Origin of the sequence: Roseovarius sp. D22-M7 (assembly GCF_037083785.1) — a bacterium.
In the GTDB taxonomy this organism is placed as follows: Bacteria; Pseudomonadota; Alphaproteobacteria; order Rhodobacterales; family Rhodobacteraceae; genus Roseovarius.
This window is the reverse complement of record NZ_JBAPKY010000007.1, coordinates 57,672-113,622: the sequence shown is the minus strand read 5'-3', so window position 1 is coordinate 113,622 and position 55,951 is coordinate 57,672. Positions and strand designations below refer to the sequence as shown.

The window sequence follows — 55,951 nt, the reverse complement described above, 5'->3', positions numbered from 1 at the left end:
TTTGGTGGCCGCTCGCCTGTGGGCTTTGCCACCTCCGGGGTGGGTCATTTTTGGATGATCACACCGGGTCAGTTTTGAATGCACATTGACAGGCATAGGCCTATCGTTCCTTCCGGACGTTCCGGCAGGCTTGATCACCCGCCACGATACGCCGGCCTCTCAAAAACCGTCACCCAGGTTCACGCATAGCTCTGGCGACGTCCATCATCTGCGCGGCCAGCATCTTCTTCAGCTTCGCGTTCTCGGCCTCGAGCCCCTTAACACGGTTGAACCCCGGCCTTGTTGACCAGTGCTTGGAGATCGATCATCCTGAAAAACTAAACCATACTTCCCTGACCATTTGACCGTCGAAATTCGCAAGACAAGCCGAAAGCAAGATCATTCGCATGTCGGACGCATCCAGCAAGGGATATCTGCTCGATACGCATCGTCTGTGCGATCCCGCACGGACGATGGAGCGTGTCAGCCCGTATCTTTCACGGATGGGGATCACCCGAATTGCCAATCTGACCGGGCTGGATCGTATCGGTCTGCCAACTGTCATGGTGACACGACCGAACGCGCGTTCCGTCGCCGTGGCCCTGGGCAAAGGCCTGTCTCTGGAGGCGGCACGGGTTTCGGGCGTCATGGAGGCAATCGAGACATGGCATGCCGAGCGAATTACATTGCCTGTACGGCGGGAATGCTACGCGGAATTTCACTCCGAAGCGGCCGTCGCGGATGTGTCGCGCCTGCCGGAGGTGTCGGGGTCCCGCTTCGACCCCTATCGCCGGATTCTCTGGGTCGAGGGCAAGGATCTCGTGTCGGGCGCAGCGTGCTGGGCCCCTCTCGAAATGGTTGATACCGACTATACCGAGCCACCCCATGGCGGGCATGGAGCGTTTCCGCGAACCACGAACGGGCTTGCCTCGGGCAACGACACGGCCGAAGCCACCTGTCACGCAATCTGTGAATTGATCGAACGGGACGCGACGACGCTCTGGCACCACGGCCGGATGAACGCACGGATCGACCCGGCAAGTATCGACGACCAAAGGTGCCGCGAGGTGCTTGATCGGATGGTCGGCGCGGGTATCGATGTCGGAATTTGGGAGACGACCACGGATGTCGGGGTCGCCTGTTTTCATTGCGTGATCTGCGAAGCGGGCGGGGCGCCCGGCCATATCGGAATCGGTGACGGATGCCATACGGACCGCGCGATCGCCCTGTTGCGTGCCCTGAGCGAAGCGGCGCAGACCCGGCTGACCTATATTTCCGGTGCGCGTGACGATCTCGATCCATCGGAATTCACGGCGGATGCGGTGGCCACCAAGGGGCGATATGTGCGCGACCTGATCCACGGCTCGGACGCTTCGGGGCAATTCCCGGCCTGCCCGACGCGATGGAACGCGACCTTCGAAGACGACCTGGCCTGGTTGCTCGACCGCCTCTCCTCCGCGGGGCTGACGCAGGTGCTGAGCGTCGATCTGTCGCGCGCCGAGTTCGGGATTCCGGTGATCCGGGCGATCATCCCGGGGCTGGAGGCGCCGCATGACGACCCGGATTTCGTGGCCGGCCCCCGGGCCCGCGGCATGGAGGCGAAGACCTGATGAAACCCGTGGTTTTCGCCGGTCCGACGATAGGTGCCGCGGATGTCCGACAGGCCCTCGATGCCGAGGTGCTGCCGCCTGTTGCGCAAGGGGATGTCTATCGCGTCGCACGGCAGGGCCCGCCCGCCATCGGCATCATCGACGGGTATTTCGACGGTGTCCCGTCGGTCTGGCACAAGGAGATCCTCTGGGCGATCGAACAGGGCATCCCGGTCTTCGGCAGTGCCAGCATGGGCGCCTTGCGGGCTGCGGAACTTGGTGCCTTCGGCATGATCGGGTGCGGCAGGATCTTCGAGGCCTATCGCGACGGTGCGATTGCAGATGATGACGAGGTGGCGGTGCTTCACGGCCCTGCCGAGGTCGGCTTTGTCGCGTTGAGCGACCCGATGGTGTCCGTGCGCGCGACCGTCGAGCGCGCCAGGAAGGCAGGGATTCTGACGGATGACGCGGCCCGGCGCGTGAATTCGGTCGCAAAGTCCTTGCATTACCGCGACCGCACCTGGGACGAGATCATCGCCCGCATCCGGGACGAACCGGAGATGTCGGACTTTCTCGCGTGGCTTCCCGCCGGAAAGGTCGACGCCAAACGCGACGATGCCCGGACGATGCTGCTGCACATGGCGTCGTTCCTGAGCAGCGGCGCCGACAAGCCGCCAGGCCAAAGGGTCGAGCGCACGCTTGTCTGGCAAAGCCTGGTTCGGCGCATTGACGCGGAAAACGCTGTCGAGACATTCAGCCAAAACGGCGTGCTGGACGAGCTGCGTCTCGACCCGGACAGATATCAATCCGTGCGAGACCGGGCTGTGCTGCGCAGCCTTGCCCTCGAGGACGCGGAACGACGCGGCGTGCAGACGGGGCCCGACACGCTGCGCGCGATGATGGATCGCCACTGTCGCCGGCAGGGTTTGTCACGGCGCAAGGCCGTCCTGCGGTGGCTGGACGAAAATGATCTCGACACGCAAAGCTACGAGGCCTTTCTTCATGACGCGGCCCTTGTCGAGGAAACCGTCGCAACGCGGTCGGCGCGACTGGCGCCGCATTTTCTGGCGGAGTTGCGCTGGTCCGGGACGTATTCCGAACTGAAGGACCGCGCGAATGACAAGGCGCGGGTCATCGACGGGAAAGGCTGCGCGACCGCATCCCCGGAATCCCCGGACAGGCTGCGCATGCTGATCTGGTTCTTCGAAAGCCGCCTCGGTCTTCCGGTTCCGGATGATCTCGAGGCGTACGCGGTGCTGATCGGCCTCGCCACCCGGGACGAACTCTTCGACCTTGTCGCGCGCGAATTCATGTATGCTTCCGGGATTGATGAACCACTGGCAGCCCGAAACCCGGACTAGCGCATGGCGGTGGCAACCGCGCCGGCACCAATGGAGGGGCAGATGCATTATCCAGATTACGGGGCGGAAGACGAGGCGCCGGGCACGCGCTTCCTTCTGTTTCCGCAGTCCCCGTTCCTTGACGCGTCCGCGGAGCTGGAACTGGTGGAAATCTCGGCCCCGCCGGGCACGATCGGCCCGGGCCCGTCCGGGCCGCGCATGTACACCGTCGATCCGGTCGGCAAGACCACGCCTTACGGTGCCATCGTTCCGGGGCCGAACGGGCCGGGCATGTACCTGCCGCCATGGAACGGGTTCATCAACCCGCCGCCCGTTCCGGATGAACACGGCAATTTCATCCACATCGCGCCGTCCGACCCGGAATTCGAGGCCGCGCATCTTTTCGGCTCGGCGCATTTCACGATGGATGTCTGGGAAGGCTATTTCGGGCGGCCAATCCCCTGGCATTTCGACGCCACCTTCGACAGGTTGGAGCTGTCCCTGCTGCCAAGCCTCGACAACGCGCATATCGGCTGGGGGTTTCTCGAAACCGGCGGCACCCACGAGCATGGCGACGAATACCGCCCCTACAGCCTGAATTTCGATGTCGTAGCGCACGAGATCGGGCACGCCATCATCTACAGCATCATCGGCCTGCCGTCGGACGAAAACGCATCGGGCGAATATTACGGCTTTCACGAATCCGCCGCCGACATGGTGGCGCTTCTTGCATCGCTTCATTTCGGATCCGTGGTCGAGGCGTTGCTCGAAAACACAAGCGGGAACCTCTACACGTTCAACCGGCTGAACCGGTTTGCCGAACTGGCGGGCAACGCGCAGATCCGGATGGCGGCCAATGACAAACTGCTTTCCCAATTCGCGCGCGGCTGGACCAGCGAACACGATCTATCCGAGCCGCTGACCGGCGCGATGTTCGACATCCTGATCGACGTCTTTCACGAGCGCCTTCTGGCGCGCGGATTGATCACGCCCGAGATCGAGGATCTCTCCGACCAACTCGAGGGCACGCCGGACTACAGCGACGTCATGCAAGCCCTTTTCGACGAACGCTATGCGCGCAACCCCGACGGGTTCCGGATCGCCCTGCTGGAGGCGCGCGATCTGATGGGCTCTTACCTCGCGGAGGCATGGGAGATGCTGGAACCGGATGACCTGAGTTATTCGCATGTCGAAGAGGCGCTGCTGGCGGTCGACCGCGAGATTTCCGGGGGCGCCTTCCAGCGGATCATCGCGGGGAATTTCCGCATGCGCGATATCGGGCTTGCCCAAGTGGGGCCGCGCCTTGCCGACCCCGACGGCGACAGCCATGCGGCGTCGGTGCGCACGCGGGCTCCAAACCTTTAGGGCTGCAAATATCTTTGTCGAAACGCGACGTTTGTGGCATCGTGACGAAAGTTAATTTCAAAGCGAGGTCATCATGACAGAGTCATTGCTGAGTTTTTCGGAAGTGTTGCTGTTTGGAAGGGTCCTCGACGATCTGACCTACGTGCCGAAGCAGAGATCGTCAAAAGGAAACAACAAGCTCTTGCAGGCACAGTTCGAGGAGGAGGACGAGAAGGCGCGTAGGGAAAAACCACAACTCGCCAAGATCTACGGCTTCGCCTATGAAGGCACCTATTACGACCTGCCCGGGCCGGTCATCTTTCTTGTCCACGGCGACGGGCAAAGCGCCACCGATGACAATCACCCGGGGAACCTGGCATCGCGGGCGCCGAACGATCCGGACAAGAGCGGGGTCGGTGCAGCAGATTTCCAGATCGCGAACGACATCAGGTTCTGGAACTACGATAAGGCCGACCAGACCATGCGCATGGACGTGATGACCGGCATGCTCGAGCAGGTTCTGCTCGATATCTATTTCGGCTTTGACAGCCCGGCCATCAGCGGCGCCAAGGTCAGCGGTGCGAAGGTAAGCGGCGCCAAGGTCAGCGGTGCGAAGGTAAGCGGCGCGAAGGTCAGCGGCGCCAAGGCGCGCGGCTCGGGTGACTGAACAGGCCCTGACATTCCGGGGGCGCGGGACTTCCCAAGCCCGCGCGTAACGTCCGCGCGAGATGCGCCGCTGCGATCAGAACCCGGCCTTTTTCAGCCCGTCGAGGAAATGGCGCGTATCCTCTTCAAGGCGGTCGGGGATAACCTTTTTCCACCGGTCGATCGAGAAGTCCGGATGCACTGCGCGATGCTTCTCGGCAATGCTGCGCGCCAGATCGATCTGACCGAGCTGCGCATAGCTTGCCGCCATCATCCGCTGCCCTTCGGTCGGGTTGTTCATCTGGCCCACCACGTCGATCACGGCGTCGTATTGCTTGAGGTTGTAGTAGGCACCGCCAAGATGCCACAGGTATTGATCCGGAAAGAACGGATTGAGCCGCATGGCGCGCTGGAGATGGCTGATCGCTTCTTCGTTATATCCTGAATGCGCCAAGGCATCCGCATAATCAGACAGCAGGTCGGCATCGTTCGGGTTGAGGGTCAGCGCGCGCTTGTACGATCCGATGGCCGCGTCATGCTCTTTCCGGTAAAGATGCACGAAACCCAGCTCGCCGAAAGCGCGCGCATCGGTCGGATCGAGGTCGGCGGCCCTTCGGGCGTAGGCCAGCGCCGTATCGAGCGCCGTGTCGCCGTCCTCGTTCCATGAATAGCGCCAGTCGATGTTGAGGGTTCGCGACAGTGCGGCAGAGGCGCGTGCATAGTTTCCGTCAAGCGAAAGCGCCTGCTCATAGAGCATGCGGGCGTATTGATTGTCCTGGCGCGTGTACTTGAAAATCAGCTGCTGTGCGCGCAGCACGAAGCCGTAGGCCGCAAGGTCCGACGGGATGGAGGCGCTGAACCGACGGCGTTCCTCGGCTTCGACCAGTACCGCGGAGGCCGCGACGATGGACTCGGTTATCTCGTCCTGGACGTCGAAGATGTCCTCGTGATCGCGATCAAAGGTCTCGCCCCAGATCGTTCGTGACGAATCCGTATCGATCAGTTCGACCTTGATCCGCAGCTTTGTCTTGGCGCGCTGAACGCTGCCGCGCACCACGTAGCGCACACCAAGTTTCGTCGCCGCTTCGGTCGGCGGAAGGTTCTGCGACTTGAAGACGAAGCTGGTATTGCGGGCGATGACGAAGAGGTTCTTGAATCGCGACAGCGCGAGGATGATGTCTTCCGTCAGCCCGTCCGCGAACCAGCTACCCGTCTCGTCGGTGTCCCGGGCGGCGAAGGGCAGAACCGCGATGGATGGCATGTCGGGCCGCCGGTATTCCATCGAGGGCGAGGTCGGGCGCATCGTGGCCGCCATCGTGGCACCCTCGACCTCGTTGCGGATGCAGAAGATCGGGATCGGATCCGCGATGTTTTTCAGCGTCTGCGGCCCCAGGAACTCGTAGCCGAGGCGCAGTTTGTTGCGAACCTGCTCGTAGACGCTGGAACTGACGAAAACCCGGCCCGGCTCGGCTATTTCCTGCAGGCGCGCGGCGATGTTGACGATGTCACCGTGGATGCCGCGGTCGTCCAGCAGGAATTCCCCGAGATGTATCCCGACGCGAAAACTGATCCGTTGATCCATGGGCAGTGACAGGTTTCTGCTGTCGGTGATGCGGTGCAATTCAACCCCGAATCGGACCGCATCGGTCGCCGTGTCGAATCGGGCGAGGATTCCGTCTCCCTTCACATCCACGAAATGGCCGTCATGGTCGATGCACGCCGCCTCGAGCTGTTCAAGCAACGAGCGCAGCGCCTTGTACGTGTCGATCTCGTTGCGGCCCATAAGCCGTGAGTATCCGACCACGTCGGCAAACAGGACGGCCCCTAGCCTTTGCTTGAAAGAGGGTTCATTCCCGTTCACGGTCTCGGCTTTCATTCAGCGAAGTCTGGTCTTTCTTGGCGGCCACGTCCAGCTTGACGTTGTCGCATCGCCAAAAGCAATCACTGTTTCGGAACCAAGCTCGTCTGCCAGGGCGTCCCGACGGGTCATCCATTCATCCGCAAGGATCCCGACGACGACCATGTCGTGATACGTGCCGTCAGCGAACCACGCCTGGCGCATCGTGCCCTCGATCACGAACCCGGCCTGCGCGGTCACATCCCGGCTGCCGGCATTGTCGGCGCGATAGTAGGACGTGACGCGATTCAGGCCAAGCTGACGGATTGCGAAATCCAGCATCAGCGTTGTCGCGCGGATGCCGATGCCTGTTCTGCGAACCGATTGATCCACGTAAAGCGCGACGACGGCATCGCGGTTGATGTAGGAAATGCGCTCGAGCCCGACGATGCCGATAACCTCCGAGGCCTCGGACGTGATGGAGAACCAGCACTTTTCGCCGGCATCAGCCGCATTTCCGGAGATGTTCCAGAGCCGCTCACACGTGGGAAGATCATACGGGACGCGCGCGCTTCTATCGAAGACCGCGAGATCCCCTGCGTCCTGAAACCATCGTGCAACGAAAACCAGATCGGCCTTTTCCAGCGGCCTGAGCGAATATGATTTGGCGGTATTGTCAGCCATGCGACCAAAACCTTTCCGTGAAAATCAGATGTGAAAACGTAGCACAAGACAGTATGCAACTTAAAAAGGGCATCGCCAACGGCTGAAATGATTATCAAGCAAGCGGAGAGGCCGGCATCTCCGGAAGTCGGTCGGCCGCCTTTGCGACGAGATCGACAAGCGTGTCCGGGCCGTCCTCACCCGCCCGAACGACGGCGACCACCACCAGATCAGCCACGGTCAAACCAATCGCCGGGACATGATCGATCACACGAAACACTCCGGCACGAATTCACGGTCTCGCAGCGCCTTGCGCAACCTTTCCAGCCCGCGTTCGCGCAACTGGCGCACACGTTCTCTTGAAATGCCGTACCGTTCGCCCAACTCCGCCAATGTCGCGGGCGGATCATGGAGTTGCGTCGCAAGGACGATCTCGCGTTCGCGGTCCGGCAGATCGGCCAGCGTTTCTACCAGAACACCGCGCAGCACATCCACATCGATGGGACTGACGCGGTCGGGCGCATCGCTGCTCGCAGGGTCGGGTAGCAGCGACACGCTTTCATCGCCATCCGGCCCGGACGGGCGGATGTTCAGGGAATAATCACTGACCGCAAGCTGCGCGCGCAGGTCCAGAAGCCGCGCGGCGCTGACATCGAGCTCCTCGGCGATGCGCCGCTCGGCCTCGACGGCATCGATCCCGGGGTCGCCCGACATTTCGGCATCCAGACGCGACAGGTGCGCGGCTGCCTTGCGGATCTGCGGCGAGTTGGGGCGGCGCACGATGGACATGTTGGCGCGCCTGTAGGCCTGGATCTCGGCGCGGATCCACCACACGGCATAGGTCGCGAAGCGGTTGCCGAGCGCCGGATCGAACCGGTTCGCCGCTTTCATCAGCCCGATATTGGCCTGCTGCACGAGATCGGGATCGGCCTCGCCCGATCCACCGGAGAAGCGCGCGGCACTTGCCACGGCCAGGGGCGCGAAGGCGCGGATGATCTGATCGAGCGCGCCTTGATCGCCCCGATCCTGCCATGCCCGCAAGAGATCGCATTCGGCCTGCGCGGACAGCAGTCCCGCCCTGCCCCTGCGCTGCGCCCCGGTCGTCCAGTTCATCACGGGTTTGTTCATGGCATCGCCCCATCTAATTTCGTTTCGAAACTAAATCGAATGTCGGCCGCTTGTCAAAGTGATTTCGATTCCATATCTCTCGCCCATGATTGATGGATTGGGACCAGCTCGCCGGATCGCCGAATTGCTGGTGCATCTCGGACGGGCCGCACGCAACGAAGACACCCGGTCTCGGCTGACCGCGGCGCAATGGACCTGCCTGCGCTTCTTCGCCAGCGCCAATGGCAGCACGCGCACGCCCTCGGGGTTTGCGCAGTTCCAGGCGACGACGCGGGGCACCGCCTCGCAGACCATCAAGACGCTGGAACGCCGCGGCTTGATCGCACGGCACAAGTCGGCGACCGACGGGCGCAGCGTGCGTTTCGATCTGACGCCGGATGGTCAGGCCATGCTGGCCGAGGACCCGCTGCGCGACCTTGTCGCCAGTATCGGTGACCTGGCACCCGATCAGCGCGCCAATCTGCTCGAGGCCCTGTCGCACCTGACCGTTTCGCTGGCGGGCGCCCGGCAGACACGGGCCTTCGGGACCTGCAGCGACTGCACGCATTTCACACCGACGAACGGCAGCGGCTATTGCGCCTGCATGGCCGTCGCCCTTGCCGCGGACGAGATAGACAGGCTTTGCGCAAGCTATGACGGCCCCGTGCGCGAACCCCACATGAAAGAAGGACACACCGAATGACAGAACGTGATCCGGGCGGCAGCCAAGGCACGCCCCGCATGATCGCAATCAGCAGCGGCAAGGGCGGGGTGGGCAAATCCACCGTCACCGCCAATATCGCCGTCGCCATGGCCGAGGCCGGGTTGGCGGTCGGCGTCGTCGATGCCGATGTCTACGGCCCCTCGATCCCCGGCATGCTGGGGATCGGGACCGGCGAAAAACCCGGCATGTCCCCCGACGGCAAGGTCATTCCCGCGCAGGCGCATGGCGTCAGGGTGATCTCGATGGCGATGCTCAGCGCGGATGATGCGCCGGCGATCCTGCGCGGGCCGATGGTCACGAAATACCTTCAGATGTTCGTCAGCCAAGTGGATTGGGGCGGGCTCGACGTCCTGTTGCTCGATCTGCCGCCCGGCACCGGCGACATCCAGCTGACGCTTGCCCAAAGCTTTCCGTTGTCGGGCGCGGTGATCGTCAGCACCCCGCAGGATGTCAGCCTGAAGATAGCGCGGCGCGGCCTGCGCATGATGGAGCAGGTCAACGTCCCCGTGCTTGGTGTCATCGAGAACATGAGCGGGTTCACCTGCCCTTCCTGCGGGACGGTGACGGATATCTTCCATCAGGGCGGGGGCGAGGCGATCGCCCGCGATCTCGGCGTGGCCTTCCTGGGCCGCGTGCCGCTCGATCCCGCGGTCGTCGATAGTGGCGATGACGGGACACCGCTGGTCAAGGTCGCGCCCGACAGCCCGGCCGCCACCGCCTATCGCCGGATCGCCACGGCCCTGTCGAGTGGGGCAGAGGCCGCAGTCGGAATCGCCACGCCGTTCGCCTGGACCGTCGACACCGGCGAGGGCAAACCCGCAGGCGCGCCGGCGGCCGGGGATGGCCCGCCCGAACGCCTCGTATCGATCGACCACGATGGCACGGCGTTGATCCTCGGCTGGGCGGACGGCCTGGTCAGCCGCCTTGCGCCCCGCGACCTGCGGCTCGACTGCCGCTGCGCGAAGTGTCGCGACGAGGTCAGCGGAAAACCCCTTCTTGACCCCGAAAGCGTGCCTCTCGACATACGCCCGACACGGATCTGGAGCGTGGGGAACTACGCGCTCGGCATCGCGTTCAGCGACGGCCACGACACCGGGATCTACACCTTCAAGGCCTTGCGCGGCATGCAGGACGTGGAGGTCGAGGATGTCTGAAGCATCCCCCAAACGCCGCATCCGCGCGCAGGCCTCGGCCCGTGACACCGCCGTGATGGGCTTCGTGCTCGACGACGCCCTCGTCCCCGGCCGGTCCGCGCGCTTTGATGCGCCCGGCGAGGCCGCGTTGCCGCGCGCGCTGTTCGATCTGACCGGTGTCACCCGGGTCGAGGTATCCGGCGCCACGATCTGGGTGCGGAAGGACGCCACCGCGGACTGGGCGGCGCTGAAGCCAGCGATCGCCGCGGCGATCCGGCAGGTGCTGGACACCACCGACGCCCCGCTCGGGCCCCAAGAGGCCGAGGACAATCCCGACACCGCGCTGCTGCAACAGGTCGAGGCGCTTCTGAACACGCAGGTCAACCCGGCGGTCGCCGCGCATGGCGGGCATATCGCGGTGGAAAAGGTCGAAGCTGGCACGGTGCATCTGCGCATGTCCGGCGGCTGTCAGGGCTGTGCAGCCTCTGCCGCCACGCTGCGCGACGGGGTGGAACGGATGCTGCGCGCCGCCCTGCCGCAGATCCGCGACATCGAGGACGTGACCGATCACGGCGCTGGCGACGCGCCCTATTACACCCGCGAGGACGGGCCGTCACCGATGCTCAACCGACCCGTGCCCCCCGGTGTCATAGATTGGCAGGATGGGCAGCTGATGGTCGATCCCGACTACCTGGCGCCGCGCCTTGGCCTGACACCCGAGACGCTGCACGAGGGGCTGCAAAGCGGTGATGTCGTCGGCGTCACCGAAACCGGCCAGGGCGAGGATGAAGGCAAGACCCGGATCGTGCTGCGCAGCGCGACCCGCGCCTGGGCGGCCGAAGTGCGGGCCGATGGCAGTGCGCGCGAGATCCCGCCGCCCCGGTCCAGCGAGGTCGCGGCAGACAAGGAACAGGACCTCGCCACACGCGTGCGCACCCATCTCGAGGCGCTCGACCCGGAGAAGACGCCGATCACCTACGGTGCGCTCGCGCGGGCGCTCGGGCTGTGGCTGCCCGGATCCGTGCGGCGCGTCACCCGCGCGCTGGAGATCACCATGCGCGAGGACGCCGCCGCCGATCGCCCGTTCATCGCGGCCCGCGCGGTCAGCCGCGGCGGCGACGGGCTGCCGGGCCCGGGCTTCTTCGATCTGGCACAGCACCTGTCGCGCGGGCCGGACCCGGACGAAAGCAAGCGTGATTTCCACGCGCGCGAGCTTTCGCGCCTGACCCGTATGCCCGCCTGACCCGCCGCCGGCCGATGTACCAACCCCCTTGAACTTGTCCCCGGAATTCCGCATCGTATTCACGAATGCGAATTTCAAGGGGAGGACGGGGACATGTCACTGAACAGACGCCACGTGATGGCGGCCATAGGGGCGGGTGCCGTGGTCGGCTGGGCCGGCACCGGGTGGAGTGCCACGGAAATGACGCTTGGCACGGCGCGGCTGACCACGCTCAGCGACGGGCACCTGACGCTGCCGCGCGATTTCCTGCTGGGCGATCTCGACCCCGAAAAGGCCGATCCGATCCTCGCCAAGCACGGCATCACCGGTGACATGATCCGGCCGCCCTGCAACCTGACGCTTTACCGCGACGGCACGCATACCGTGCTTTTCGACGCGGGCGCCGGATCCACCTTCATGCCGAGCGCCGGCGATCTTCGCGGCGCGCTCGACACGGCGGGCGTCGCGGCGGGCGACATCACCCACGTGCTGTTCACCCATGCGCATCCCGATCACCTGTGGGGGGTGCTCGACGATTTCGACGAGCTGCGCTTCGCGAACGCCACTCACATGATCGGACAGGCCGAGTGGGACTACTGGACCGACCCCGACACGGTGGACACGATCGGCGAAGAGCGCGCGAGCTTCGCCGTCGGCGCGGCGCGCCGGCTGGCCGCGATCGAGGATATCGTGGAACATATCGGCGACGGGCAAGAGGTGCTGCCCGGCATCATGGCGCATGCATCCTTCGGGCACACGCCCGGGCACATGAGCTTCGAGATCCGGCAAGGGTCGGAGGCGGTGATGGTAGTGGGCGACGCGATCGGCAATGGCCATCTTGCCCTGGTGCGTCCGGACTGGCCGAGCGGCGCGGATCAGGATCCCGAGACCGGGATCGCCACGCGGCTGCGACTGCTAGACCACCTCGCCACCGAGGGGATGCCGTTGGTGGGATTTCACCTGCCAGATGGCGGCCTCGGGCGCATCGAGCGCGCCGACGGCGCCTACCGCTTCGTGACGGAGGTCTGAGATCATGCGCGCTATTCTGACAGCGGCCACCATCCTTGCCGCCGGCACCGCCGCCGCGAACGAGGACATCGCCGACCAGTATCCCGAGTCGCTGCTCTACGCGCACCCGGTGGAGTTCATTCCCGGCGTCTGGTCCGCGATCGGCGCCACGGCCCCCCCGACCTATGAAAACGCCGGTCACAACAACAATCTCAGCTTCATCGTCACCGGTGAGGGCGTGGTCGTGATCAATGGCGGCGCGTCCTACGGGCTCGCCCGTGCCCTGCACGACGAGATCCGCACGATCACCGATCAGCCCGTGACCCATGTCTTCAACGAGAACGGCCAGGGCCACGCCATGCTCGGCAATTCCTACTGGGTCGAGCAAGACGTGCCGATCATCGCCCATGAAGACGTTCTGGCAGAGATCGAACACGATGGTGGCATGTCGCTCGAGGCCGCCCGGCGCGTCACCCGCGAGCGGGCCGATGGCACCGAGGTGGTTCCGCCGACCGAGACCTTCAGCGACGACTACGTGCTCGAGATGGGCAATTACCGGATCGAGGCCCGGTATCTCGGCCCGGCGCACAGCCCCGGCGACATCGTCATCTGGCTGCCAGAGCAAAGCCTCGTGGTCTCGGGCGACATGGCCTTCCACGAGCGGATGCTGCCGATCTTCCCCGAGACCATCACCCGCGACTGGCTCGAGACATGGGATACCGAGTTCGAGGCCCTCGGCGCGACCTACGTGATCCCCGGCCACGGCCACCCGACCAACATGGATCAGGTCCGGCGCTACACGAAGGGGTATCTGGAATACCTGCGGGGCAAGATCCGCACGCATATCGACGATGGCGGCGACCTGGCCGATGCCTATTACGTGGACCAGTCGCCCTACGCCCATCTCGATACGTTCGAGGAACTTGCGACGAAGAACGCCGGTCGGGTCTTCGAGCAGATGGAATGGGAGTGACACACACCACACAACCCGTGGGCCCGCCCCCGGATCCTGTCGGCTCAGCTCGTGGCCGGGCGCGACGCGACGCCCGATATCAAAAGATGCGTGGCCATCGCGCCCATCCACATCGCCCCCACCGCGACCCAGGCCGTCAGCGCAAGGATGGCGCCGCCCGACATGCCGGCGCCGACGGCGCAGCCGCCCGCCAGCATGCTGCCGAAGCCCATCAGCGCCGCCCCCAGCAGGTAGCTTTCCATCGGCGTGTCGGGGCCGAAGCGTTGAAGACGCCATTCCCGCGTCAGCAGCGCCATGATCCCCGCGCCCACGAACACCCCCGGGACAAGGCCCACGCCGAACCCCAGAGGCAAGCGCGTGGAATTCACCAGCCCCATGAGCGTATCGGTGGACGGGCCGGTAAAGGTCACCGAGGAAATCGGAATGATCTCGAACGAGGTCTGTGAAATCGAGTAGGTCGCCAGCCAGCCAAGCCCCACGGCCCCCCCGACGCCGGCCGCGGCGATGATGTGGCCGGGCCGCACTCGTCGCACGCGCGCCAGGGTGATGCCCGCGATCAGGACCAGCCCGGCGAGCGCCGCCGCCACTGCCGATGTCAGCCCCAGATGGGAAAGCAGATCGCGCGCCGCGCCGCCGGGCACGAGCCACAGCGCCGCCAGCCCCTCGCGCGCGGGGGCGAGGACGCCGCGCAGCGCAGATTGCGCCACGACCGTCAGCACCAGCCCGGTGACCAGCGCCCGCAGATTGCCGGTCGCCGACAGGACCAGAAGCCGGCTTGCACAGCCGCGCGCAAGGATCATGCCGGCCCCGAACATCAGCCCGCCGATGATGGCCCCGGACAGGCTGCCTGTGGCCGCCAGTTGTCGCGATTGCGAGACGTCCAGAACCCCGACCGTGATCGCGCCCTGCACCATCAGGACCGCGGCCGCGAACGCCACGATCCAGATCGACAACCGCGGCCCCAGTCCCCCTTCGGCGACCTCGACCGCCGCCGAACGCAGGCAAAAGCGGGAATGCTGCGCCGCAGCCCCGAACACCATCCCGACCAGCGCCCCGGCCATGGCCAGAACCGCCGCATCGCCATATGCATCGATCATCGAAGAGAGCATCGGGATGATTTCAGACCTGTCCTGAAAGAAGGGCGGCCGGGGGTGCCGCCCCGGCACCGCCTTGCCTCGGCCGGGCCGACATGGCGGCCCGGTCGGGCCGTGTCACTCGATCGCCTCCTGCGCGATCCCGTCGAGCAGGGCCTGCACTTTCTGCATCTCGCCTTCGGGGTAGGTGCGGTAGCCGACCATCACCTCGTCCTCGCGCTCGGCCACGAAGATGCCATAGGGACAATGCCCGATATTCATCGGGTTCTCTTCCATCACCTCGCGAGACACCGTCGCCGAACAGAAGACAAAGATGTCGGCCGCCTCGAACAGCTTGACGTCACTGCCCACATCCTCGCGCGTGCGGTTGAGCATGTCGCCGACATGGCTGGTGAAATCGATCACCAGCCCGCGATCGAGGATGGCGCTTTCGACGGCGAAGGCGGCGTCGCCGAACGTGCCCTCGAACGGGTAGGTCACCACCTGCTGCGCCGCCACGGGGGCTGCTGCAAGACCGAGTATTCCGGCCATTATCATTCTTTTCATCTGCTTTCCTCCTTTTCAAAGGCTGACGGTCATGCGCCGATCAGCTGAACATGTCCGTGGTGATGCCCGAATACCATCCGATCGATTCCTCGTAGGTCGCCTTGCGCGTCGCCGGATCCTCGCCGGTCTGCGAGATGAATCCGTCGACCTTGGCGATCTTCTCGTCGGTGGCCTCGTAGGTGGCGCCCACCTTGACGCCATCCTCCTCGGCGATGAGCGACCAGCAGGTATTGGTGAATTTCGCCGGGAACACCTTTGAATCCGTCAGCGCGCCGCGCACCGCCATGGCGCAGACCTTGGCCTGGCTGTTGGCGGCGAAACCGGATTTGGGCATGTCGCCCTGTGCCGCGGCATCGCCGAGGACATGGATATCCGGGTCGATCGTCGAGGACATGTCGCCGGCATTGACAGGGGCCCAGTTGCCATCGGTCACGCCTGCCATCTCGGCGATGCGGCCGGCCTTCTGGGCGGGGATCACGTTGCAGACATCGACGTTTTCCACCATCCCGTCGATATCGATCGTCATAGCCTCGGGGTCGACGCTGGTGTTTTCGCCGCCGAAATCCGGGCCGATCCGCTCTATCATCCCGGAATAGTGGCGCTGCCAGCCTTCCTCGAACAGAGCTTGCTTGGAGAATTTCGCCTTGGGATCGACGACCAGGATCTTGGCGGTCGGGTTCCTTTCCTTGAGGACATGCGCCACCATCGACACCCGCTCGTAGGGGCCCGGGGGACAACGATAGGGATTGGGTGGGGCGACCATCGCGAAGCGCCCGCCCTCGGGCATCGCCATGATCTGCGCCTTGAGAAGTTCGCTTTGCGATCCGGCCTTGTAGGCGTGCGGCATGCGGTTCTGCGCCGCCAGCGACCAGCCGGGCACCGCATCCTCGACGAAATCGATGCCGGGGCTGAGGATCAGCTTGTCATAGGGCATCACGTCACCGCCGGCGAGCCGGACGGTCCTGGCGTCGCGGTCCACATCGATGGCCCAGTCATGCACGACGTTGATCCCGTATTTCGCGGCCAGCGTGCCGTAGCTGTGGCTGATATCGTCGAGATCGGTGAACCCGCCGATATAGAGGTTGGAGAAATAGCAGGTGTAATAGCTGCGCGACGGCTCGACCAGCGTCACGTCGATGGCACCGTCGCTGTCCTTGGCGATGTAGCGCGCCGCGGTGGCTCCGCCCGAGCCGCCGCCGATCACCACCACGCGGGGCCGGCTTGCGCCTTGGGCCAGCACCGCGGGCGCCGAAAGCGATGCCGCCGCCACCGTTCCGGCGGCGATGAATTTGCGTCTGTTCAAGGTCATGGTCTCTCCTCCCGTTGAAAGGCCCCGGTTTCAGTCGGGGTCCCTGAAATAGGCCGCAAGCGCCGCGATCTCCTCGTTCGACAGGCGCCCAGCCATCATCTGCATCACCGGATGGGGACGCAGTTTCTCCTTGTAGGCATGCATTGCGACCACGAAATCGCGCTCTGGCCAACGGGTGATCGACGGGATGCCGTCGGCGGTGCCATCGGCCCTGTGGCAGCTGACGCATTCGCTACTCAGGTATTCACCATACTCCGGATCGCCCTGGATCGCGAGGATCTCGGGATCGACCGAATGATCGGTGCCGATCGCCGTCGGCGCGGCCTCGGGAATGTTCGCGGGGTTGGCGGAGAAGCGCCGCAGATACGCCAGAAGATCGGCGCGCGCGCCGGCGTCTTCCAGTCCGGGATAGCTCATCCGGGTCTTCGAGACGAGTGCGCGGGGATTCTCGATATAGGCGTCCAGCGTTTCCAGCGTCCAAGTCAGGCCATCGACGCCCGCCCGCTGCATCGAGTCCGAATAGGGATAATCCTCGTGCGCCGCGGCGCGCCGGCCGAAGATCCCGTTCAGGTGGGGGCCGATCGCGTCCTCGGCGCCCTTGCCGATCTGGTGACAGCCGACGCAGTCATTGAAATGCTGTTCGCCGGCATCGGCATCGCCGATCAGGTCCGCGCGGGCCGGTCCTGACGCCGCCGCCGCGGATGACAGGGCAAGAAGGATTGCCGCCCGCATCATGCCGACCCGTGTCGGTGAGATCCGGAAGGGCACGGGCACCCGTCTAGTCCGACCCCGAGTCCGCATCGCCCTCGTCCCCGGGGGTCACGTCCAGCACGGCGGCGCGCATGGTGATCTCGACCTCGTCCTTGCAATTCTCCATGCAGGGGTCTCGCCGCCAGTCCGGGTATTCCGTCTCGGCCCGGTCATCGACGATGAACCCGTCGGCATTGGGCATCTCGACCTCGGTGAAATTCTCGTGGCTCAGCGTGAAATCATCATCCACGATATTGTTCGAGTAGAGGATATAGGCGGTGATCGCATAGACCTCGTCGGCGCTCAGGCTCTGGGCATAGCCGTAGGGCATAGAACGGTTGACGTAATCCCACACGGTCGAGAGATACGGCCAATACGACCCGACCGTCTTGACCGGATCGGCGCGGTCCAGCGTGCCATGGCCGCCCGCGAGGCTCGGCCAGTTGCCGACCCCCTCGGCGAAATCACCGTGGCATGAGGCGCAGTATGTCCCGAACACCTCGTCACCGGTCCAGACATCGCCCGAGCCCTCGGGCAGACCGCGGCCATCGGGCATGATCTTGACGTCCCACGCGGCGATCTCCTCGGGCAAGGCGGGACGGCCGAGGCCGTACTCTTCCGCTGTGGCCGCGCCGGCCGTCACGCCTGCCGCCAACGCCGCGATCAGCGCGATCTCAGGATACTTCGACATTCTCTGCCTCCCCGCCCGGCTGTACCCACCATGTCTGAATACAGTTGTTGTGATAGATCGAATTCTCGCCGCGCACCTCGCGCAATTGCGCCTTGGTGGGCTGGACATAGCCCGTCTCGTCCACCGCGCGGGCCTGCAGAAGCATCTCTTCGCCGTCCCACGTGGTGTCGAGATAGAACCGGGTCAGCGCCTTCGCTTCGGGGTCACGGGCCAGACGCGCGGTCTGCCACGACTTGCCGCCATCCTTGGAGACATCGACGCGGGTGATCGCCCCATGCCCCGACCATGCAAGGCCAGAGATGACCAGCGGCCCCGGCCCGTGGGTGATCGGTGCCTGCGGGCTGGGCGAGGTGATGATCGATTTGGCGTCCATCACCCAGGTCCATTTGCGGCTCGTGCCATCGGCCAGCGTGTCGGTGTATTTCGAGGTTTCCTCGCGGCTTTCGACGGCGGCATCGGTCACCTCGATGCGGCGCAGCCACTTGACCCAGAGGTTGCCCTCCCAGCCCGGCACCACGAGACGCGCGGGATAGCCATGTTCCTTGCGCAGGGCCTCGCCATTGGCCTTGAACGCCACCAGAACATCATCCAGCGCCTTTTCCATCGGGATCGAGCGGCCGTTCGACGACGCATCCGCGCCCTCGACAAAGATCCACTTGTCGGACAGATCGCCCGCCGCGCCGAGACCGGCCTCTTCCAGCAGGGTGCGCAGGGTCACGCCGGTATATTCCATGTTGTGGATCATCCCATGCGTGAACTGCGCGCCGTTCAGTTGCGCACCCGCCCATTCCATGCCGGTATTGGCGGCGCATTCGCAGAAATACACGTGGTTCTCGCGCGGGAAGCGTTCGAGATCGGCATAGGTGAAGACCAGCGGCCGGTCCACCAGCCCGTTGATCATCAGCCGGTAATCCTCCTTGCGCAGTTCTATCGCGCCGGAATGGTGCCGCTCGAACGCGCAGCCCTGCGGGGTGATCGTGCCGTCAAGCGCGTGCACGGGGGTGAAGTTGATGGAACTGGTCAGATCGGCGGTCAACCACTCCACCGTGCGCCGCACGACGTCGGATTCGTACTTGATCGGCATGCCGTAGGGCGCCGCATCCACCGGGTCGCCCCAGCCCTGCGCCCATGGCTGCACCTCGGTGATCAGCGGGTCAGGCGCGCCGGCGCGCGCCGCCCCCGCCGTCACGGCCCCGGCCGCGGCAGCCACGCTACCGCGCAGAAACGCGCGGCGTGAGGCCGGTTTCCCCTTGAAAAGCTCGGACATCGGATATGTCTCCTTTCGACAATCTCTTACGCGCCGACAACATCGACGCTGTCATTCGGGCTGACACGAACGGTGCCCTGTTTGCGGATGTGATCCTCGACCACATCCCATATCTGCGGGCCTTCGGTGCCCTCGTTGACCGAGGCCCATCCGGCGACCACATAACTCTTCGATGGATCGATCGCCTCGCCGCTCTTCAGCAGGGTCAGGTCGCTGATCCGGCTGCCCTGAGGCTGGTTGATGTCGATCCGGTATGCCAGACCGCCGGTGCGCACCATGTCGCCGCCCTGCTGGTAGTAGGGATCGGGATTGAAGATGTTGTCGGCCACGTCTTCGAGGATGACCTTGATGAAATCGCCGGTCATCTCGGACCGGTACGCCTCGCCATAGGTCATCGAGGTGACGTTGAAGATATCCTCGCGGGTGATGTCCTGACCGGGGATCAGGCTGGGCCCCCACCGCACGCCGGGCGACATGGCGATATCGGCGTCGCGTTCCGAGATCAGCGCATCGCAGATGAGATCGTCCCATGTGCCGTTGAAATTGCCGCGCCGGTAAAGCAGGCTGTCGGTCTGGCCGATCACCTCTTCCAGATCCGCCTTGAACGGCGCGCGCTGCGCGTCGATCAGCGTCGTGATCTCGGGCTTGGGCGCGATCACGTCGGAAAAGATCGGGATCAGCTTGTGCCGGAACCCCATCATTCGCCCGTCGCGCACGTCGAGATCCACGCGGCTGACGAATTTGCCATTGCTGCCGCTGGCGATCAGGATCGTCTCGCCCACCAGCACCGGCTCCGGCAGCGCGTCATGGGTATGCCCGGTCAGGATCACGTCGATGCCGGTCACGGTGCCCGCCATCTTCTTGTCGACGTCAAAGCCGTTATGGCTGAGGCAGACAACCAGTTCGGCCCCCTGTCCGCGCACCTCGTCGACCATCGCCTGCATGTTCTGGTCGCGGATGCCGAAACTGTATTCGGGGAACATCCAGCCGGGATTGGCGATCGGCATGTAGGGGAAGGCTTGCCCGATCACCGCGATCTTGACGCCGCCGCGCTCGAAGAACTGGTAGGGCGGGAACATCTCGGCCGGCTCGTCCCATGTGGCATCGAAAATGTTCTGGCCGAGTGCTGCAAAGGGCAGACCCTCGACAATCTCGTGAACCCGGTCGGATCCGAGCGTGAACTCCCAATGAAAGGTCATCGCGTCGGGCTTGAGCGCGTTCATGACATTGACCATGTCCTGGCCTTGCGTCTGGTAGCAGGTGTAGGAGCCGTGCCACGTATCGCCGCCATCCAGCAGCAGCGCGTCGGGCCGGTCGGCGCGCATCGCGTCGATCAAGGTCGCCACGCGGTCCAGTCCGCCGACCTTGCCATAGGCTTGCGCGAGCGCGCTGAAATCGCCCGAACTCAGCGCATAATGCGACGGGCTGCCATCGTCGATCCCGTAGAGCTTGCGGAAATCGGCGCCGGTGACATGCGGCACCTCGCCCTTGTTGGGGCCCACGCCGATATTGACCGACGGCTCGCGGAAATAGATCGGCTTGAGCTGCGCGTGAATGTCGGTGATGTGAATGAGGCTGACATTGCCGAACGTGTCGAATTGCAGCAACTGATCCTGGCTGAGCGCCTGCTGCGCGGCAAGTTTCGACCAGTTGCCAAAGGACGACGCCCCCAGGATGGCCGACGCGGCCATGCTCGTTTGAAGAAAATCCCGACGCGAGATCATGTCTGACCTTTCCGGTTCCATCCGCATCACATGCGGCTTATTGAATGTTTTGACCGAGAAAAAACCCCGCCTGGCGGCGCGCCCGGCGGGGTCGGTCGTTCAGTTGCGGACGGACGGTCCCTCGACCGACAGACCGTTGCCGCGGCTCGCGACGTAAAGCTCGAGCGCCACGAATTCCGGGCTGCCGGGGGCGAAGGTCTCGGCCCGGGTGTCGCGCACGCACCCCTTGAACCGCGCATGTACCGCGTTCAGCTTGGTGTTCTTCAGCCGGTAGACGGGGAAACCGTTGATCTGACCCTGGCTGAGATGATCCGCGCGGATCATGCGGCCGTAATTGTCCTCGTGGCAATTGGCGCAGCTCAGCTCGAGCTGACCGGTGCGGGTGTAGTAAAGTTCCTTGCCCGCCTCCCACGTCTCGGACACCGGGCCGTCCGTGGCCACGTCGACCGGCATGCCGCGCGACACCGAAGAGATAAGCGCAATCATGCTCGTCATCTCTGTGCCGGTGTATTTCAGCGGCTCGGCCTCCATGTTCCCTGTGCGGCAGGCATTGACCTGCATCTCCAGCGTCCGGACCTCTTCGGCGTCCTCGTTCCACTTCGGATAGACCGCGCGCACGCCCTTCATGCTGTCGGCGACGTCCTCGTGGCAGCTTGCACAGGACTTGCCCGCATCCCCCTGGACGGTGGACCACGACTCCTGCGCGTCCTCGACGAAGATCATGCCGGGATTGTCGAAATCGTCGGCCTGCATCGCCCGCGTCTCGGTGCCGCGGAAATGCCAGCCGGAAATGACTTCCGGCAGCTTGCCTTCGACGGCGTCAGGCGCTTCGGTCCAGGTCGTCATCTCGATCTGCCCGTTCACGACGAGGTTGTCCTCGACAGGCTCGGCGAATACCGCCCCCGCCGTGATCGCGCCTGCGCCCAGAAGCACCGTAATGGCTGTTGCTTTTTTCATGTTCGCCCCTCCCTGAACGATTATGGCCTCAGGCCAGTGCGACCGAGCTGGTCTCTTCGTAGACAGAGCCGTCATCGTCGTACCAGGTGAACTTGAAATCGCCGGCCTCGGGCACCACCGCCTCGAACTCGAAATAGGGGTTGGTCGAGATCGCCGGCTCCATCGCCACATCGACCACCATCTCGCCGTTGAACTCGCATGTGAAGCGGTGGATGATCGAGCGCGGGATCGTGTTGCCGTCGGCATCCTTGCGCTGACCGGACTCCATCGGGTGGCTGATCAGCGTCTTGATCGTGACCTCTTCGCCTGCCGAGGCCTTGCGGGGCGCCTTCACGCGGGGTCTTACATTCTCTGCCATTGTCTTGATCTCCTTGAAATGGATCAGCCGCCGCAGCCGCCGATGGTCACCTTGACGTTGCTCGACGCCTTGGCGAAAGAGCCGTCCTTCATGCGGGCCACGGCCACCACGTCCTGCGTGCCGGCAAGCCGGATCCGGGTCGAGGCGCTTTGCGAGGCCGCGAGCGGGCCGAACTTGAATTCGGCGACACCCGGCGTCGGGTTGCCCATGGCGAGGATCATGACCGCTTCGGCACCCGGCGCGTCGATCTCGATCGGCACGGTATTGCCGTTCTCGGCGATTTCGGGGGCGGTCAGGGTGACCCCCTCGCTGCCCATGTCCGCGCCGCCGGTGAATTCGGCGATCGCGTCCTCGGCGGCCGCGCTGGCCGACATCGGCAGGCCGAAGGCCACGAAGGCACCGGCCCCCATGACCATCACGTTGCGTCGTGTCAGTGTCATCTTCTGCGTCTCCTCTTCGAAGCCGTCCCCGCTACGGGGTGGCGGCGGTCAGTATTCCAGGGTGGACAGGTAGGCCACCACATCCTCGATCTGCTGCGCGGTGAGGATCGGATCCAGATCCTCGGGGGCGGCTTCGCCGGTATAGGCGTCGCCGGGGCGGGTGAAGCCGTCCACCTTGTAGAAGGCAGGCATCATCGTGCCGGGAAACATCATCTTGGCGTTGACGACCATGCCGCGCAGTTCCGCCTCGCTCCAGCGCTCGCCGGCGCCGTCGAGCGGCGGACCGATCTCGCCGTGCCATGGCACGTCGCTGAGATCCGAGATGGCGTGACAGGCGACGCAATTGCCAAGCGACTTGTCCCCCACGACCTCGCGCCCGCGCGCCGGATCGCCGGGCTGTCCGGTAAGCGACTGCTCGACCGCGCCACCGTCGAAGGCCACCTTTTTCGGCGCGACTTCCGCCGCTGTGGCGCCCGTCGCGGCGCCGACCAGCGACAGCATCATGATTGTGCGTTTCATGCGTCCTCCCTAACACATTCACTATTTTATATATCGTAGAACACAATCACGTGTGCACACAACATCAAATTCCAATCCCTGAATTTTCCTCCTTGCGGAGACCGCGCTCACTCGGTGCTTTCTGAGGCGCGCTCCCGGATCCGCCGGGCATGATACCTCTGGAAATCCTCATCGGTATCAAGCGCGTAGCGCTTTTCGTTGACCCAGGTCAGCAGATCGAGCGTCGTCGCCGCCTCGAACGCGCCGGGCATCACCGCGACCGCGGCCTCCTCGGCGCTCTGGCCTTCGGGCACGTCCTCGGGCAGGAAAAGAATCGATGGCGTGAACAGCAGCCCCCATTTGCGCGCCGCCGCCTTCTCGCTCAGGACCTCGCCGTCGAGATCGGTGACCTCGGTATCGCCGTGCAGGTTGATCTGCACCACGAAGAAATTCTCGCGGATGTACGAACCGATCTCGGGGCGCGGAAAGACTTTCTCGTGCATCCGCGTGCAATAGATGCAGCCGCGCTGCTCGACCATCAGCATCAGGCGCTTGTCCTCGGCATTGGCCTCGGCAAGGTCCTCGCGCAGATCCTTGAACGTGTCGCGCATCCAGTCGGTCTTGTGCAGCCCGTCACCGCCGATCTCTGCGGCGAAGAGCGGCAGCGCCATCAGCATGGCGGCCAGAAGGGCAAGGGGTCGTATCATGATCTCCTCCTATGGGTCAGATGGTCTGGAAGACCGGGAACATCTCTAGCATCCATTCGGCGATATAGGTGATGCTGTCGGTGGCGATCAGCGCCGCGAAGACAAGCAGCAGCAGCCCCATGGCCTTTTCCACCTTCGGCAGATGCCGGCGGAACCGCGCGGCGAATCGCAGGAACGGCCCGATGAACAGCGCCGCCAGCATGAACGGCGTCGTCATCGCCAGCCCGAAGACCAGCAGCAGGCCCAAGCCTTCCATCGCGGTCGCTTCGGTGCTCGCGGTGAACACCACCGCCGTCAGCACGCCCCCCACGCAGGGCGTCCACCCGGCGGCGAAGGCAAAACCCACCACGTAGGCCCCCAACACGGACATGTTCTTCGTCTCGCCCGCCTCCATCTGGAAGACGCGGTTCAGGAACCCGATGCGCAACGCGCCGAGGAAATGTAGCCCGAGGATCAGCACGATGCTGGCCGCAACCAGCCGGAATTCGAACTGATAGCTGCGGAACGCCTGGCTCAGCCCAAACGCGGCGGCGCCCAGCAGGACGAAGACCGTGACAATCCCCGCCGAGAACATCACCGACGCCGCAAAGGCCCGGCCCCGCACCCCGGGCGCCAGGCGTCCCTCGACGCTGATTTCCGACATCGAGGCGCCGGCCATGTAGCTGAGGTAGAACGGCACGATCGGCAGGATGCAGGGCGAAAAGAACACGACCAGCCCTCCGATGAAGGCACTCAGAAGGGAGACGTCGAACATTTTCGGGCCTCAGACGGGTTGCTTGAAAAACATATTCAAACTGTCTAATATTTGATCTGCTTCGTCAATTGGAACCCGACATGCCCCGTCTCATAGCATTATCGCTCGCCATCCTGCTCGGCCTGGGTCTCGCCGGGCCCCTGCGCGCGGCCGAGCTTGTGATGGTCGAACAGCGGGGGTGTCACTGGTGCGCCCAGTGGAACGCCGAGATCGCGCCGATCTACCCCAAGACCGACGAGGGCGCGCGCGCCCCCCTGCGCCGCGTGATGATCGGCGACCTGCCCGACGATATCGACTTCGCCTCGCCGCCGATCTTCACGCCGACCTTCGTTCTGGTGAACGAGGGCCGCGAACTCGGCCGCCTGGAAGGCTATGCCGGCGACGAGTTCTTCTGGTTCGTCCTCGGTCAACTCCTCGACGCCCATCCCGAGGCGACCGCGCCGCCGGACGGCACGCCGGCAGAATAGCATTTGACAGCGCCCCTCTCGGCCCGGATGATATCCACCGTCGATGCGTTCCTTGCCAGCCGCCCCGATGGACCAAACGCGGGGCCGCGCCAGCATCGAGGGGGAGGAGACATGTTTGCCGGATTGTCAGAACCGCTGCTGATCGGCCTGATCGGCCTTGGCGGCGGTGTCGTTCTGGGCCTCGCGGCGCGGATGGGGCGATTCTGCACCCTCGGCGCGATCGAGGATTACCTCTACCAGAACAGCGACACCCGCTTGCGCATGTGGGGGCTGGCGATCGGGGTCGCGGGTCTGCTGGCCTTCGCCGCAGCGGCCTTCGGCGGTTTCGACATCGCCCGCAACGTCTACTGGATCACGCCGTGGTCGCCCTTCGCCTCGATCCTCGGCGGCCTGATATTCGGCTACGGCATGTCGCTTGCGGGCACCTGCGGCTTCGGCGCGCTCGCCCGGCTGGGCGGCGGCGACCTGCGGTCCTTCGTGATCGTGCTGGTGATGGGGATCGCGGCCTATGTGATGATGTCCGGCCCTCTGGCGCGGCTTCGACTGGCGGTGACCGAGGCGACGACACCGGCGCTCGACGCGCAAGGCTACGCGCAGGTGATCGAGCGCCTGACCGGCGTACCGACCATCGCGGCGGGGCTGATCCTGTCGTTCGGGCTGGCATGCCTGGCGCTTGGCGCACGCGGCTTCTTGGCCGACCGACGCGCGCTGATCTGGGGCACGCTCGTCGGGGTTGCGATCGCCTCGGGCTGGATCGGCACGTCCTGGGTGGCCACGCATGGCTTCATGGTACAACCGGTGCAAAGCCACACCTTCTCGGCGCCATTGGGCGAGACGATCCTCTTCCTGATGACCGCGAGCGGCGGCGGCTTCGGGTTCGGCGTGGCCTCGGTCTTCGGGGTGATCGTCGGCGCCTTCATCGGCAGCGTCCTCAAGGGGCACTTCCGCTGGGAGGCGTGCGAAGACCCGCGCGAACTCAAACGCCAGATCCTCGGGGCGGTCTGCATGGGGTTCGGCGCGGTGCTTGCCTTCGGCTGCACGGTGGGACAGGGCATCTCGGCGTTCTCGGTGCTGTCGCTCGGCGCGCCGGTGGTCTTCGCGGCGATCTTCGCGGGCGCCGCGCTCGGCCTGCGCCAGCTTATCACCGGGCTGGCCTGACGCCGACGCCCGGCGCGATCACATCCCGCCCGCGCCGGGACCGGTCTGCTTGAAGGTCACGGCAAAGCTGCCCTGCTCGTCGGCCTCGACATGAACCACCTGCCGCGGAAGCCGGATCTCGGGCGCGGCGCTCGCATCGCCGGGCTGCCACGGGCGGTCTGTCAGCGTGCAGCCCGCCTCCTGCCCGGCGTAATCGGCCATCGGCTGCACTTCGGGCATGAACCCCAGGCCCCGCACGAGCGTCTGCCCGCCAACCGCGATGGACCCCGTATCGACCACCCCGCGCGCCTTGCCCTTGGACAGGATGGATTGCTGTTCACTTTGCGCCCAGACCCCGCAGACCAGCGTGCGGCCCTGCCGCTCGCGCAGATCGGCGGCCACGGTCAGGCCGCCACCGCTGCTGTAGCTGCCCCCCGACAGCGCCGGATCGGCCCCCAGTCGCGCGACGATCTGCGGCCCGGGCGCGGCGACGCAGCCTGCGACCGTCATGCCAAGGGTGATGAGAACGGCGTGTCGGATCATCGGAACTCTCCCGTGTTGTGCACATCCCACGTAGGCAAGCCGCGCCCGAATGCCAACCGGGCGGCTCAGGCGGTGCCGGCGAATTCGGCGGTCTCGTCGAGCATTTCCGGGTACCATTTTTCCAGTACCGGCAGGAACCCCTCGCGCAGCCGGCCCACCTGCGCCGGCGTCAGATCCTCGCGCCAGACACCCGCCTGCCCCTTGGCGAAAAAGGCCTGCATGTGCGGCGGGCGCTCGGTAAAGCCCTTCTCGCTTTCCTGCCGTTTCAGCGCGTCGAAACTGGTCTCGCCGATGGCGTAGTCCAGCTTGGACTTGTCCACCTTCACGCGCAAAAACTTTTCCAGCAGCGCGGTCATCACGCCGGGCGCATCCGCCAGCAGATCCTCGTAGCGGACGGTGTGGCGCGGCAGGCCCGGCGCGGTGGTCCAGGTCTTCACGTGATCGTCCCACCGACCCAGCGTCTCGAAGATCCCCGTCGCAGAGCCGGTGCTCATGTCGGGAAACATCATCCGGGTGATCGCGGTGTCGAGATCACAATCCTGGTGACGGGAAAAAGAGGGCGCCAGGTCGAACGGGTTGCGCAGGATGTAGATCGCCGCGGCGGTCACCTCGGCGGGGATCACGTCCTTCCCGAACATGCGGATCGGCTGACAATGCGTCTTGACGAAATGATGGCTGGGCTTCGAGGCCGCGATCAGGCGCAGCGCGGTCGGGCGCACCGCCATCCATTCCTCGTAGGTCTCGGCCCGGAACGGACGCCCTGCCGCGCGGTCGAAGAAATCCTGCCGTATGTCGCCGGTGGTGAACTGGCGCAGGTTGTTGATGTCGGGCGCCTGCCCTTTGGGCATGAAGTAATGCGCCAGCAGCGTCCGCATCCACGTGTTGCCCGATTTCGGATACGAGGCCAGCCAGATGATGCGGCGCAGGTCGGTCATTCCAGGTACCCGTAGTGCTTCATGACCTTGCGGTGCGCGTGCTTCATCTTCTTGACCAGACGCGGCGGCAGGTCGGTTTTCCACTGGTCGCTTTCGCCTCGCGCGAAGAACCGCTCGCTTTCGGGCGATTTCTCGATGAAACCTTCGGCCTTTTCCTGCTGCGACAGCTCGTCGAAGCTGGAAAAGCGGATCGCGCGATCCAGCCGCGCAGGGTCCACCGGCATGCCCAGATGCGCCAGAAGTTGCGCGAAACTGCGGCGCGGATCGGACAGCATGTCCTCGTAGCGCAGCACGAGGATGGGATAGGGCGCCTTGGCGGTCCAGCTTCGTACATGCTCGGACCACGATCCCATGAACTGCGTCACGGTCTGGTCGTCTGGCGGGTTGGCATTGTCGGGGTGGCTGACGACATGCACGGCCTCGTCCGGCGTCATGCCGTAATGGCGCGCATACGAAAGCACCATGTCCAGCGGGTTGCGCAGCATGTACACGGCCGAGCGCGTGACCTGATCGGGGATCAGCGGCACGCCCCGCGCGGTGGTGCGCGCGTTATGCGTCTTGACGAGGTTGACGTCGGCATTGTTGGCGACGATGCCGCGCAGCACGCCGGGCCGCAGCCGCAGCACCGCGTCCACATCGGTGACGTCGATGGGATGGCCCGCGACGCGCTCGTACATCTTGGTGATCGAGTCGCCCATGGCGATGCGGTGCGCGTTGTTGATCGGCACCGGGCGGTCCATGTTGGCCATGTAGTTGGCCAGAAAGATCCGGGCCCATGTATTGCCCGACTTGGGGTAGGACGCCATCCAGACGATGCTTTTCTTCATGGGTGGCGCGTCCGTTTGCTGGGCTGCGAAAGATGCTTTAACAAATAAAAGCGGCGGAGGGTGATGTCACCCCCCGCCGCCTTTTTTCAACTGAACAGGATCAGAAGCTCAGGTTGATCGCGGTTGCGAGCACATTGCCTTCGACCTTCGGGTTGCCAGCTACGGCACCGTTATTGGTCTCGACATAGGCGTAGTAGACATCCCAGCTGACACCGGGGCCCAGATCGCGCGATGCGGCAAGCTTGTAAGTCTCGTAATCCGAGTTGTTCAAAGCGGTTTTGAGCTCACCCTGGTAGGTCTCCAACCCAACCGACCACGGACCGACGATGTCGTAGGCAACACCAAGGCTAAACCCTTCGTTGTCACCCACGCCGCCGGCACCACCGTTGTCGTTCTCGCCGTAGGAGCCGCCGAAGGTGAAGGCGTTCACGCCCAGGTTGGCGCCGATGGACCATGTGGTCGGATCGTCGACAGCGGAAAAGTTCGAGTTGCCGGTGCCCCAGCGTGCCGAAAGGCCAACATCCACGCCGCCGTAGGACTGGTCGTAGGCGACACCGATGTCGAAGATGTCGGTCACGTCGGACGTCGAGTTGAAATCGACCGGCGCGTTGTTCGAGGCATTGCCGGCGCTGCTGGGCGCGTAGGACACACCGACGGTCAGGCCGTTGAAGGACGGCGTGAAGTAGCTGATGCGCTGCACGTCATTGTTGCCCGCAACCTCGGTGTAGGACGAGATGCCAGCCTGACGGAAACCCTGACCGCTCACAAACGGCACGAAGGCCGAGATCGACGGGGAGTTGATCGCCATGGAGCCGACCGTCGGCGCGCCTTTCGACAGCAGGTAACCGGCCGAGTTGTGCGAACCGGCTTCGACCCGGCCGAGCGTGTCGCTTTCCATGTAGGCGTAGGATTCGTCGATCTCGTTATCGTCCGGCTCGCTGCCGGCGTTCAGGGCTTCCAACTGAACGTTCACACCGAAGGTCAGGCCATTGTCGAGCGTGACGGAGGGCTGAAAGATGATTTCCGAGTTGGTGAAGACGTTCACACCGTCGAGGTCCGCCGTGGAACCCGAGGGCAGGTCCACATCGGACGCGCCGACATGAGTGTTCACGAAACCGCCGAATGCCACGTCCCACTGTTGGGCCGATGCGGGTGCTGCCATTGCGACGCCGAGTGCGATCGCGCTGGTGCTGAGAAGTTGCTTTTTCAAGGGTGTCCCTCCTAGTAAGCGGGTTTATCTGATCCGCCGCACCAGTCGTCGACGCGGCTTGAGATCCAAATGCGCCAAACCGGCCTGAACTGTCAATTCAACCTCCCCGCCGCCTTTCCATCCCGAAAAAAATGTGGCGCGGAAAGCACACATGCATGGACCAGCCCCCGCGCGCACCCCCGAAGGCCACCGCCACGCAAGGTATCATCCTGTTAATATGAATGGATTATCCGGGTGGCTCCGCACCGCTACACGTGCTGGTTGCATCGCGTTTCGGCATGCGCCGCGATGCGGTCGATGGCGCGGTCGAACGCCGCATCCCCGACCGTCAGCGCGACTCGGACCATCGGCGTCAGCGTCGCCCCGAAGGACGCGCCGGGCATCACCGCGACGCCCGTGGCCTCCAGCAGGTCATGCGCATAGGCGTCGCCGTCCATGCCCGTCGCCGTGACGTCGATCAGCGCGAACATCCCCGCCTCTGGCCGGTGCACGCGCAGCGGCGTGCGCGCCCCGATGCGCGCCGCCAGCCGTTCTGCCCGCCCCGCGAACCGCGCCCGCATCCCCGCCGCAACCGGCGACCCGGCGCGGATCGCGGCCTCGGTCATGTCCGCAAGGAACGGCTGGTTGCCGAACAGCATCACCTCCGACAATGGCAGAAGCGCCTCGGTGAACGCCTCGGGCCCCACGCACCAGCCGCTGCGAAACCCCGGCGCTGCGTGACTTTTCGAGATCGACGACACCGCCACGACGCGCTCGGCGAGATCCGCATCGGCCAGTGGCGAGGAGAAGCGGACGCCGTCGAACACCATCTCCTCGTAGACCTCGTCGGCGATGATCCACAGGTCATGCGCCCGCGCCACCTCGCCGATGGCGGCGATATCGCCCGCGGTCAGGACCGCGCCGGTGGGGTTGTGCGGCGTGGTCAGCAGGATCGCCCGCGACCGCGGCGTGACGCGCGCGGCAACATCTTCGGCGGCCATGCGAAAGCCGCGCGCAGGGTCCAGCGGCACCGGTACCATGTCTGCCCCGGTGGCACGGACGACCCCCTCGTAGGTGGCGTACATCGGATCGCCGACCAGTACCTCGCAGCCCGCCTCGGCCACCGCCGCCATCACGGCGTAAAGCGCGGTCTGCGTGCCGGGAAAGCACATGATCTGGTCGGGCGTGAACGGCCGCCCGCGTGTGCTTCCATAGCGGTCGGCGAGCGCCCGGCGCAGCCCGATCTCGCCGCGCCCGTCGGAATATCCGGTGCGCCCGGCCCGCATCGCGGCGGTCGCGGCCTCCTGCAGCATGTCCGGCGCCGGCACGTCCGGCTCGCCGATGGTCAGACGGATGACGTCGCGCCCCGCCGCCGCCATCTGCGTGGCGCGGTAATGCACCCGCCATTTCGCCCCGCCCTGCCCGGCAAGCCGTTCCGTGACCGAAGAAAACCTCATCCCGCCGCCTTTCCGCCGCTGCCCGTGATGCGTGCGAGCATGGCGCGGGCCCGCGGGCACCACAACCCGAAACCGGGATACGCTGCCCGTGTCCGAATTGTGAACACGTCGCGGCCGGTTCCGTGTTACCTTATGGCTTTCGCAAGTCTGCGGTTGACCCGTCCGCGCCTTTCGGGAACGATAAAAGGCAACGTGACCCGAACCGCGAGAGAAGGAGATCACGATGACACAGACCATAGGCAACCCGCTCAGCTGGCTGGCCGATGCGACGCTCGGCGCAGGCCGCGGCGTGGGCGAGGCGACGGACGCGCTGCGCGGCAAGGCGACCACGCCGCCCCCGGTGCAAAGCCTGACGCGCGACGATATCGTCACCGCCCTGCGCAAGGGGCTCGACGATTTCACCTACCTGCGCAGCGACGTGATCTTCCTGATCGCGATCTACCCGATCATCGGCATCGCGCTGTCGCTGCTGGCCTTCGACATGGCCCGCTTGCCGATGCTGTTCCCGCTGGCGGCGGGCTTCACCCTGCTGGGGCCGGTGGTCGCGACCGGCCTCTACGAGATGAGCCGCACCCGCGAGGCGACCGGCCATGCCGGCTGGGGCGTCGCGTTCTCGGTGCTGCGCGCGCGGGTCATCGTGCCGGTCGTGGTCCTCGGGCTGGGGCTGCTGGCACTGTTCCTTGTCTGGATGTTCGCGGCGACGCTGATCTACAACCTGACGCTCGGGCCGCAGCCGCCCACCTCGATCGCCAGCTTCGCCAGCGACGTGTTCACGACCGGCGCGGGCTGGGCGATGATCGTGCTCGGCATGGGCGCGGGGCTCGCCTTCGCGGCGGCGGTGCTGGTGATCAGCTTCATCTCCTTCCCGATGCTGATCGACCGGCGCGCGGGCATCCCCGTGGCGGTGATGACCTCGATCAAGGTGGCGCGGGCCAATCCGCAAACGGTGGCGACGTGGGGCCTGATCGTGGCGGCAGCGATGCTGGTCGGCACGCTGCCCGCCTTCCTCGGCCTGATGATCGTGCTGCCGATCCTCGGCCATGCGACATGGCACCTCTACCGCATCGCCGTGCCGGCGACCCCCGAGGACACCTGACGCCTCAGAACACCGCATGATCGCCCCGCGGCGCGGCCACCTCGCCGCGCGTCAGCCGTTCGTAGAAATCTCCCAGCGTCTCGTGCCCGGTCTCGGGCGTCGCCTCTGCGTCGTAGCGTCCCGTCTCGGGGTCCAGGACCAGCATCGATTGCGTCGCGTAATAGCGCCCGATCCGCGCCAGTTCGGCCTTGGCGCGCAATCCCGGCGCCACGCGACCGCCAAGCGCCAGCCCCGAAACGATCCCGTCTATCAGCCGCAACGGCACATGCCGGAACTTCGGCGTCACCCCGAGCGCGCGAAACAGCAGCCCGCCCTGCTGAAGCGGGGTGATCTCGGGGCCGGGCCCGCCGATCGGCAGGATCCGGTTCCAGCGCGCCGGATCGTCCAGACAGCCCACCACGTAGCGCGCGAGGTCACCATCGCTGATTGGCTTGCACGCGGTCACCCGGCCATCGCCGAACACAAGGAACGGCTTGCCCGCGCGCAGCCGGTCCAGCTGACCGGACAGCGACTTGAAATAGGCGGTCGGGCGCACGATCGAATAGCGCAGGCCGGACCCCTGCAGCGCGGCCTCGGCGGCCAGCTTGGCGCGCTGAAAGGCCAGATGCGGGCGCTGCACGCAGATCGCCGACAACAGCACGAAATGCCCCACGCCCGCATCGCGCGCAGCAGAGATCGCGTCGACGGTCGCGGCGTGATCCACGGCCCGGGCATCGTCCGGATCCCCGGTGCGCGACGCCATGCAGCAGATCACCGCCTTGGCCGGACGCTCCGCAAGTGCGGCCGCGACCGACCCGAAACGCGCCCCCACGGCATCGGGCAACCCGTGCCCGCCTTCCGCATGATGCGGGCGCAGGACGCACTCGACCGGGTGCCCCGCTTCGAGCAGCGCCGCCACGACCGCGCGTCCGATCGTGCCGGTCGCCCCCAGCACAAGGACCGTCTCTATCCCGGCTTCCGCCATTGCCTGCCCTCCATGCGCCACCGGCCCCCGGATAGAGGCCAACATGCGGCTCGGAATCAACCCCGGCCTTGTCCTCGCCCGGAATATCCCGGGGGAGCAGATGATTGCCATTCCTGGCGCGCTTCTCTAGCACAGCATGACAAGTCCGACCGCAAGAGGCCCGCCCGATGTTCCAGAGCTTTTCGGAAACCGCCCGCCCCGAGCAGGGCCCGCCGCGCCTGGCAAAGTTGCGCGAGGCCATGGCAGAGGCCGGGCTGGCCGGGTTCCTGGTGCCGCGGGCCGATGCGCATCAGGGCGAATACGTCGCTGCATGCGACGCGCGGCTGGCCTGGCTCACCGGGTTCACCGGCTCTGCGGGGTTCTGCGCGGTGCTCGTTGAGGCGGCCGGGATCTTCGTCGACAGCCGGTACCGCGTGCAGGTCAAGGCGCAGGTCGATTGCGATCATTTCACGCCCGTCGACTGGCCGGAAACCCGGCTCGGCACGTGGCTCGCGGCGCATCTGCCGGCAGGCGGCACCGTGGGGTTCGACCCGTGGCTCTATACCCCAGAACAGATCGAGACCGTGCGCGCGGATCTGTACAAAAGTGCCATCCGCCTTGTACCGTCCTTAAACTTGGTCGACCGCGTCTGGACGGAGCGCCCAGCCCCGCCGCAAGGCGCGATCACCCCCTGGCCGGACCGCCTGGCGGGGATGACACATGGACAAAAACGCGCGCAACTGGCTGAAACCCTGCGCGCTGCGGAACAGCGCGCGGCGGTGATCACGCTGGCCGATTCGCTGGCCTGGCTGCTGAATGTCCGCGGCACGGACATCCCGCGCAACCCGGTGCCGCAGGGCTTTGCCATCCTGCACGATGACGGGCACGCCGCGCTCTTCACCGATCCCGCCAAGCTTCACGGCGAGACCCGCGCGCATCTGGGTGACGCGGTCACGGTGGCCCCATCCGACGCGTTCGGCCCGGCGCTCGACGGCCTTTCAGGGCCGGTGCGGCTCGACAAGGCAAGCGTGCCGCTCTGGGTCGTGCAGCGCGTCGAGGCGGCGGGCATATCGCATCACTGGGGCGAAGATCCCTGCATCCGCCCCAAGGCACGCAAGACCGAGGCCGAGATCGCCGCCACCCGCACAGCCCACCTGCGCGACGGCGCGGCGGTCTGCGAATTCCTGGCATGGTTCGCGGACCAGGCCCCCGGCACGATCACCGAGATCGACGTGGTCACACAGCTCGAGGCGTGCCGCGCCGCGACAGGCGAGTTGCGCGACATCAGCTTCGACACGATCGCCGGGTCCGGCCCGCACGGGGCCTTGCCGCATTACCGCGTCAGCGAGACCAGCAACCGCACGCTGACCGATGGCGATCTGCTGGTGCTCGACAGCGGCGGGCAGTATCTCGACGGCACGACGGATGTCACTCGCACCCTGCCGGTGGGCGATCCCGGCGCGGCGGAACGAGAGGCCTTTACCCGGGTTCTGCAGGGCATGATCGCGATCTCGCGGCTGCGCTTTCCGAAAGGGCTGGCGGGGCGCGATCTCGAAGCCATCGCGCGCTATCCGCTGTGGCTGGCCGATCTCGATTACGGGCACGGCACCGGGCACGGTGTGGGGGTCTATTCATGTGTGCATGAAGGGCCGCAGCGGCTGTCGCGCACCTCGACCGTGCCGTTGGATCCGGGGATGATTCTCTCGAACGAGCCGGGCTATTACCGCGAGGGCGCGTTCGGCATCCGTATCGAGAACCTCGTCGTGGTCGAAGCGGCCACGCCGCTGCCCGGCGGCGACAAGGGCGACCGACTGACCTTCGAGACGCTGACCTATGTGCCGATCGACCGGCGCCTGATCGACACCGACATGCTGAGCGCGCCAGAGCGCGACTGGCTCGACCGTTATCACGCCGCCTGCCGCGAGAGGCTGACCCCCCTGCTGTCGCCTCACGCCCGGGACTGGCTGGAGAGGGCGACGCAGACACGCTGACACGGGTCTGTTAAGGTTCTGCGTCAGATGAGTGACCACAAGCGATGAAAAGGGATGGATCATGCCGAGGATAAAGATACGCAAGGCGACGGGCACCTGGTCGGTACGCGCCGGCGGGGCGGTCATCGCCGAAAGCCGCGACGCACTGGAACTGATCGAGGGCGAGAACGCCGCAGTGATCTACTTCCCGCGCGCCGATATCGCCATGGCCTTTCTCGACGAGGGCGACCGCACCAGCCATTGCCCCTTCAAGGGCGACGCGCGCTATTACTCCATCGTCACCAAGAGCAAGACGCTGGAAAACGCGGCGTGGAGCTATGAGGACCCGCTACCCGACGTGGCCGACATCAAGGACCATATCGCCTTCTATACCGGCGAGCTGGTCGCGGTGGAACAGATCTGAGCCGGGCGCCGGGGGCGGTCTGTTCTGAACGGGTGAGCACGCGGGCACTGCCGTCGCATGTCCGCGTGCCGGTGATCCAACTTGGCCGGGACCGAACCCGCGCGGGCGCGGCACAGGCAAAGGACATCCCGTCGGCATCGACCCCGAACCGGTCTCGGCCGCCCGAAGGCCCGGACGTTGCGGCCTGCAGCCGGCGTGATCGACCGCCAAAGCAACAGATCGTTTGAAAACGGGTCACCCCGCAGCTTGCTGTAGGCAAGCGGATCAAGGGATCCAAGCGTCACATCAACGTGGTCACATGCCGCCCCCTGATCATGCGCCGGGCGCTGGACGCCACAGATCATCAGGCGACGCAAGACGGCCACCGGCCTTGAAGGGCCACCGTGGCGATGGGTCTTCAAACACATCTTCGCCCTGGCCAAGTCGCTGTCAACGTCTGGCAAGATATTGAAATCATCCATCCATGTCGAACAGGCCACTCAGAACAGGCTGCCCTGGTCCTCGGGCGGGTCTTTCGGCCGGGCGGCGGGCTTGACCGGTTTGCGCGGCATCTCCGCGTCAGCCCCGACCCCGAGGATACCGTCGGCGAACTCGATCTCGAGCATCGCGGCCATGGCGGCGGCGTCGCGCGTGGTCACGAGCGAACCGTCGCCGCGCACCACCGCGTAGCCGCGCCGCAGGGTCGCCTTGTAACCGAGCGTCTCGCGCAGCCGGTCGAGCGTTTCCATCCGCTCGCGCCAGCCCTGCACCTGCCGATTTGCGGCATCCGAGAACCTTATGGTCAGCCGGTCGAGATCGCGCTTCCTCTGATCGATCTCGCGCGTCAGGGCGCGGGTATTCAGCCGCGCAGCGGTATCGCGCAAGCGCCGCCTGTCGCCCTCGACCGCGCGGCGCAACAGTGACGGGCGCAGCGCGCCGGCGCGTTCGGACAGCGCCACGCGGCGCATCTGAACCGTGCGGATCAACGCCGCCGGCAGACGCTCGGCCCAAGTATCGAACCGCTGGCGCGGGGTGTCGAGCAGCGTCTCGACACGCGGCAACGCGCGCGCCAGATCACGCAGGCGTTGCCCGCGCAGCCCGATCGCGTTGCCTTGCGCCTGGCTGAGCCGCGCTGCCTGCTTGTCGAGCCAGGCCAGCAGATCCAACCGCACCGGCACAGCCAGCTCGGCCGCCGCCGTCGGCGTCGGCGCGCGCTTGTCCGAGGCGAAATCGATCAGCGTCGTGTCGGTCTCGTGCCCCACCGCCGAGATCAGCGGGATGTCGCTGTCGGCGGCGGCGCGCACCACCGCCTCGTCGTTGAAGCCCCACAGATCCTCGACCGAGCCGCCACCGCGCGCGACGATGATCAGGTCGGGCCGTGGCAGGGGGCCACCCGGGGTCATCGCGTTGAAACCGTGGATCGCGCGCACGACTTCGGGCGCGCAGCGTTCGCCCTGCACCGCGACCGGCCAGATCAGCACCTTGCGCGGAAAGCGCTCGCGCAGGCGGTGCAGGATGTCGCGGATCACCGCGCCAGAGGGCGAGGTGACGACGCCGATGATCTCGGGGAGGTAGGGCAATGGCCGCTTACGGTCGGCGGCGAACAGCCCTTCGGCCTCCAGCGCCTTCTTGCGCTTTTCCAGCATCGCCATCAGCGCGCCGACGCCCGCCGGCTTGATATCCTCGATCACGATCTGGTAGCGCGACTGGCCGCCGAAGGTCGTCAGCCGGCCGGTCGCGACAACCTCCATCCCCTCTTCGGGTTGCACCGACAGGCGCGAGGCCACGCCTTTCCAGATCACGCCCGACAGCACCGAGCGATCATCCTTGAGATCGAGGTAGATATGGCCCGAGCGCGGCCGCGCGATGCGCCCCAGCTCGCCGCGCACGCGGACATGGCCAAACTCGCCCTCGATCACCCGCTTGATCGCGCCCGACAACTCGGAGACCGAGAATTCGGGCGCGTTTTCACCGGGCTCGGGATCGTCGATTAGATCGGACATGGCTTTGCCTTGTGTCTGTTGTCCGGCCACCCTAGAACGCGTGGCAGCCAAGGCCAAGACGGAGATGCGCGGCATGAACATCCTGATCCTCGGCGGCGGCGGCCGCGAACATGCCCTGGCCTGGGCGGTGCTGCAGAACCCCAAATGCGACCGTCTGATCGTGGCGCCGGGCAATGCCGGGATCAACATGATCGCCGAATGCGCCACGCTCGACCTGTCGGATGGCGGCGCGATCGCGGGGTTCTGCGAGGCGGAGGCGGTGGATTTCGTGATCATCGGCCCCGAGGCGCCGCTGGTCGCCGGGGTGGCCGACCGGCTGCGCGAGGGGGGGCTTCTGGTCTTCGGCCCCGGTGCCGAGGCGGCCCGGCTGGAAGCGTCCAAGAGCTTTGCCAAGACGATCTGCGATGCGGCGGGGGCCCCGACGGCGGCCTATGCGCATTTCACCGATCACGAGAGTGCGCGCGCCCATGTCGCGGCACAAGGCGCCCCGATCGTGATCAAGGCTGACGGGCTGGCCGCCGGCAAGGGCGTGGTCGTGGCCGAAACCGTGGATCAGGCGCTCGCCGCGCTCGACGACATGTTCGGCGGCAGTTTCGGTACCGCCGGGGCCGAGGTGGTGATCGAGGAGAGGATGACCGGCGAAGAGGCTTCGTTCTTCGTGCTGTGCGATGGCGAGACGGCGCTGCCCATCGGCACCGCGCAGGACCACAAGCGCGCCGGCGAGGGCGACACCGGACCCAATACCGGCGGCATGGGGGCCTTTTCGCCCGCCCCGGTGATGACCGACCAGGTCACCGAGGCGGCGATGAACGAGATCGTGCACCCGGTTCTGGCGGAAATGACGCGCCGCGGCACGCCATATCAGGGCGTTCTGTTCGTCGGCCTGATGATCGAGAACGGCAAGCCCCGGCTGATCGAGTTCAACGTGCGCTTCGGCGACCCGGAATGCCAGGCGCTGATGATGCGGCTTGGCGGGCAGGTGCTGGACCTGATGCAGGCCGTGGCCGAGGGGCGGCTGGATCAGATGTCGGTGAACTGGGCCGAGGATCACGCCATGAGCGTGGTGATGGCCACGCGGGGATATCCGGGCGCCTACGAGAAGGGCAGCGTGATCGCGGGCCTCGAGACCTGCCCCGAAGACAGCTTCCACCAGGTCTTCCATGCAGGGACCGCGATGCGCGACGGGCGATACGTCGTCGATGGCGGGCGCGTTCTTGCGATCACCGCGCGCGGGGCGAGCCTGCGCGAGGCGGCCGACCGGGCCTATGCGATGGTCGACCGGATCGACTGGCCCGAAGGGTTTTGCCGCCGCGACATCGGGTGGCGGGCGCTCTGACGGCCCCGGATAGTTTCGCTGGAAATAAAGACGCCCGCGATCCAGAGGACGCGGGCGCGTTGTAAGGCTCAGATCTGTTTTTCGGGCATCTGCACGACCAGCCCGTCGAGCGCGTCGCTGACCTTGAGCTGGCAGGTCAGGCGCGACCGTTCGGGATCGGGCTGATAGGCGAAATCGAGCATGTCCTCTTCCATGTCCTCCCGCGCGGGCAGCTTCTCGACCCATTCGGGCGCAACATAGACATGGCAGGTCGAACAGGCACAGGCGCCGCCGCAATCGGCCTCGATCCCGGGGATGTTGTTGTCGCGCGCGCCTTCCATCACGGTCAGGCCGGTGGGGACCTCGACCTCGTGCCGCGTGCCGTTATGCTCGATATAGGTGATCCTGGCCATGGCTGGCATGCTCCCTTTGCTCGCGTGTCACCGGGCTACCTAGCCAAGCCCCCTGCCCGAGACCAGCCCCATTTGCGCCGTATCGGCAAAAGAGTTGCGACGCGTGGTATATGTTCTATTATTGTTCTCATGACCAATCCCCTGCCGCGACCGCCGTCCGCCCTTGTGGCCGACCAGCTTGACCGGGTGCCTGCAGGCGCGCGGATCACCGTGGCGGGACTGGTGCTTTTGCGGCAACGGCCCGGCACCGCGCAGGGCGTTGTCTTCGTGACGCTCGAGGACGAGACCGGCGTGGTGAACGTGGTGATCTGGCGCAATGTCTTCGAGAGATTTCGCCGCGCGGTGGTCTCGGGCCGGCTGTTGCGTGTGACCGGCCGGGTGGAGCGGCAGGCCGGCGTGGTGCACGTAGTTGCCGAGGTGATCGAGGACGTCTCGGGGCTGCTCGACCGTCTGAGCGATCCTGACAGCGGGCTATCGCAGCCCGCCACGGCGGGCTGAAACCGCGTTACAGCGACGCCTCGGGCCGGAAGCCGTCGGGGATCGCGTCGCGCCCGTCGAGCATCAGGTCGGCCATCACCTCGGCCACCTTCGGGGCCATGCCGAAGCCGATCTTGAACCCGCCATTGGCGATGAACTGGCCCGCATGCCGCGGATGCGCCCCGAGCATGGGTGCGCGGCTGCGGGCGCGGGGGCGTATCCCGGCCCAACGATCGATCACGCGCGCACTGGCAAGCGCGGGCACCGCCGCGACCGCGCGCGCGATCACCGCGTCGAGCTGGTCATCGGTGCTGGCGGGGTCGTCGTGATACCGCTCGGAGGTCGAACCGACGGCGGTGGTGCCATCCGCATGCGGCACGATATGCAGCCCGTCGGCGAAAAGCTGCGGCCGGTCGCGCGCGTCGAGATCCAGCAGCGCGGCCTGCCCCTTCATACCGCTGCCGACAAGCCTGGGATGCCCGGTGTTCAGCGCCTCGAGCCCGGCCACGCCCGTCGCCCAGAGCACGCGCCCCTCGTCCGGGCCGTCGCAAAGTACCTCTGCGCCCGTGGCCCGCAAGGCCGCGGCCAGTGCGTGGCAGGCGCGCCGGGGGTGCAGCCGCGCGCTGAGCGTGTCGTGAATGACATGCCCGGTCGGGCTGTGCGGGCACCAGTCGCCCCTCGCAGGTTCCACGCGCCAGGCGGCTTTGCCCTGCCACAGCCGACCCGCGCTGATCTCCCTGTCGCGCGCAAGCTTCAGCGCGGCCGCCTCGGTCACCGGCTGCACGCGGCCGGTTCGGGCATAGCCCGGCGACAGGCCCGACACCGACGCCACCTCGGCCCAGAAAGCCTCAGCCATGATCAGGCTGTCGAACTGGAACGCCTTCTTGTCGTTCCAGTTTTCCGGCACATGCGGGGCGAGGGCGCCGACGATACCGCCCGAGGCGCCCGCGCCGGGACCGTGCGGGTCGATCACCCGCACCTTCGCGCCACGCCGCGCACAGGCCCAGGCCACCGACAACCCGAAAATTCCCGCGCCGCGCACTGTCACATCAGCCGTTGTCATTCCGCTGCCTCCGCGCGATGCTCCACGTCGTTGCGCCTTCCCTAGAGGATCCCCGCATGCAGGACCATCCCGCCGATCTTGTCTGGCGTGACGGCGACGTGCCCGTCTCGACGCGGTTCGACGATCCGTATTTCAGCCTCGAGAACGGGCTGGCCGAGACGCGGCACGTCTTTCTGGCCGGCAACGACCTGCCGGCGCGGTTCCGCGACGGGTTTCACATCGCCGAGTTGGGCTTCGGCACCGGGCTGAACCTTCTGGCGGCACTCGCGGCCTGGCGCGCGGCGGGCGTTTCGGGGCGGCTGCACTACACCTCGTTCGAGGCCTGGCCGGTTGCGCCCGCAGACATGCGCCGGGCGCAAACCCGGTTTGCGGAACTGTCAGCAATCGCCGCCGAACTTGCGCCCTTCTGGCAGGCGCAGACGGGCCGGATCGAGCGGCCGGATCTCAGCTTCACGCTGGTCACCGGCGATGCACGCCGCACGCTAAGCCATTGGGATGGCATGGCGGATGCGTGGTTTCTCGACGGGTTCTCGCCGGCGAAGAACCCCGCGCTGTGGCAGCGAGAACTGATGGCGGAGGTCGCGCGCCACACGCCGATGGGCGGCACCGCAGCCACCTATACCGCCGCGGGCTTCGTGCGCCGCGGGCTTGCAGAGGCGGGTTTCCACGTGACACGGCAGACGGGATTTGGCCGCAAGCGGCACATGACCACGGCCGTGAAGGGCAGCGCATGACGGAACAGAACACCCGGCTCGGCATCTGGCTGATGGTGGCGACGACCTTCATCTTCGCGGTGCAGGACGGTATCTCGCGCCATCTGGCGGGGGAATACAACGTGCTGATGGTGGTGATGATCCGCTACTGGTTCTTCGCCGCTTTCGTGATCAGCCTGGCGGGCCGCAAGGCCGGCGGGTTGCGCGCCGCCGCGACCACCACGCAGCCGCTGATGCAGGGCTTTCGCGCGCTGCTGCTGATCACCGAGATCTGCGTGATGATCCTCGGCTTCACCCTGCTGGGGCTGGTCGAAAGCCACGCGGTCTTTGCCTGCTATCCGCTTCTGATCGCAGCACTTTCGGGGCCGGTTCTGGGCGAGCGTGTCGGCTGGCGCAGATGGGTCGCGATCGGGGTCGGCTTCATCGGGGTGATCATCATCCTGGAACCCGGCTTTGGCGTCTTTCAGCCGCAGGCAGTGGTGCCGTTCATCGCCGCGCTGATGTTCGCGCTTTACGGGCTGCTGACGCGCTACGTGGCCCGCGCCGACGATGCCGCGACCTCGTTCTTCTGGACCGGAACGGTCGGATCGGTGGGCATGACCGCCGTGGGCGTCTGGTTCTGGGAGCCGATGACCGCCCCCGACTGGGCGTGGATGGCGGCGCTTTGCGTCACCGGGGCGGCGGGGCATTTCACGCTGATCAAGTGCTACGAGGTCGCCGAGGCGAGCGCGGTACAGCCTTTCGCCTATCTGCAACTGCTGTTCGCCAGCACGCTGGGGATCCTGGTGTTTTCAGAGACCATCCGCCTGAACGTCGCACTTGGCGCGGCGCTGATCGTGGGCGCGGGGCTGTTCACGCTGTGGCGGCAGCGGCAGACCGTCGCGTGATCCCCGCGGCGGTCTAGCCGCGGCGAATATCCGCACCAAGCTGCGCCATCAGCGGCTCGAATATCGGAAATGAGGTGGCAATCGTGCCGGCGTCGTCGACACCGACCGGATCGGTGCTGGCCATGCCCATCACCAGGAACGACATCGCGATCCGGTGGTCGAGATGGCTGGCGCAGGTCTGACCGCCCGGGACATTGCCATGCCCGCGTCCCTCGACGATCCACCAGTCGGGACCGTCCTCGACGGTGACGCCCCCGGCGCGCAGACCGTCGGCCATCGCCGCGATGCGGTCGCTTTCCTTGACGCGCAACTCCTTGACCCCGCGCATCACCGTCTTATCGCGCGCAAAGGCGGCGACGACCGACAGCACGGGGTATTCGTCGATCATGCTCGCCGCGCGCTCGGGCGGCACGGTGATGCCGTTCATAGCGGGCGAGAAGCGCGCGCGCAGATCGGCCACCGGTTCGCCACCCTCCTCGCGCGGGTTCTCGTAGGTCAGGTCCGCGCCCATCTCGCGCAGCGTGGTGAACAGCCCCGCACGCGTGGGGTTGAGGCCGATATTGGGCACCAGCACATCCGATCCCGGCGTGATCAGCGCGGCACAGACCGGAAACGCCGCCGACGACGGATCGCGCGGCACATCGATTGCCTGCGGCGCAAGCTCGGGCTGGCCGGTCAGCGTGATGACGCACCCCTCCGGGGTCGTCTCGGTCACGATCCGGGCACCGAACCCGGCCAGCATGCGTTCGGTGTGATCGCGGGTCGCCTCGCGCTCGATCACCACGGTTTCGCCCGGCGCGTTCAGGCCGGCGAAGAGCACGGCGGATTTGACCTGCGCCGAGGGCACCGGCACGCTGTAGCGCACCGGCACCGGCTCGGCGGCCCCGAGGATCGTCATCGGCAGGCGCCCGCCCGCGCGCCCGAACGCCTGCGCTCCGAACAGCGCCAAAGGATCGGTCACGCGCGCCATGGGCCGCTTGTTGAGGCTGGCATCGCCGGTGAATGTGGCGGTGATGCCGGTGGTGGCCATCGCCCCCATGATCAGCCGCACGCCGGTGCCCGAATTGCCGCAATCGATCACCTGCGCGGGCTCGAAAAAGCCGCCCACGCCGACACCGTGCACCCGCCACGTGCCGTCCGCGTCGCGCACCACCTCGGCCCCGAAGGCCCGCATCGCCTTCGCGGTGTCGAGGACGTCCTCGCCTTCGAGCAGCCCGGTGATCACCGTCTCGCCCACCGACAGCGCTCCGAGGATCAGCGCGCGGTGCGAGATCGACTTGTCCCCCGGCACCTCGGCGCGCCCCCCCAGGGGCCCGCTTCGATGCGACGTCATGGGCGTCGGCATGGCGTGGCCGGACATGTGGCGGGGTCTCCTCATGATTGCGAAATCGCCTGCCTGATAGCGCAGGCAGGCGACCTCGTCCATCGCTCATCGGGGGTGACGGGGCTGTCAGCCCATGTCGAATACCAGTGGACGGATCTGCCGGAACTTGCCCGTCGCGTGCAATGCCTCGATGGCCGCCTTGGGCACCGGCGCATCGACATAGAGCAGTGCGATCGCCTCGCCGCCGGCATCGGAACGGCCGAGGGTGAAGTTGGCGATGTTGACGCCATGCTCGCCCATGGTGTTGCCGAGCGTGCCGATCATGCCGGGCTGGTCCTCGTTCGTGGTATAGACCATGTGGCGCCCGATCTCGGCATCGATGTTGATGCCCTTGATCTGGATGAAGCGCGGCTTGCCGTCCGAGAAGACCGTGCCGCCGATCGAACGCTCGCGCTTGGACGTGACCACGGTGATCTTGATATACCCCTCGAAGGCGCCGGACTTGTCCTGCCGTGTGGTGCTGATCCTGACGCCGCGTTCCTTGGCCACCACCGGGGCGGAAACCATGTTCACCTCGGGATTGACCGATTTCATGATACCCGCGACCGCGGCCGAAGTGAGCGCGCCGAGGTTCATCTCGCTGGCGACACCATCGTAAAGGATGTTGATCGCCTTGATCGGCTCGTCGGTCATCTGGCCGATGAAGTTGCCCAGGTGATCGGCCAGCTTGATCCACGGCCCCATGATCTTGGCCTCTTCGGCGGTGACCGAGGGCATGTTGATCGCGTTGGCGACGGCGCCGGTCAGCAGGTAATCCGACATCTGCTCGGCCACCTGCAGGGCGACATTTTCCTGCGCCTCGGTGGTGGCGGCACCCAGATGCGGGGTGCAGACGACGTTGGGCAGCCCGAAAAGCGGGTTCTCGGTCGCGGGTTCCTCGGCGAAGACATCGAGCGCAGCGCTGGCCACATGGCCCGACCTGATGAGATCGGCGAGGGCTTGTTCATCCACGAGGCCGCCGCGCGCGCAGTTGATGATCCGCACGCCTTTCTTGGTCTTCTCCAGCGCCTCGCGGCTGAGGATGTTGCGGGTCTGGTCCGTCATCGGCACGTGCAGGGTGATGAAATCGGCGCGCTTCAGCAGATCGTCAAGATGCTCGACCTTCTCCACGCCCATCTTGTCGGCCTTTTCCTGACCCAGAAACGGATCATAGGCGACCACCTTCATCTTGAGACCGCGTGCGCGGTCGCAGACGATGCCACCGATATTGCCGGCGCCGATCACGCCGAGGGTCTTGCCGGTCAGCTCCACCCCCATGAATTTCGACTTCTCCCACTTGCCGGCCTGTGTCGAGGCCGAGGCTTCGGGGATCTGCCGGGCGATCGAGAACATCATGGCGATCGCGTGCTCGGCAGTGGTGATCATGTTGCCGAAGGGCGTGTTCATCACGATCACGCCCCGTTGCGAGGCCGCGGCCTTGTCGATGTTGTCGGTGCCGATGCCGGCGCGTCCGATCACCTTGAGGTTCGTGGCGGCGTCGAGGATCTTTTCGGTGACCTTGGTCGCCGAGCGGATGGCGAGACCGTCGTAATCGCCGATCACCTCTGCCAGCCTGTCCTTGTCCTTGCCGAGGTCGGGCTGGAAATCCACCTCGATGCCGCGATCGCGGAAGATCTGCACGGCGGTTTCGGAAAGTTTGTCGGAGACGAGTACCTTGGGGGCCATTTCAGGGCTCCTTTGAGAAAAACCGTTGGGGGAGGGCCCGGATTCTCTGAAAGAATCCGGACAGATTTCTTTTCAAGAAATCGGGGTCACGCCGTCTCAGAGAGCGCCGCGATCTCGGTCTGATAGGCCCATTCGATCCACGGCATCAGCGCGGTGACATCGGCGGTCTCGACCGTGCCGCCGCACCAGATCCGCAAACCCGGCGGCGCGTCGCGATAAGAGCCGACGTCATAGGCCGCATCCTCGGCCTCCAGCCGCTTGACGACGGCCTTGGCGAAGGCGGCGCCATCGGTGATCCGGTCATCGGTGAATTTCAGGCACACCGACGTATTCGAGCGGATCGCGGGCTCATGCGCCAGGAAGGCCAGCCACGGGTGTTCCGCGACGAAGGCCTGCACCACCGCGAGATTGGCATAGGCCCGCTCGCGCAGGCCGTCCATGCCACCCACGCTGCGTGCCCAGTCGAGTGCCAGCAAGTAATCCTCGACCGCCATCATCGAGGGCGTGTTGATCGTCTCGCCCACGAAGATCCCCTCGTTCAGCTTGCCGCCCTTGGTCAGGCGGAAGACCTTGGGCAATGGCCAGGGCGGGGTGTAATTCTCGAGGCGTTCCACGGCGCGCGGGCTGAGGATGAGCATGCCATGCGCCGCCTCGCCGCCAAGCGCCTTCTGCCAGCTGAAGGTGGTCACATCCAGCTTGTCCCAGGGCAGGTTCTGCGCAAACGCGGCCGAGGTGGCGTCGCAGATCGTCAGGCCCTTGCGGTCGGACTTGATCCAGTCGCCATTGGGCACCCGCACGCCAGACGTGGTGCCATTCCACGTGAAGATCACGTCGTTGTCGGTATCGACGCTGTCAAGATCGACGATCTCGCCGTAGTCGGCGGTCTTCACCTCGGCATCGAGCTTCAGCTGCTTGACCGCGTCTGTGACCCAGCCCGCGCCGAAGCTTTCCCAGGCCAGCATCTCGACCCCGCGCGCACCAAGCATGGTCCACATCGCCATTTCCAGCGCCCCGGTATTCGAGGCCGGCACGATGCCGATCCGGTAGTCGTCGGGCACGCCGAGGATCTCGCGCGTGCCGTCGATCGCGGCCTTGAGCTTGGCCTTGCCCACGGCGGCGCGGTGCGAGCGACCAAGGGGCGCGTCCGAGAGCTTGTTCAATTCGAATGTGGGGGGTTTGGCGCAGGGGCCCGAGGAAAAACGCGGATTGGCCGGCCGCGTCGCCGGTTTCTGTATCGTCATCTCTGCTATCCTTCCAGATAAGCGCCCTTCGTTGGGGAAGGGTGTCCCGCAGATAGCAATACGTAGCTCCCCGCTCTTTCGCAAGTGCAGAAATGACGCTAAAGCGTCACCTGCGGGAAAAATGCGACATCTCGCCTCCACGATCGGAAACCTGCGCCATGCCTGCCTCATTGTTCATCACCACCCTGATCGCGCGCCCCGGCACGCTGGACCCCGCCCTTGTCACCTCCCTGCGCCATGCCTGGGGCGGCGGCGAGGCGGTGTGGCTCGCCCCCGGCACGGCGGCGGAATTCAGGATGCCCGAGGTCCCGGGCAATCGCGGCGAGGTCTGGCAGGATCTGCAGACCCAAGGCGTCGATCTGGTGGTCCAGCCCGGCGCGGGACGTCGCAAGCGGATGCTGCTCGCTGACATGGACAGCACCATGATCGAGCAGGAATGCATCGACGAACTGGCAGAGGTCGCCGGCGTCGGGCCCCATGTGCGCGACATCACCGCCCGCGCGATGAATGGCGAGCTGGATTTCGAGGGGGCGCTTCTGGAACGCGTGGCGCTGTTGAAGGGCCTGCCCGATCGCGTGATCCGCGAGGTTCTCGACACGCGCATCACCTATACGCCCGGCGGCGCGGAACTGGTGGCGACGATGCGCGCGCAGGGCGCCTACACGGCGCTGGTGTCGGGCGGGTTCACGGCGTTCACCGGGCCGGTGGCGGCGCATCTCGGCTTTGACGAGCATCGCGCCAACACGCTGCTGGCCGCGGATGGCAGCCTTTCGGGGGACGTGGCCCGGCCCGTTCTGGGGCGCGCGGCCAAGGTGCAGGCGCTGAAAGAGATCACCGCGCGGCTGGGGCTGTCCGAGGCCGAGGTGATCGCGGTCGGCGACGGGGCCAACGATCTCGGGATGCTGGGCCGCGCCGGCACCGGCGTCGCGCTGCACGCCAAGCCGTCGGTCGCGGCGCAATGCGATATCCGCATCCATCACGGCGACCTGACCGCACTGCTCTACGTGCAGGGCTACCGCCGGGAAGAGTTCGCGCCCCGCCCCTGAAGCCGCGCGCCTGCCGGACCGGGGCGCACGCCCGCACGCCCCGGTCCGCGAGCGACCTGGCGGCGATCACTCGTCGCCCGCGGGCAGGATCCCCTCCTCCTGTGCCGCGGCCAGTTCGTCCTGGCTCAGCGCGCCATCGGCGTTGGTGTCGGCCTCCATGAAGGCATCGACCGACACGTCGGGCATGGCCGCCTGGAACTCGGCCATGGTGACGAAGCCGTCGCCGTTGGCGTCCAGCGTGTCGAAATCCAGACCCTGCGCCAGGGCGGGCAGCGCGAGGGTCATGGCAAGGCCTGTCGCCAGCATTTTCTTGGTCATCTCGATCATCCTCCGATTTCGGGTTGCGAAGGCGCGATTGCATCCTCCGTTCCCGCAGGATGGGCGGACGGGCGGCACCTGTCAGCCGCGCCGCCGGGGACAGGCCGATCTCTGCGGAACCCGGCCGAAACCGGGGATGCGCTTGAGCGGGCGAACGCCGCCGCTGTACGGCCTGCGAAACCCCGCCCATGCGACGCGCGTGTTTGAGCGGACCCCCGCCGTTACGACCGCCGCGCCGCCATCGGCGGATGCGCGCCGGCCCGGGCGATACGCGCCCTCGGGCGAGGGCCGCGGCTGGCGCAATCATGCCGGTCTCGATCCCGCGCCAGCGGCGCGCGGGTGCTGAATTACCGCCTCGTGCCCCAGGTCATGCCGGCCTTCTGGGGGATTTCCGTGTTTCGCTGGGACATCGACATCCGCGAAAGCACGATCCTCGGGCTGGTGGGCGCGGGCGGCATCGGGCTGAAACTGCAAGCCTCGCTCAACACGCTGGCATGGAGCCAGGTGACCGTGATCCTGCTGCTGATCCTCGCCAACGTGGTGCTCAGCGAATGGGTCTCGGCCCGCATGCGCCACGCCATCATCTGACGAGCGCCCGACCGCTCAGGGCGTGGGCAGCGCATCGAGATGGCTCTGCACTGTGGCAATATGTGGATGATCCTCAGGCAACGTGGCGCGAAAGATCGCCAGCGCCTGCTCTAGCATCTCGCGCGCTTCGTCGACCCGACCGCCCTTACCCAGAAGGCTGCCGAGGTTGACGAGATGAACGCCATAGTCCGGATGCCCCTCGCCGATGGTCGCGCGGTCGATCTCCAGCGCCTCGCGGTAAAGCCCCTCGGCCTCCCCATACCGTCCCTGCGCTTGCACCACCCCCGCGAGGTTGTTGAGGTGGATGGCATAATTCGGATGCTTCTCGCCGATGGTCGCGCGGCCGATCTCCAGCGCCTCGCGGTAGAGCCCCTCGGCCTCATCATACCGCCCCTGTGCCTTCACCACGCCCGCGAGGTTGTTGAGGCGGGTGGCATAGGCTGGATGCCCCTCGCCGAGGGTCGCGCGCCCGATCTTCAGCGCCTCGCGGTAAAGCCCCTCGGCCTCGGCATACCGCCCCTGCGCCTGCGCCACGAGCGCGAGGTTGTTGAGGCGGATGGCATAGGCTGGATGCCCCTCGCCGAGGGTCGCGCGGGTAATGTCCAGCGCCTCGCGGTAAAGCCCCTCGGCCTCGGCATACCGCCCCTGCGCCTGCACCGCGCCCGCGAGGTTGTTTAGGTCAATGGCATAGCCCGGATGCCTCTCGCCGATGGTCGCGCGGCCGATCTCCAGCGCCTCGCGGTAGAGAGCCTCTGCTTCCTCGCTCCTGCCGAGCTTTCCATTGTTGATGGCGTGCTCGTTCAGGGCCGCTGACAATAACTGCTGATCGTCACTCGTCCGTGCTAGCGCAACAAACTCGCCGCTGAAGCGCGCCGCAATCTTATATAAGCCCGACCGCTCCGCATAATCACTCGCTTTGCGGAGGTGCTGCGTCGTTGGCGACAGTTCGGCGGCACGCTTGTAATGGGTATAGGCATCGTGCCAGCGCACCTCGGCCTCGGCCACTTCACCCCGGCCATATGCGGCACGGGCCGTTTCCTGGACGGCGAGTTCATTGCGCGCCTCGATCTCCGCGAAGATATCATCCGCGATAGAGTAATCGCCCTGCTCGAGCGCCGTCTTGGCCTCCCTGATGCGGTCACCGCCGATATGATTGCCCTCGCGGTCGAGCAGCGCTTCGAGGTCGGCGATGCGCTCGCGGGCCTCCGCGAGGGACTTTTCCGGATTTGCGATCTGGCTTTTTAACTCGGCGATTTGCGCGGTGAGCTGGGTCTTTTCCTCCTCATGGGCGGAAGCTAGTTTGGCTTCGAGTTGGTCCTCGCGTTTCTGAAGGATGGTCAGGTGTTGATCCATCGTCAGCAATTCGCCGGTTGGGATGGAAGGCGGGGCATTACCTTCAGGCCGCTTTGGGAAAAAGAACCGCAGCACGCCCCAAACCGCACCCAGAATAACTCCAGCGACGGCAAGTAGGGTTCCAACGACAGTCGCAATTGCAACCGCGCGGCTCTGGTTGTCCTCGTTGCCGAACCACGCCCAAATGGCGTTGCCGATTTCCACCAGTTGATCTATCAAGATCCTCCCCCCGGTCCCGCGCTGTGCCGACCCTATCCGACACCTGCGGAAATGGAAGGGGGCGTCATCCTCCGGCTCGACCGGAGGATCTGTTGGCGGGGAGATCCTCGGGTCGAGCCCGAGGATGACAGGGGCGGCGGCGTCAGCGCAGCTTCAGCGTCGCCAGCCCGATCATCGCCAGTATCAGCGCGATGATCCAGAAGCGGATGACGATCTGCGGCTCGGCCCAGCCCTTCTTCTCGTAGTGGTGGTGGATCGGCGCCATCAGGAACACCCGCTTGCCGGTGCGCTTGAAGTAGAGCACCTGCACGATCACCGACAGCGCCTCGGCCACGAACAGCCCGCCGACGATGCCCAGCACCAGCTCGTGCTTGGTGGCCACGGCGATGGCCCCCAAGGCCCCGCCAAGCGCCAGCGACCCGGTATCACCCATGAAGACCGCCGCGGGCGGCGCGTTGTACCACAGAAACCCAAGCCCGCCGCCCACGAGGCCCGCGACGAAGATCAGGATCTCGCCCGTGCCGGGCACGTAATGCAGCCCGAGGTAATCGGTGAAGTCGGTGCGCCCCACGGTATAGGCGATGATGCCAAGCGCGCCCGAGGCGATCATCACCGGCATGATCGCCAGCCCGTCGAGACCGTCGGTCAGGTTCACCGCGTTGGCAGCACCCACGATGACGATCATCGCGAAGGGGATGAAGACCACGCCCATGTTCACCAGCACATCCTTGAACACCGGCAGCGCCAGTTGAAGCTGCAATTCCGACGGGTGGTGCCAGCTGGCCCAGCCCGCCGCCAGCAGCGCGATCGCGAAGCCCACGCCCAGCCGTACCCGCCCCGGCACGCCCTTGACGTTGCCCTTCGACACCTTGGCGTAATCGTCGAGAAAGCCGATCAGGCCAAAGGACAGCGTCACGAACACCACCAGCCAGACATACGGGTTGTCGAGCCGCGCCCAAAGCAGCGTCGAGGTCAGCAGCGCGCCGACGATCAGCAGCCCGCCCATGGTCGGCGTGCCCGCCTTGGACAGATGCGAGGCCGGGCCGTCGCTGCGGATCGGCTGGCCCTTGCCCTGCCGGCGGCGCAGCGACAGGATCAGCGGCGGGCCGAACAGGAAGCCGAAGACCAGCGCGGTCATGAACGCGCCGCCCGCGCGGAAGGTGATGTAGCGGAAAAGGTTGAAGAAATCCCCGCCATCCGACAAAAGCGTCAGCCAATAGAGCATCTATGCGGTTCCTTCCCGGCCGGGGATTTCCTGATCGAGCTTGCGGATCGCCTGCACAACCGCCGCTAGCCCGGTGCTGAGCGAACCCTTGACCAGCACCACGTCGCCCGCATCCAGATCGTGGCGCACGCGCGCGGCCATCTCCTGCGCGGTGTCGCAATGGCGCCCGCGCTTGCGCGCCGGCAGCGACTGCGCCAGCCCCTGCATCAGCTGCCCGACGGTGTGGACCACGTCGATACCCGCCATCGCGGGATGATCCGCAAGCGCGCGGTGCATCTCGGGGGCCTCGGGGCCCAGTTCCTTCATGTCGCCCAGGTAGGCGATGCGCCGCCCGCGCGCGACACGGCCGATATCATGCGTGACCCGCGCGGCAGCCAGCACCTCGAGTGCTGCGGCGACCGAGGTCGGGTTGGCGTTGTAGCTGTCATCGTAAAGCAGCACGTTATGCGCCTCGTCCGCGCGGTCGAGCCGGATCACCTCGCGCGCGCCGCGGCCCTTGTAGGGCGTCCACTGCCCCAGCGACATCACCGCAAGTGCGAGGTCGAGATCCAGCGCGCGCGCCGCGGCCAGCACCGCGAGGCCATTCATCGCGAAATGCCGCCCCGGGCTCTTGATGCGAAAGAGGATGCGCTCGCCGCTCATCTCGGCCTCGGCGATGGTCCGGTCATCGACCAGCCGCACGGATTTCATGCGGCACTCAGCCCCCGTGGTGCCGAAGCCCACGACATGCGCGCCCGCAGCATCCGCGGCAGCGCGCAGGATCGGCGTGGTCTCCAGATCGGCGTTGAGGATCGCAGTGCCCCCAGACTCCAGCCCCTCGAACAGGCTGGCCTTTTCGCGGGCGATGCCGTCGAGATCCTCGAACGCCTCAAGATGGGCAGCAGCGACGGTGGTGACGATGCCGACATCGGGGCGCGCCAGCCGCGCCAGCGGCGCGATCTCGCCGGGATGGTTCATGCCGATCTCGATCACCGCGAACTCGGTGTCCTTGGGCATCCGCGCCAGCGTCAGCGGCACGCCCCAGTGGTTGTTGTAGCTGGCCTCGGCGGCATGCGTCCGGCCCTGCGCGCCGAGGACATCGCGCAGCATCTCCTTGGTCGAGGTCTTTCCGACCGATCCGGTGACGGCGACCACCCGCCCCTGCATGCGGGCGCGCCCCGCGGCGCCCAAGGCCTCGAGTGCCGCCTGCACGTCCTCGACGACCAGCAGCGGCGCGTCCGCCGGTACGCCGTCGGGGACATGGTCGACCAGCGCCGCCGCGGCCCCCTTGGCCAGCGCGTCGGCCACGAAACCGTGCCCGTCGCGCGCCGCGCGTAGCGCCACGAAAAGATCGCCGCGCGCCAGCGTGCGGCTGTCGATCGACAGACCGTGTGCGGTCCAGTCGGCCGTGGCGCGCCCGCCGGTGGCCGCGGCCGCATCGCGCGCGGTCCAGAGGGTCAAACCCGCCCCCGATCCAAGACCGACACCGCAAGGCTGGCCTGTTCGGCATCATCAAAGGGCAGCACGTCGTCGCCGACGATCTGGCCGGTCTCGTGGCCCTTGCCGCAGATCAGCAGCGCGTCGCCGGGGCCGAGCACGTCGACCGCGCGCAGGATCGCCTCGGCCCGGTCGCCCACTTCCAGCGCGCCGGGACAACCCTGCAGCACGGCGGCGCGGATGCGCGCGGCATCCTCGGTGCGGGGGTTGTCGTCGGTCACGATCACCCGGTCGGCGAACTCGGCTGCCGCCTGCCCCATCAGCGGGCGCTTGCCGCGGTCGCGGTCGCCGCCCGCGCCGACGATGGCGCAAAGCCGCCCCATCACGTGCGGGCGCATCGCCTTGAGCGCAGTGGCCACGGCATCGGGGGTGTGGGCGTAATCGACGAACACCGCGGCACCGTTCTCGCGCCGGGCGGCCAGTTGCATGCGCCCGCGCACGGTGCGCATTTCGGGCAGGGTCAGGAACACCCGCTCGGGATCGGCGCCGGCGCCGATCGCAAGCCCGACCGCCAGCAGGACGTTCTCGGCCTGGAATCCGCCGATCAGGTCGAGCCGCACCTGGTGCGTGCTGTCCTCCCAGTCAAAGCGCAGCACCTGGCCCGTCACGTCAAAGCGTTGCGCCACGAGATGCAGATCGGCGCCGGGCCGGCGACCGACGGTGATCAGGTCCTGGCCCCTTGCTGTCGCGATCTCGGCCATGCCGGTGCCGCGCGGGTCGTCGATATTGATGACCGCGACGCCGTCCTCGGGCAGAACGCGGCTGAACAGCCCGGCCTTGGCGTCGAAATACGCCTCGAAATCGGCGTGGTAATCGAGATGATCCTGCGTGATGTTGGTGAACCCCGCCGCGACCAGACGCACGCCGTCCAGCCGCTTCTGCGCCAGCCCGTGCGAGGAGGCCTCCATCGCGGCATGGGTGACGCCCGACGCGGCGCAGTCAGCCAGCAGGCGGTGCAGGGTGATCGGCTCTGGCGTGGTATGGGTCATCGGGGCGCGCACCGCCCCCTCGACCCCGGTTGTCCCGAGATTGACGGCATCATAGCCCAGACGCTCCCAGATCTGGCGGGTGAAGGTCGCCACGGACGTCTTGCCGTTGGTGCCGGTGACGGCGACGGCGACCTCGGGCTGCGCGCCGGACCAGAGCGCGGCGGCGAAGGCCAGCGTCTGGCGCGGATCCTCGGCCACCACGAGGGCCGCGTCGCTGGCCGCCAGTGCCTCATGGGCAAGGCGCGCGCCCTGCGGATCGGTCAGCACCGCCGCAGCCCCCTGGTCGAGCGCCGTGGCGATGAACGACGCGCCATGCGCGCGGACCCCCGGCAGGGCCGCGAACAGCATGCCCTCGCGCACCGCGCGGCTGTCGACGGCCAGCCCCGTCACCTCGACCTGCCGGCCCGCCATCGCGGTCAGGCCCAGTTCCGCCAATGTCTTGATCTGCCCCGCCACGACACGCGCCCCGCTTTTTCCGCTTCAGTTGGATGCCCGCGTTATAGCAGCCAGATCGGCGGGTTCAATCGCGGGCCGCAGCCCCAGAAGCGGCGCCACGCGGCGGATCACCTCGGCGGCGACCGGCACCGCGGTCCAGCCGGCCGTGCGACGCGGCTTTTCGCCCGAGGTCTCGACCGGCTCGTCGAGGGTGACCACCAGAACGTAGTCCGGGTCATGGGCGGGAAAGACGCTGGCGAAGGTGGCGATCACCTTGTCGTCGTAATACCCGCCGGTGGGCCTCGGCTTGTCGGCGGTGCCCGTCTTGCCGCCCACGGCATAGCCCGTGACCTCGCCAAGGCTCGCGGTGCCCTCGGTCACCACCCGGCGCATCATCCGGCGCATCGCGCCCGCGGTCGCCTCGGACATCACCCGCTCGCCCGGTGCCGCCGCTTCGCCATGCAGCAGCGTCGGCACCACCCGCCGCCCGCCATTGGCGATGGTGGCATAGCCGGCGGCCAGATGCATCGGGCTGGTCGACAGGCCATGCCCGTAGGAGATCGTCATCGTCGAGATCTCGGACCAGTTCTTCGGCAGCAGCGGGCTGCTGCCCGACGCCTCGGTGATCTCCAGCGGCGAAGCTTCCATGAAGCCCAGATCGTCGAGGAAGGCGCGCTGCCGCGCGGCACCGATATCCATGGCGATCCGGGCGGTGCCCACGTTCGAGGATTTCACGATCACCTTCTCGACGCTCAGTTCGGGGCCGTAATTGCGGAAGTCGCGGATCCGGAACCGGCCCCACGTCAGCGGGGTCTCGGTGTTGACCATGGTGGCGGGGCCCACGAGGCCCAGCTCCAGCGCCTGCGCGATGGTGAACACCTTGAACACCGAGCCCAACTCGTACACGCCCTGCACCGCACGATTGAACAGCGGGCTGTCATCCTGGTTGCCGCTGGTGGGCACGGCGGGGCGGTCGTTGGGGTCGAAATCTGGCAATGAGGCCACGGCGACCACCTCGCCGGTATCGGCCTCCATCAGGATGCCCGACGCGCCCTTGGCGTTCATGATCTTCATGCCGCCTTGCAGCACCTGCTCCATCGCGGCCTGCACGCTGAGATCCAGCGACAGCGTCAGGGGCTCATGCGCGCGGGCCGGGTCGCGCAGCCGGTCGTCGAGATGCTTCTCGATGCCCGCGACGCCCACCACCTCGGCGGCATGCACGCCCTCGCGCCCGAAACTGGCGCCGCCCAGCACATGCGCGGCCAGCCGCCCATTGGGGTAAAGCCGCATCTCGCGCGGGCCGAACAGCAGCCCCGGCTCGCCGATATCGTGCACCGCCTGCTGCTGCTCGGGGCTGATCGTCTTCTTGACCCAGAGAAACTTGCGGTCGCCGGTAAAATCGCGCAGCAGCCGGTCACGGTCGAGATCGGGAAAGATCTCGACCAGCTTGTCGGCGGCGGCGGCGGGGTCGATCAGGTCCTCGGGCTGGGCGTAAAGGCTGTAGGTGTCGAAATT

The 55,951-nt window shown here is 66.2% G+C and carries 54 protein-coding genes and 1 pseudogene (1 of these 55 running past the window's edge); 20 read left to right on the top strand and 35 right to left on the bottom strand.

Annotated elements, in window-relative coordinates; all coding sequences use genetic code 11:
* Positions 1-386 precede the first annotated feature (386 nt).
* The 4 genes from V8324_RS05295 to V8324_RS05280 all read left to right on the top strand — a co-directional run bounded on the left by V8324_RS05295 (position 387) and on the right by V8324_RS05280 (position 4,919).
* Positions 387-1,589 carry a YcaO-like family protein gene (locus V8324_RS05295; RefSeq protein ID WP_336418878.1) on the top strand — a complete coding sequence of 401 codons (1,203 nt, stop codon included), beginning with the start codon at positions 387-389 and terminating at the stop codon, positions 1,587-1,589.
* On the top strand, positions 1,589-2,929 hold the full coding sequence (locus V8324_RS05290; RefSeq protein WP_336418877.1) for a TfuA-like protein: 1,341 nt from the start codon (positions 1,589-1,591) through the stop codon (positions 2,927-2,929). The genes V8324_RS05295 and V8324_RS05290 overlap by 1 nt, the downstream gene beginning before the upstream one ends.
* 42 nt (positions 2,930-2,971) lie before the next feature.
* Positions 2,972-4,273 carry a hypothetical protein gene (locus V8324_RS05285; protein WP_336418876.1) on the top strand — a complete coding sequence of 434 codons (1,302 nt, stop codon included), beginning with the start codon at positions 2,972-2,974 and terminating at the stop codon, positions 4,271-4,273.
* A gap of 73 nt (positions 4,274-4,346) precedes the next feature.
* Complete coding sequence (locus tag V8324_RS05280; protein WP_336418875.1) at positions 4,347-4,919, top strand: hypothetical protein; 573 nt, start codon at positions 4,347-4,349, stop codon at positions 4,917-4,919.
* 75 nt (positions 4,920-4,994) lie between these two features.
* On the opposite strand, the gene V8324_RS05275 is transcribed toward V8324_RS05280, so the two are convergent.
* The 4 genes from V8324_RS05275 to V8324_RS05260 form a co-directional block, all read right to left on the bottom strand.
* Complete coding sequence (locus V8324_RS05275) at positions 4,995-6,773, bottom strand: adenylate/guanylate cyclase domain-containing protein (protein WP_336418874.1); 1,779 nt, start codon at positions 6,771-6,773, stop codon at positions 4,995-4,997.
* On the bottom strand, positions 6,774-7,418 hold the full coding sequence (locus V8324_RS05270) for a GNAT family N-acetyltransferase (RefSeq protein WP_336418873.1): 645 nt from the start codon (positions 7,416-7,418) through the stop codon (positions 6,774-6,776). It lies immediately after the preceding gene.
* 94 nt (positions 7,419-7,512) lie between these two features.
* Positions 7,513-7,668, bottom strand: coding sequence for a hypothetical protein (locus V8324_RS05265; protein ID WP_336418872.1), 156 nt, complete (start codon positions 7,666-7,668; stop codon positions 7,513-7,515).
* Entirely contained in the window at positions 7,665-8,525 is an 861-nt protein-coding gene (locus tag V8324_RS05260; RefSeq protein WP_336418871.1) for a sigma-70 family RNA polymerase sigma factor, read from the bottom strand. Before V8324_RS05260 ends, V8324_RS05265 begins: the two co-directional genes overlap by 4 nt.
* Before the next feature lie 97 nt (positions 8,526-8,622).
* Between V8324_RS05260 and V8324_RS05255 the strand changes: the two genes are divergently transcribed.
* The 5 genes from V8324_RS05255 to V8324_RS05235 all read left to right on the top strand — a co-directional run bounded on the left by V8324_RS05255 (position 8,623) and on the right by V8324_RS05235 (position 13,564).
* Positions 8,623-9,207, top strand: a complete 585-nt coding sequence (locus tag V8324_RS05255; protein ID WP_336418870.1) for a MarR family winged helix-turn-helix transcriptional regulator — start codon at positions 8,623-8,625, stop codon at positions 9,205-9,207.
* Positions 9,204-10,382, top strand: coding sequence for a P-loop NTPase (locus tag V8324_RS05250; protein WP_336418869.1), 1,179 nt, complete (start codon positions 9,204-9,206; stop codon positions 10,380-10,382). Before V8324_RS05255 ends, V8324_RS05250 begins: the two co-directional genes overlap by 4 nt.
* Positions 10,375-11,604: a DUF6522 family protein gene (locus tag V8324_RS05245; protein WP_336418868.1), complete on the top strand. Its 1,230-nt coding sequence runs from the start codon at positions 10,375-10,377 to the stop codon at positions 11,602-11,604. Before V8324_RS05250 ends, V8324_RS05245 begins: the two co-directional genes overlap by 8 nt.
* Before the next feature lie 93 nt (positions 11,605-11,697).
* On the top strand, positions 11,698-12,612 hold the full coding sequence (locus tag V8324_RS05240) for an MBL fold metallo-hydrolase (RefSeq protein WP_336418867.1): 915 nt from the start codon (positions 11,698-11,700) through the stop codon (positions 12,610-12,612).
* A gap of 4 nt (positions 12,613-12,616) precedes the next feature.
* Complete coding sequence (locus V8324_RS05235; RefSeq protein WP_336418866.1) at positions 12,617-13,564, top strand: MBL fold metallo-hydrolase; 948 nt, start codon at positions 12,617-12,619, stop codon at positions 13,562-13,564.
* A gap of 44 nt (positions 13,565-13,608) precedes the next feature.
* On the opposite strand, the gene V8324_RS05230 is transcribed toward V8324_RS05235, so the two are convergent.
* From V8324_RS05230 to V8324_RS05170, 13 genes are all read right to left on the bottom strand, one after another.
* A complete protein-coding gene (locus V8324_RS05230; RefSeq protein ID WP_336418865.1) occupies positions 13,609-14,661 on the bottom strand; it encodes a YeeE/YedE family protein in 1,053 nt (350 codons plus the stop codon).
* Positions 14,662-14,775: 114 nt separating this feature from the next.
* A complete protein-coding gene (locus tag V8324_RS05225; RefSeq protein WP_336418864.1) occupies positions 14,776-15,204 on the bottom strand; it encodes a DUF302 domain-containing protein in 429 nt (142 codons plus the stop codon).
* A 40-nt stretch (positions 15,205-15,244) separates the two neighbouring features.
* Complete coding sequence (locus tag V8324_RS05220; RefSeq protein ID WP_336418863.1) at positions 15,245-16,513, bottom strand: NAD(P)/FAD-dependent oxidoreductase; 1,269 nt, start codon at positions 16,511-16,513, stop codon at positions 15,245-15,247.
* Between the two features lie 30 nt (positions 16,514-16,543).
* On the bottom strand, positions 16,544-17,245 hold the full coding sequence (locus V8324_RS05215; RefSeq protein ID WP_336418862.1) for a c-type cytochrome: 702 nt from the start codon (positions 17,243-17,245) through the stop codon (positions 16,544-16,546).
* Positions 17,246-17,291: 46 nt separating this feature from the next.
* Entirely contained in the window at positions 17,292-17,954 is a 663-nt protein-coding gene (locus tag V8324_RS05210) for a c-type cytochrome (RefSeq protein WP_336418861.1), read from the bottom strand.
* Positions 17,938-19,221, bottom strand: coding sequence for a sulfite dehydrogenase (gene soxC, locus V8324_RS05205; protein ID WP_336418860.1), 1,284 nt, complete (start codon positions 19,219-19,221; stop codon positions 17,938-17,940). The genes V8324_RS05210 and soxC overlap by 17 nt, the downstream gene beginning before the upstream one ends.
* A gap of 26 nt (positions 19,222-19,247) precedes the next feature.
* The gene (soxB, locus tag V8324_RS05200) at positions 19,248-20,945 is read right to left on the bottom strand and encodes a thiosulfohydrolase SoxB (protein ID WP_336418859.1); all 1,698 of its coding nucleotides are present in this window, start codon (positions 20,943-20,945) and stop codon (positions 19,248-19,250) included.
* 99 nt (positions 20,946-21,044) lie between these two features.
* Positions 21,045-21,902 carry a sulfur oxidation c-type cytochrome SoxA gene (gene soxA / locus V8324_RS05195; protein WP_336418858.1) on the bottom strand — a complete coding sequence of 286 codons (858 nt, stop codon included), beginning with the start codon at positions 21,900-21,902 and terminating at the stop codon, positions 21,045-21,047.
* 28 nt (positions 21,903-21,930) lie between these two features.
* Positions 21,931-22,260 (bottom strand): thiosulfate oxidation carrier complex protein SoxZ, encoded by a 330-nt coding sequence (gene soxZ, locus V8324_RS05190; RefSeq protein ID WP_336418857.1) that lies wholly within the window; start codon positions 22,258-22,260, stop codon positions 21,931-21,933.
* 23 nt (positions 22,261-22,283) lie between these two features.
* Complete coding sequence (soxY, locus tag V8324_RS05185; protein ID WP_336418856.1) at positions 22,284-22,700, bottom strand: thiosulfate oxidation carrier protein SoxY; 417 nt, start codon at positions 22,698-22,700, stop codon at positions 22,284-22,286.
* Positions 22,701-22,748: 48 nt separating this feature from the next.
* Positions 22,749-23,219, bottom strand: coding sequence for a sulfur oxidation c-type cytochrome SoxX (gene soxX, locus V8324_RS05180; protein WP_336418855.1), 471 nt, complete (start codon positions 23,217-23,219; stop codon positions 22,749-22,751).
* Positions 23,220-23,326: 107 nt separating this feature from the next.
* Entirely contained in the window at positions 23,327-23,905 is a 579-nt protein-coding gene (locus tag V8324_RS05175; protein ID WP_336418854.1) for a thioredoxin family protein, read from the bottom strand.
* Positions 23,906-23,921: 16 nt separating this feature from the next.
* Positions 23,922-24,659: a cytochrome c biogenesis CcdA family protein gene (locus tag V8324_RS05170; RefSeq protein ID WP_336418853.1), complete on the bottom strand. Its 738-nt coding sequence runs from the start codon at positions 24,657-24,659 to the stop codon at positions 23,922-23,924.
* 80 nt (positions 24,660-24,739) lie between these two features.
* On the opposite strand from V8324_RS05170, the gene V8324_RS05165 reads away from it, so the two are divergent.
* Positions 24,740-25,126 (top strand): hypothetical protein, encoded by a 387-nt coding sequence (locus tag V8324_RS05165; RefSeq protein WP_336418852.1) that lies wholly within the window; start codon positions 24,740-24,742, stop codon positions 25,124-25,126.
* A gap of 111 nt (positions 25,127-25,237) precedes the next feature.
* A complete protein-coding gene (locus tag V8324_RS05160; RefSeq protein ID WP_336418851.1) occupies positions 25,238-26,284 on the top strand; it encodes a YeeE/YedE family protein in 1,047 nt (348 codons plus the stop codon).
* 18 nt (positions 26,285-26,302) lie between these two features.
* On the opposite strand, the gene V8324_RS05155 is transcribed toward V8324_RS05160, so the two are convergent.
* The 5 genes from V8324_RS05155 to V8324_RS05135 form a co-directional block, all read right to left on the bottom strand.
* Positions 26,303-26,806: a hypothetical protein gene (locus V8324_RS05155; protein WP_336418850.1), complete on the bottom strand. Its 504-nt coding sequence runs from the start codon at positions 26,804-26,806 to the stop codon at positions 26,303-26,305.
* A gap of 65 nt (positions 26,807-26,871) precedes the next feature.
* On the bottom strand, positions 26,872-27,741 hold the full coding sequence (locus V8324_RS05150; protein ID WP_336418849.1) for a sulfotransferase domain-containing protein: 870 nt from the start codon (positions 27,739-27,741) through the stop codon (positions 26,872-26,874).
* Positions 27,738-28,568 carry a sulfotransferase domain-containing protein gene (locus V8324_RS05145; protein ID WP_336418848.1) on the bottom strand — a complete coding sequence of 277 codons (831 nt, stop codon included), beginning with the start codon at positions 28,566-28,568 and terminating at the stop codon, positions 27,738-27,740. The genes V8324_RS05150 and V8324_RS05145 overlap by 4 nt, the downstream gene beginning before the upstream one ends.
* Before the next feature lie 100 nt (positions 28,569-28,668).
* Positions 28,669-29,778, bottom strand: coding sequence for a porin (locus V8324_RS05140; protein ID WP_336418847.1), 1,110 nt, complete (start codon positions 29,776-29,778; stop codon positions 28,669-28,671).
* 248 nt (positions 29,779-30,026) lie between these two features.
* Positions 30,027-31,214, bottom strand: coding sequence for a pyridoxal phosphate-dependent aminotransferase (locus V8324_RS05135; RefSeq protein WP_336418846.1), 1,188 nt, complete (start codon positions 31,212-31,214; stop codon positions 30,027-30,029).
* Between the two features lie 223 nt (positions 31,215-31,437).
* On the opposite strand from V8324_RS05135, the gene V8324_RS05130 reads away from it, so the two are divergent.
* Positions 31,438-32,310, top strand: coding sequence for a DUF2189 domain-containing protein (locus V8324_RS05130; RefSeq protein ID WP_336418845.1), 873 nt, complete (start codon positions 31,438-31,440; stop codon positions 32,308-32,310).
* 4 nt (positions 32,311-32,314) lie between these two features.
* Here V8324_RS05130 and V8324_RS05125 read toward each other — a convergent pair whose 3' ends face one another.
* Positions 32,315-33,274, bottom strand: coding sequence for an NAD(P)H-binding protein (locus tag V8324_RS05125; RefSeq protein WP_336418844.1), 960 nt, complete (start codon positions 33,272-33,274; stop codon positions 32,315-32,317).
* Positions 33,275-33,441: 167 nt separating this feature from the next.
* Here V8324_RS05125 and V8324_RS05120 point away from each other — a divergent pair, with 167 nt between their 5' ends.
* Together V8324_RS05120 and V8324_RS05115 are read left to right on the top strand one after the other, a co-directional pair.
* On the top strand, positions 33,442-35,244 hold the full coding sequence (locus V8324_RS05120; protein ID WP_336418843.1) for an aminopeptidase P family protein: 1,803 nt from the start codon (positions 33,442-33,444) through the stop codon (positions 35,242-35,244).
* 61 nt (positions 35,245-35,305) lie between these two features.
* A complete protein-coding gene (locus V8324_RS05115; RefSeq protein WP_336418842.1) occupies positions 35,306-35,647 on the top strand; it encodes a DUF427 domain-containing protein in 342 nt (113 codons plus the stop codon).
* A 479-nt stretch (positions 35,648-36,126) separates the two neighbouring features.
* On the opposite strand, the gene xseA is transcribed toward V8324_RS05115, so the two are convergent.
* Positions 36,127-37,629: an exodeoxyribonuclease VII large subunit gene (gene xseA / locus V8324_RS05110; protein WP_336418841.1), complete on the bottom strand. Its 1,503-nt coding sequence runs from the start codon at positions 37,627-37,629 to the stop codon at positions 36,127-36,129.
* Between the two features lie 73 nt (positions 37,630-37,702).
* Here xseA and purD point away from each other — a divergent pair, with 73 nt between their 5' ends.
* On the top strand, positions 37,703-38,965 hold the full coding sequence (purD, locus tag V8324_RS05105; protein WP_336418840.1) for a phosphoribosylamine--glycine ligase: 1,263 nt from the start codon (positions 37,703-37,705) through the stop codon (positions 38,963-38,965).
* Positions 38,966-39,033: 68 nt separating this feature from the next.
* On the opposite strand, the gene V8324_RS05100 is transcribed toward purD, so the two are convergent.
* Complete coding sequence (locus V8324_RS05100) at positions 39,034-39,357, bottom strand: 2Fe-2S iron-sulfur cluster-binding protein (RefSeq protein WP_336418839.1); 324 nt, start codon at positions 39,355-39,357, stop codon at positions 39,034-39,036.
* Between the two features lie 129 nt (positions 39,358-39,486).
* Between V8324_RS05100 and V8324_RS05095 the strand changes: the two genes are divergently transcribed.
* The gene (locus V8324_RS05095; RefSeq protein ID WP_336418838.1) at positions 39,487-39,855 is read left to right on the top strand and encodes an OB-fold nucleic acid binding domain-containing protein; all 369 of its coding nucleotides are present in this window, start codon (positions 39,487-39,489) and stop codon (positions 39,853-39,855) included.
* Between the two features lie 7 nt (positions 39,856-39,862).
* Here V8324_RS05095 and V8324_RS05090 read toward each other — a convergent pair whose 3' ends face one another.
* Entirely contained in the window at positions 39,863-40,897 is a 1,035-nt protein-coding gene (locus V8324_RS05090) for an NAD(P)/FAD-dependent oxidoreductase (protein ID WP_336418837.1), read from the bottom strand.
* A gap of 56 nt (positions 40,898-40,953) precedes the next feature.
* Here V8324_RS05090 and mnmD point away from each other — a divergent pair, with 56 nt between their 5' ends.
* Both mnmD and V8324_RS05080 read left to right on the top strand, forming a co-directional pair.
* Positions 40,954-41,631: a tRNA (5-methylaminomethyl-2-thiouridine)(34)-methyltransferase MnmD gene (mnmD, locus tag V8324_RS05085; RefSeq protein WP_336418836.1), complete on the top strand. Its 678-nt coding sequence runs from the start codon at positions 40,954-40,956 to the stop codon at positions 41,629-41,631.
* Entirely contained in the window at positions 41,628-42,497 is an 870-nt protein-coding gene (locus V8324_RS05080) for a DMT family transporter (RefSeq protein WP_336418835.1), read from the top strand. Before mnmD ends, V8324_RS05080 begins: the two co-directional genes overlap by 4 nt.
* Before the next feature lie 13 nt (positions 42,498-42,510).
* Here the strand turns inward: V8324_RS05080 and aroA are convergent, their stop codons facing one another.
* The 3 genes from aroA to V8324_RS05065 all read right to left on the bottom strand — a co-directional run bounded on the left by aroA (position 42,511) and on the right by V8324_RS05065 (position 46,787).
* Complete coding sequence (gene aroA / locus V8324_RS05075) at positions 42,511-43,857, bottom strand: 3-phosphoshikimate 1-carboxyvinyltransferase (RefSeq protein ID WP_336418834.1); 1,347 nt, start codon at positions 43,855-43,857, stop codon at positions 42,511-42,513.
* 90 nt (positions 43,858-43,947) lie between these two features.
* Positions 43,948-45,546 carry a phosphoglycerate dehydrogenase gene (gene serA / locus V8324_RS05070; protein ID WP_336418833.1) on the bottom strand — a complete coding sequence of 533 codons (1,599 nt, stop codon included), beginning with the start codon at positions 45,544-45,546 and terminating at the stop codon, positions 43,948-43,950.
* A gap of 86 nt (positions 45,547-45,632) precedes the next feature.
* Positions 45,633-46,787: a phosphoserine transaminase gene (locus V8324_RS05065; RefSeq protein ID WP_336418832.1), complete on the bottom strand. Its 1,155-nt coding sequence runs from the start codon at positions 46,785-46,787 to the stop codon at positions 45,633-45,635.
* A gap of 158 nt (positions 46,788-46,945) precedes the next feature.
* Here V8324_RS05065 and serB point away from each other — a divergent pair, with 158 nt between their 5' ends.
* Positions 46,946-47,833 (top strand): phosphoserine phosphatase SerB, encoded by an 888-nt coding sequence (gene serB / locus V8324_RS05060; protein WP_442970472.1) that lies wholly within the window; start codon positions 46,946-46,948, stop codon positions 47,831-47,833.
* A 66-nt stretch (positions 47,834-47,899) separates the two neighbouring features.
* Here the strand turns inward: serB and V8324_RS05055 are convergent, their stop codons facing one another.
* Entirely contained in the window at positions 47,900-48,151 is a 252-nt protein-coding gene (locus V8324_RS05055) for an EF-hand domain-containing protein (protein WP_336418831.1), read from the bottom strand.
* Positions 48,152-48,499: 348 nt separating this feature from the next.
* Between V8324_RS05055 and V8324_RS05050 the strand changes: the two are divergent.
* Positions 48,500-48,739 (top strand): annotated as a pseudogene (locus V8324_RS05050) (PhnE/PtxC family ABC transporter permease); the annotation flags it as partial.
* 15 nt (positions 48,740-48,754) lie between these two features.
* Here the strand turns inward: V8324_RS05050 and V8324_RS05045 are convergent.
* From V8324_RS05045 to V8324_RS05025, 5 genes are all read right to left on the bottom strand, one after another.
* Complete coding sequence (locus V8324_RS05045) at positions 48,755-50,311, bottom strand: tetratricopeptide repeat protein (RefSeq protein WP_336418830.1); 1,557 nt, start codon at positions 50,309-50,311, stop codon at positions 48,755-48,757.
* Positions 50,312-50,453: 142 nt separating this feature from the next.
* Positions 50,454-51,536, bottom strand: a complete 1,083-nt coding sequence (mraY, locus tag V8324_RS05040; protein ID WP_336418829.1) for a phospho-N-acetylmuramoyl-pentapeptide-transferase — start codon at positions 51,534-51,536, stop codon at positions 50,454-50,456.
* Complete coding sequence (locus tag V8324_RS05035; protein WP_336418828.1) at positions 51,537-52,976, bottom strand: UDP-N-acetylmuramoyl-tripeptide--D-alanyl-D-alanine ligase; 1,440 nt, start codon at positions 52,974-52,976, stop codon at positions 51,537-51,539.
* On the bottom strand, positions 52,973-54,457 hold the full coding sequence (locus V8324_RS05030; protein WP_336418827.1) for a UDP-N-acetylmuramoyl-L-alanyl-D-glutamate--2,6-diaminopimelate ligase: 1,485 nt from the start codon (positions 54,455-54,457) through the stop codon (positions 52,973-52,975). Before V8324_RS05030 ends, V8324_RS05035 begins: the two co-directional genes overlap by 4 nt.
* 24 nt (positions 54,458-54,481) lie before the next feature.
* Positions 54,482-55,951: the 3' portion of a peptidoglycan D,D-transpeptidase FtsI family protein gene (locus tag V8324_RS05025; protein WP_336418826.1), read on the bottom strand. Its footprint extends 312 nt past the window's final position; only the last 1,470 of its 1,782 coding nucleotides appear in the window; its start codon lies beyond the right edge, outside the window — the gene reads right to left on this strand; it ends in the stop codon at positions 54,482-54,484.

Bases quoted from the DNA above. Each gene is read 5' to 3' on its own strand.
- V8324_RS05270 (WP_336418873.1), bottom strand. From the start codon at position 7,418: ATGGCTGACAATACCGCCAAATCATATTCGCTCAGGCCGCTGGAAAAG.
- V8324_RS05250 (WP_336418869.1), top strand. From the start codon at position 9,204: ATGACAGAACGTGATCCGGGCGGCAGCCAAGGCACGCCCCGCATGATC.
- V8324_RS05100 (WP_336418839.1), bottom strand. From the start codon at position 39,357: ATGGCCAGGATCACCTATATCGAGCATAACGGCACGCGGCACGAGGTC.
- serA (WP_336418833.1), bottom strand. From the start codon at position 45,546: ATGGCCCCCAAGGTACTCGTCTCCGACAAACTTTCCGAAACCGCCGTG.
- soxZ (WP_336418857.1), bottom strand. From the start codon at position 22,260: ATGGCAGAGAATGTAAGACCCCGCGTGAAGGCGCCCCGCAAGGCCTCG.
- V8324_RS05230 (WP_336418865.1), bottom strand. From the start codon at position 14,661: ATGATCGATGCATATGGCGATGCGGCGGTTCTGGCCATGGCCGGGGCG.
- V8324_RS05240 (WP_336418867.1), top strand. From the start codon at position 11,698: ATGTCACTGAACAGACGCCACGTGATGGCGGCCATAGGGGCGGGTGCC.
- V8324_RS05155 (WP_336418850.1), bottom strand. From the start codon at position 26,806: ATGATCCGACACGCCGTTCTCATCACCCTTGGCATGACGGTCGCAGGC.
- V8324_RS05210 (WP_336418861.1), bottom strand. From the start codon at position 17,954: ATGTCGAAGTATCCTGAGATCGCGCTGATCGCGGCGTTGGCGGCAGGC.
- V8324_RS05245 (WP_336418868.1), top strand. From the start codon at position 10,375: ATGTCTGAAGCATCCCCCAAACGCCGCATCCGCGCGCAGGCCTCGGCC.
- V8324_RS05145 (WP_336418848.1), bottom strand. From the start codon at position 28,568: ATGAAGAAAAGCATCGTCTGGATGGCGTCCTACCCCAAGTCGGGCAAT.
- V8324_RS05130 (WP_336418845.1), top strand. From the start codon at position 31,438: ATGACACAGACCATAGGCAACCCGCTCAGCTGGCTGGCCGATGCGACG.
- soxY (WP_336418856.1), bottom strand. From the start codon at position 22,700: ATGACACTGACACGACGCAACGTGATGGTCATGGGGGCCGGTGCCTTC.
- V8324_RS05165 (WP_336418852.1), top strand. From the start codon at position 24,740: ATGCCCCGTCTCATAGCATTATCGCTCGCCATCCTGCTCGGCCTGGGT.
- V8324_RS05135 (WP_336418846.1), bottom strand. From the start codon at position 31,214: ATGAGGTTTTCTTCGGTCACGGAACGGCTTGCCGGGCAGGGCGGGGCG.
- V8324_RS05150 (WP_336418849.1), bottom strand. From the start codon at position 27,741: ATGACCGACCTGCGCCGCATCATCTGGCTGGCCTCGTATCCGAAATCG.
- xseA (WP_336418841.1), bottom strand. From the start codon at position 37,629: ATGTCCGATCTAATCGACGATCCCGAGCCCGGTGAAAACGCGCCCGAA.
- soxC (WP_336418860.1), bottom strand. From the start codon at position 19,221: ATGTCCGAGCTTTTCAAGGGGAAACCGGCCTCACGCCGCGCGTTTCTG.
- V8324_RS05095 (WP_336418838.1), top strand. From the start codon at position 39,487: ATGACCAATCCCCTGCCGCGACCGCCGTCCGCCCTTGTGGCCGACCAG.
- V8324_RS05080 (WP_336418835.1), top strand. From the start codon at position 41,628: ATGACGGAACAGAACACCCGGCTCGGCATCTGGCTGATGGTGGCGACG.
- V8324_RS05275 (WP_336418874.1), bottom strand. From the start codon at position 6,773: ATGAAAGCCGAGACCGTGAACGGGAATGAACCCTCTTTCAAGCAAAGG.
- mraY (WP_336418829.1), bottom strand. From the start codon at position 51,536: ATGCTCTATTGGCTGACGCTTTTGTCGGATGGCGGGGATTTCTTCAAC.
- purD (WP_336418840.1), top strand. From the start codon at position 37,703: ATGAACATCCTGATCCTCGGCGGCGGCGGCCGCGAACATGCCCTGGCC.
- V8324_RS05220 (WP_336418863.1), bottom strand. From the start codon at position 16,513: ATGACCTTGAACAGACGCAAATTCATCGCCGCCGGAACGGTGGCGGCG.
- V8324_RS05175 (WP_336418854.1), bottom strand. From the start codon at position 23,905: ATGATACGACCCCTTGCCCTTCTGGCCGCCATGCTGATGGCGCTGCCG.
- V8324_RS05120 (WP_336418843.1), top strand. From the start codon at position 33,442: ATGTTCCAGAGCTTTTCGGAAACCGCCCGCCCCGAGCAGGGCCCGCCG.
- mnmD (WP_336418836.1), top strand. From the start codon at position 40,954: ATGCAGGACCATCCCGCCGATCTTGTCTGGCGTGACGGCGACGTGCCC.
- V8324_RS05280 (WP_336418875.1), top strand. From the start codon at position 4,347: ATGACAGAGTCATTGCTGAGTTTTTCGGAAGTGTTGCTGTTTGGAAGG.
- V8324_RS05160 (WP_336418851.1), top strand. From the start codon at position 25,238: ATGTTTGCCGGATTGTCAGAACCGCTGCTGATCGGCCTGATCGGCCTT.
- V8324_RS05170 (WP_336418853.1), bottom strand. From the start codon at position 24,659: ATGTTCGACGTCTCCCTTCTGAGTGCCTTCATCGGAGGGCTGGTCGTG.
- V8324_RS05125 (WP_336418844.1), bottom strand. From the start codon at position 33,274: ATGGCGGAAGCCGGGATAGAGACGGTCCTTGTGCTGGGGGCGACCGGC.
- V8324_RS05290 (WP_336418877.1), top strand. From the start codon at position 1,589: ATGAAACCCGTGGTTTTCGCCGGTCCGACGATAGGTGCCGCGGATGTC.
- serB (WP_442970472.1), top strand. From the start codon at position 46,946: ATGCCTGCCTCATTGTTCATCACCACCCTGATCGCGCGCCCCGGCACG.
- V8324_RS05115 (WP_336418842.1), top strand. From the start codon at position 35,306: ATGCCGAGGATAAAGATACGCAAGGCGACGGGCACCTGGTCGGTACGC.
- V8324_RS05215 (WP_336418862.1), bottom strand. From the start codon at position 17,245: ATGCGGGCGGCAATCCTTCTTGCCCTGTCATCCGCGGCGGCGGCGTCA.
- V8324_RS05235 (WP_336418866.1), top strand. From the start codon at position 12,617: ATGCGCGCTATTCTGACAGCGGCCACCATCCTTGCCGCCGGCACCGCC.
- V8324_RS05055 (WP_336418831.1), bottom strand. From the start codon at position 48,151: ATGACCAAGAAAATGCTGGCGACAGGCCTTGCCATGACCCTCGCGCTG.
- V8324_RS05295 (WP_336418878.1), top strand. From the start codon at position 387: ATGTCGGACGCATCCAGCAAGGGATATCTGCTCGATACGCATCGTCTG.
- soxX (WP_336418855.1), bottom strand. From the start codon at position 23,219: ATGAAACGCACAATCATGATGCTGTCGCTGGTCGGCGCCGCGACGGGC.
- V8324_RS05225 (WP_336418864.1), bottom strand. From the start codon at position 15,204: ATGAAAAGAATGATAATGGCCGGAATACTCGGTCTTGCAGCAGCCCCC.
- V8324_RS05285 (WP_336418876.1), top strand. From the start codon at position 2,972: ATGCATTATCCAGATTACGGGGCGGAAGACGAGGCGCCGGGCACGCGC.
- soxB (WP_336418859.1), bottom strand. From the start codon at position 20,945: ATGATCTCGCGTCGGGATTTTCTTCAAACGAGCATGGCCGCGTCGGCC.
- aroA (WP_336418834.1), bottom strand. From the start codon at position 43,857: ATGTCCGGCCACGCCATGCCGACGCCCATGACGTCGCATCGAAGCGGG.
- V8324_RS05065 (WP_336418832.1), bottom strand. From the start codon at position 46,787: ATGACGATACAGAAACCGGCGACGCGGCCGGCCAATCCGCGTTTTTCC.
- V8324_RS05090 (WP_336418837.1), bottom strand. From the start codon at position 40,897: ATGACAACGGCTGATGTGACAGTGCGCGGCGCGGGAATTTTCGGGTTG.
- V8324_RS05260 (WP_336418871.1), bottom strand. From the start codon at position 8,525: ATGAACAAACCCGTGATGAACTGGACGACCGGGGCGCAGCGCAGGGGC.
- soxA (WP_336418858.1), bottom strand. From the start codon at position 21,902: ATGAAAAAAGCAACAGCCATTACGGTGCTTCTGGGCGCAGGCGCGATC.